Consider the following 56913-nt stretch of genomic DNA (forward strand, 5'->3'; position numbering starts at 1 on the left):
ACCTCTTCGTCACTTCCGGCGTGGCGGGGATGCCGATGATGAGCGTGGTGCGCGCGGCGCTTCCCTTCCTCGCCGTGCTCTTCGTGTTCCTGATCATGGTGACCTATATCCCCTGGCTTTCGACACTCTTGCCGACTGCGCTAATGGGGCCGGAAATCATCGTGAAATAACACAAAACCGGACTGCTGAACAAAGCCGGGCCTGATCCAGGCCCGGTTTTCACGGTCTCGCTGATCACGGCAATGTCATCGGAGGAAGACACCGGATGTTTGCCGTTGGCGAAATCCGTGTCAGGATGGCGCCATGCGCCCCAGTCTTACGACGCCCTCATGAAACGCCGCCTTGCCGCCATAATGGCCGCGGATGTCGTCGGGTTTTCGACCCTCATGAGTGCAGACGAAGACACAACCCTTTCCGCCCTTCGTGCGCACCGGGCCGAGGTGTTCGACCCCGAGGTCGAACGCTACGGTGGGCGGATCGTCAAGCTCATGGGAGACGGGGCGCTTGTCGAATTCGGCTCGGTGGTCGACGCCATCGAGTGCAGCCGTTCAATCCAAACCACTCTTCACGCCGGGGACGGGCCGATCAATCTTCGCATCGGCGTGAACATGGGCGACGTGATTGCCGACGGCGATGACATATATGGCGACGGGGTCAACATTGCTGCGCGGCTCGAAACCCTGGCCGATCCCGGCGGCGTGTGCATCACGGCGTCAGTTGCGGCCATGCTCGGCCAGGATGTTCGCGGACAATTCACCGACATGGGGCCGCAGCAGATCAAGGGAAAAACGCGCCCGGTCGAGATCTGCAAATGGCACCCCTCAGGCACGGTTCAGGACGGGGAACCGCAGCGTCGGATCGACCGGCCAGCCATTGCCGTTCTGCCCTTCGCCAATATCGGTGGCGATCCCGAGCAGGAATACTTCGCCGACGGCCTGACCGAAGATATCATCATTGCGCTGACCCATTGGCGCACTTTCCCAGTCATCGCGCGCCATTCCTGTTTTCAGTACAAGGGGCGCGACGTGAACCTTCGCGATATCGGTCGCGAACTGGGCGCGACCTATGTGCTGGAAGGCAGTATTCGCAAGGCCGGACCCCGCGTGCGTGTGAGCGTGCTGTTGGTCGATTGTGCCACGGAACGTCACATCTGGGCCGAAAAATATGACCGCGACCTGTCCGACATCTTCGTGGTGCAGGATGAAATCGTGCAGAACATCGCCGCCCATATCGCGCCTGAACTCGTGGTGGCGGAGGCCAATCGTTCTTCCGGCCGCCGTGCCGAAGACCTCGAGGCGTGGGAAATGTGCATGCGTGCGTTGCCCTTGGTTCGACGCCGCACCGCCGAAGGGGTCGCCGAAGGGAGGAAGCTGTACCAGGAAGCCATCGAACTGCGCCCTGACTTTGCCGAGGCCCACGCAGGGCTGGCAATGTCCTATAACATCGAGATGCTGACTGGGATGACCAGCGACCGCGCGGAAACCGCCATGCGCGCCATGAACGCCGCCAATCGGGCCATCGAATGCGACGAGGCATCCTCCTTTGCGCACCACGAACTCAGCACCGCATTCCAGTGGCTGGGAAGGTTCGATGATGCCCTGGCCGAAGCCCGGATCGCCGTCGATCTCAATCCCAACGATGCTTATGCCCTGCACGCGCTGGGCAACAAATCCGATCTGGCGGGCGAACCGGATGGGATAGGGCTGATGCAAAAGGCGCAAAGGCTCAATCCTGCGGATGCCAGTCTGCATTCGCATCTGACATTCCTGGCCCGGGCACATGCCAACAGCAGCAATTTTCACGCTGCAGTGGACTGTGCCCGTCGCGCCCTGCGCCGGCAACCGGATTACGCGCCAGCCTTGTTCATCCTGGCGATTTCACTCTCCTTGCTTGAAAGGCTCGAAGAGGCGCGAGAGGCGCTGGACCGGTGCGAGGCGGTTCAGCCCGGTTTTGTCAAATCCCGGCAGAACTGGCAGCCATACAGCGATCCGGCCAGCAATGCGCGGCTGCGCGAGGGCATTCAAAAACTGGTAGGCGATGTGATCGACGGTCAGGTTTGACAGGCCTGCAAGCCATATATCCCTGAGCGCAGCGGAAAGTCTCAGATTGCTTCCAGTGCTGCGATGATTGGCGAGAAATCCGCCGCTTTCAGGCTTGCCCCACCCACCAAAGCGCCATCCACGTTCGGAACACCAAAAATGTCAGCCGCGTTGCCCGGTTTGACCGAGCCGCCATACAACAGCCGCACCGACCGCCCCACACCCGCGCCGAACCTGCGTTCCAGCCGCGTGCGGATGAAATCGTGCACCTCCCCGATCTGTTCCAGCGTCGGCACCTTGCCGGTGCCGATGGCCCAGATCGGTTCATAGGCCACCACAAGGTTTTCACCGGTCGCCTGATCCGGGATCGACCCCGACATCTGCCCCGCGATGATATCCAGCGTGTTGGCAGCCTCGCGCTGCGCCAGGCTTTCACCCAGACAGATCACCGCCGTCAGTCCGGCCTCCATCGCGGCGCGGGCCTTGGCCCGGACGGCTTCGTTGTCTTCCTCATGATCCTCGCGCCGCTCGGAATGGCCGACGATCACCGCTGTCGCGCCGGCGTCCCTGAGCATATCGGCGCTGATATCGCCGGTATGTGCGCCCGAGGCGGCGGCGTGGCAATCCTGCCCGCCTACGGCAATGGCCGATCCGGCAAGTGTCTGGGCAGAGCGCGCAAGCAATGTCGCCGGAGGACAGATCAGGATGTCGACACCGGGGGCAGGGTGGGCCCGCGCCAGCGCCTCCAATTCGGCCAGCGACGCACCGGTGCCGTTCATTTTCCAGTTGCCCGCCGCCAGTTTACGCCGCATTCATCCGTCCCCGTCTTCTTGTCAAAACTTGGCCTTGGGGATAGCACCGGCGCGCACGGGTGACAATCACAGGGCAAGTACATTCCGGGATTAGGTACGTGGGTTGAGACCCACCAGTTTAAAACGGACTTGTTCTGATGGCTTTACTTCGCCCTCATCAAGACTGCAGTAGTGCATTCTGAAAGAACCTTGTGATCTCGGAACATTGTCTTCGTAATATATTTTCGGATCACATTTTATAGTGATTTCCAGTTGTTTGTTGGGGGGGATGATCAATGGCAGGTCCCTTTTTTTATCCGGACCGTAACTTATCTTTTTATTGCGCTTGAACGCAGTCGCGGGTTCGTCTGGGGCCTGTACTAAAACCACCTTTTCTACATAAACTCCGTTTGCTCCGATATTCGTTAATCTAAGCAAAATATCGTAAGTCTCTTCGTTCTCGCCCGGCCCTGAGTCGAGGATCTGTATCAACAGTGGGCGGTTTGACTTTAGCTTGGGAACAAGGTCTTGGCCGACTTTATAGACAAACTCACCGACTTTTGCCGCCGCAGCGGCCCCGGCAAGGGCGGTTGCGGGATCAATCGACTGTGGGTCTTGCAAATCCGGGTTTCGGTTAATATCGGCCTGATCAAAATGCAGGGCGACAGAGAACCTTGAAATATCCATGGTGCCACCTCTAGAAAAACACGAGTGTAGCATGGAAACTGTCAATTGAGTATTATTGAAGCCTAAATCGCGATCCTAGACCCAGAGGCAACTCAGGTTACTGCGCGAGAGGTTTATCCTCTTCATGGTCTGTGTCTTTGAACTTGATCGATTCCCCACAACCGCAGGCGTCGACGACGTTCGGGTTCTTGAATTTGAACCCGGATTCCAACAACGAGACTTCATAATCGATCTCAGTCCCGAACAGGAACATCTGCGCCATCGGCGCGATCAGCACCCGCGCGCCGTCCTGTTCGACCACCTCGTCATGCGCCTCGGCTTCGTCGACATAGTCCATGGTATATTCCATGCCCGCGCAGCCGCCCTTTTTGACGCCGATGCGCAAACCTGCATGGCCGCCCTTTTCCATCAGGCGGTTGATCTGGGCTGCGGCCCGTGGGGTCATGGTCACGGCCTGCTTGCCGGGAATGCCGAACATTGCGGTCTCCGATTGTCGCGCGTCTTCCTCAATTTAGTGGCGCGGGCAACAAGGCTCAAGAGACTGCCGCAGAAATGATTCATTCCGTGTTCAGGATAAGCGATCAGAGAATTCCACCGCAGATCAGCGGAAGATGTATCCAGGCAGGAATACGATACCGAACGACATGGCCAACAGCACGATGACCGGCCAATAGGCCAGCATTGTGAACACCTCAAAGGTGAAACCGACATATTGCGCGCCACGGTTGAAATACGATGTGCTGGCGGGCTTCAATGCCGGATAGCGCGTCATCACGGCCTGAAACGAATAGGAAACCATGCGAACGATCAGCATGTACAGGCCGAAGGTGACGACGAAAATGACGCCATAAATCGTGAGTGGAACCAACGGCGGACCTACCTTTCACACCTTGCAGCACACCCGGATTCACGTTTTCCTTTTACGTGCTGGCCGAGGAGGCGAGGCGAAAGCCCCTGCGCGGCCAACCGGATGCCGAACGGATACGACTGAAGATCGACAGCCCCCTTTTGCGATCATTGAGAGAAAGCTAACCGCTTGGTCACCTATTTCGCCAGAAAAAAGGGACACAATTTTGCCTTGAAATTGCCCAAATATCCATCAACGGGGACAATGTTGTTGATATGGCGCTAGGGTTTCCATTCGGGAAACAAAAGGGTTGGCAGTTGCCCACGCCGTGAACCTGACCGCGAATTCTCACTTGGAGTTTCCTGACCGATTCGCGGCATTGGAAATGGCAGAAAAAAACGGACCGCCCCGGGCAGAGCGGTCCTCAGAACAGGGTCGCAATCCTTGGGGGGATGAACCAAAACGGAAAGACCCCACCGGCACGGCCAAAGCGTGACCGCCGACAGATTGGCAGTTGATTGTAACGGGTCTAAAACAAAGACGTAACAATATTGCTACGCCTCGGTAAGTTCCTGGATCTTCCGGTCAGTTACATAAAGCCAAGCTCAAGCCGGGCTTCGTCCGACATCATCTCCATGCCCCAGGGCGGCTCCCATGTAAGCTCCACGTCCACGCTTTTCACCCCCGGCACCGGCTCGATCGCGTCTACCAGCCATCCCGGCATGTCTCCGGCCACCGGACAGCCCGGCGCGGTCAGCGTCATGATGACCTTGACGTCATTCTCGGCATTGATGTCGACGGTATAGATCAGGCCAAGCTCATAGATGTTGACCGGGATTTCCGGGTCATAGACCGTCCGGCAAGCTTCCACGACCGGTTCGTAAAGCGGATGGTCAACGGAAGAGGGCGCAATCAGCGGCGCGCCTTCAAGCGGTTCGGTGGCGTGGGTCATCTGATCCTCGGGTCGGTTACCTGAGCAATTATATAGGGAAATCGGCAACCAGCGTCCAGAGGGGGCGGGGAAGTTCGGCCAATGGTGCGCTCATGTGTCCAACGCGATCCACAAAAAACCGTCGTCAACATGGGTCGCAAAGGTCTGCAAGGGTTTGCGGTTCTTTGAAATATCGCCCAGAAACTCCATGCCTTCGGATGTCCCGTCATCGTTCAGCAACTCGCACCACACGATGACCTCGCCGCTGGCCAGGTCGAACCGGCTGTGATGCCAGCGGCAGACCACCTCGTCGTCCCGCGCTTCGCTTTCGTCCGGGCGCAGCCGGTCGGGATCGTCCAGATTCTGGCGGCGGTTGAACAGCGGCAGGTTGATATGCGGACAGGCGTTGTTGAACGCATAGAAGTTTTCGCCGCGGCGCAGGATCGCAAGGTCAAGCCTGGAAAACTCGACGATCCGAGTCTCACCATCCTTGATCGAGTCGACCTCGAAAACCCGCGTCCAGTTGCGACCGGCAAAACGCATCGTCTCCCGGTCCGAGGTCGCATTCATTCGGGCTGCCGCTTGCGGCTTTAACTCGGAGATTTCGTAAAGGGTGGTGCGTTGCGACGTTCCGGGCAGCCTCACACGCACAAAATCGGTGGTCTCGACGCTCTCCTTGACCTGCTCGTGCAGCGCCTCCGACACCAGAAACCGGGTTCCGGCTTCCTTGTTGGCGCTCTCCACGCGGCTGGCCACATTCACCACGTCGCCAATTGCGGTCAGCCGCGCACTGCCGACCGATCCAACCGATCCGATGACCGCCTCGCCCCAGTGCAATCCGATCCGGGCGTCAAAATCGATGTCATACATGCTTTTGAAAAAGGGCTTCATCCGGTCGATCGCCGTCAGGCATTGCAATGCGGCGTTGACCGCGCGCAGGGGCGCTTCATTCTGATCGTCGATCCCGAAAATCGCCATCATTCCGTCGCCGACGAACTTGTCGACATAGCCGGAGTTGCTCTCGATGATCTCGCCCATCTGGGCGAAATAGCGGTTCAGCAGATGCATGACGTCATAGGGCATCAGGCTTTCGGATATCCCAGTAAACCCTTCGATATCCGAAAAAAACACCGCCACGTTCTTCAATTCCCCGACCTTGCGCTCGCCGCGCGCGTCAAGCTGGCTGGTCAGCATGATGTCGGTCTCATCCAGAACCAGCCGCCGAAACGAAATATCGCCAGAGGGGCGCAGCTGGCACGACAGGCGCACATGCGGGTCCAGCCCAAGCTGATCGGCCAGTTTTTGCGCCGGTTCCAACCGCTCGGGGCAATGCTCCAATCCGTCCAGAACCCAAATCCGGCAGGTTGAACATTTCGCCTTTCCGCCGCAGACATGGGTCAAAGGCAAATCAGCCCGCTTCGCCGCCTCCAGCAGGCTCTCGCCATCCCGGCACTCAAAGGACAGGTCGTCCGGATAGGATCGCAATATCGGCATGCGGTGGGCTTTCCGGGTTCATTCGCCGTGGTCTGTTTCACCAATCTAACACGGCCAAACCAGAAAGCGGAAAGATTTCGCAGGCCACGTGCAGCGCTAAACCAGAAGGAGAACTGGAAAAAAATCTATGCAAATGCTACAATAACCCCATTGTTTTGAGGGTTTGAGCCATGCGCGTGTTTTATCTTTTGATGGTGATGGCATTCCTGTCACCGTCTCTCCTCTCGCACTTCGCCCTCGCCCAGTCGGAGGACGATTACTCGCGCGATGAGGAAGAAGAGGAACAGCATAGTGGCGACAGCGGCGGCGGCGGCGGTGGTGAAACCGGCGGTGGCGGATGGGGTGGCTGCACCTACTGTGGCACTTCGGGCGGCGGTTGGAGCACCTATGGCTATTCCAACAGCAATTCCAACGGCTACGTGATTGTTCCGAAAAGCCGTGGGTCGCTTCAAATCACGCCGGTTCAACCTGCAACCCCATCGAGGCCCGCCACTGCCGTGCCGGATACCGCAGTCGCCGCTCTGCGTCCGCCTTCCGATCAGGGCCGGGCCACCCGAATTTTTGCGGGGCCAGGCATGTTCCCGCCCGAGCATTTTGCCGCTTATGCGATTATCTCGTTCAAATCCAAGCCCCTGCCGCAGGATCGCGACCGGTTTCTCAATGTATGTCGTGGCTATGTTGCGGCCATCCTTGCCTATTCCGAGGTCGAACAGCCACTGGATCGCCAGCTCGTTACTGTATGGCCAGTCAATCAGGACTACGTTGCCGTCGAGGCAATGGCGCAAAGCGATGAAGAAGGGTGCGCCAAAGCCGTGGATGACTATGGGCTGGGCACGTCGCTGAAGGCGCTCAACGATGCCCGCGCCGCGCTGACCGAGTCGGATATCAGCACATTGCAGGGCCACCGAGGGCCGTTCGTTCTGGCGTGGAGCCCCACGCATCAGAAAGGCGCTTCGGACGCCCTGATCCTGCGCATGGACCTGTCCGACGTTGAAACCGCCACGCAGGCACGCGAGAAATTCGAGGCCTGGCGGGACGAGATCGAGGCCAAGCAGGATCTCTGGATTGATGGCTGGAAAGAGGACAGCCTGTCCGACACAATCGGCAACTGGGCGGACAGATGGGGCAACGAGATCCTGTCTTTCCTCGGAAAGGACTGACGCGATGGATTGGCTGTCTTACGGGGCCTGGGGGGCTTTCGGCCTGCTTGCCGGTATCGGGTTGGTCAGCTGGGCCGCGCCCGACACAAACGCGGGCGTTGGTCTGCTGCTGGTGATCTGTCTCGCGGTGAGTCTGGTGATCCGGGGGCTTTGGAAATGGGGTACCGCCAAACCCAAGGCAGAGGAAGAGGCCGAAGGCGAGGGGTGATACTGCATCTCCGGATGCCGTTGACGTCACGCCGCAAAAGCTGTTCAGCCCACGTGCATTCGGGTGTTGGAGCAATCGCAGGCACATCGCGCCAGCGGTCGGGGGCATATTGTTCCCAGGTGATCAACTGGTCCTGTGCCCTTTCCAGCCAGCCGCGCCACATGCCAAAGAATTCCGCGTCGGACAACGGTCCGTTGTCGTCCCGATAGGTTTCGGCCCATCGCCACTGACAGGGGTCACCCATCCACTGCCTCAGTTCAGGCGGAACCTCCACCGACGCATTCAGAAACGCGTTCCGCCAGTCGCTCTGCCAATCGAAAGCGGCGTCCGATACCAGCCAGGGCTGAATGAGATCGGAAAGCGGTTCGGCAAAATCGTTCTGGTAGGGGGCCGGCCCCAACGCATCCCAAAGGCGGATCAGATACAGGTGGAAATAGCCATAGACGGCCGCAACCAGGAACCGTGCGGCGTAAAAGAAAAGGCGTGTCGGAACCGAGACGTTGACAAGCGGAAGCTGCGTGGCCCGATCCACACCGTAAAAGTCGATGGCGTCCACCTGCATCAGGGTGAGGCCGACAAAAATCAGTGCGCCGAGCAACACGAACCAAGTGTTTCTGGCGTTACTTGTCAGTGCATTGATGCGGTCAATTTGATTTTCCATATCATCCTGACGGCACAAGCAACTTGGTCAAATGCCGACAGGATAACAGAATTTGGCAGATCCGGTTAGGGCTCAGCCGTTGATGTCGTCCTTGAAGCGCTTTACTTGCCCATGGGGCAGGGCAAAGAGGCGGCGCAGGATCAGCCACGCGGCCAGCGACAGCACGGCAAAGATCAACAGTAGCACCGGCAACGAAATCGACAGGCCGGGAAGAACCAGCAGCAGACCGGTCACCGCTGCGCCGATGGCAAACCCCAGAAAGATGAACCCCGGCAACAGCACCTCGGCTATGGCCAGGATCAGCGCCCCGGCCAGCCAGATCCACCAGATGGACCAGAGCGGTTCGGTCATGCCTTGCCTCCTTTCAGCATCTTGAACGCATCGCCAAAGGCTTCCATTGCGTTGGCGGGCAGAACGATGGTCTGCTTGCCACTGCCATTGCCCAGCGCATTGAGCGCCTCGACCTGCTTCAGCGCCACCTGGTACTGCGCCGCCTCGATACCGTTCTCGCGGATTGCCTTTGCGACAACCTCGGTGGCATAAGCCTCGGCCTCGGCCTGAATGCGGCGGGCCTTGGCGGTCTGCTCGGCGGCATAAAGCTCGGCATCGGCGTTCAACTCGACGGCACGCTTCTGGCCCTCGGCCTTGGTCACTTCGGCGCGGCGGGCGCGTTCGGCGTTCAGCTGCTGCAACATTGCGTCGCGCGTCGCCTGATCCAGGTTCACGTCCAGAATTTCGGCCCGCGTCACTTCGATTCCCCAGTCATCGACCGCCGTCTTGACGCTTTCCTGGATGCGCGAGATCAGTTGGGCGCGGTTGGATTGCACCTCGTCCAGATCCATCTTGCCGATCTCGGCACGCACGATCCCCGCCACGGTCGTTGCAATGGCGGCATCGACATCACGGATGCGATAGACAGTCTTTTCCGGCTCCAGAATGCGGTAAAAAACCGAGGTGTCGATCTGCACCAGCACGTTGTCCTTTGTGATCGCATCCTGCGTCGCATTCGGCAGCTGGCGTTCCAGAATCGAAATCTTGTGCCGTGCAACGTCCAGGAACGGCACGATAAAGTTGATCCCCGGCCCAAGCACCGAATGCAGCCGCCCGAACCGTTCGATCACGTATTTCTCGGATTGCGGCACGATCTTGATGCCTTTTAAGATGATGACGACGACAAATATCGCCGCCAGAACGTAGATGATGTTCTGCGTAATAAGGCCAATGATCAGTTCTTCGGTCATATGTGTCCCTCAGTTTTTGTATACCGTGGTATGCATTTGGTGATTGAGTCGCAAAATTTCAATACTGGTAGGAGGAGAGCGTCTGGTGGCGCAAGTCACCATTCCTGCGAATTGGCGTCTCCATAAAAGCCATGTGACCGTTTTGCATCCGGCCTTTGCCCGCCTTGGCGGGTGCCAAAAGGCGATTCGGATGCGAACCGCTTGCAATGCCGGGGCCAATCAGGCAAAGCCTGCCCGGTTCAGCGATCCGGGGCAAAAGACATGACCGAGCGTTTTTCATTCGACCTGCACGCCACCGACGGCAAGGCCCGTACCGGTGTGATCCACACACCGCGCGGCGAGATCCGCACACCAGCCTTCATGCCGGTCGGCACGGCAGCGACGGTCAAGGCGATGATGCCGGAAAGCGTGCGTCAGACCGGGGCCGACATCCTGCTGGGCAATACCTATCACCTGATGCTGCGCCCCACGGCGGAACGCATTGACCGTCTGGGCGGCCTGCACAAGTTCATGAACTGGGAACGCCCCATCCTGACCGACTCGGGCGGGTTTCAGGTCATGTCGCTGGCCGGGCTGCGCAAGCTGACCGAACAGGGCGTGACCTTCAAATCCCATATCGACGGCTCGAAACACGAACTGACCCCGGAACGGTCGATGGAAATCCAGCGACTGTTGGGATCGGATATCGTCATGTGTTTCGACGAATGCCCGGCATTGCCTGCCGACCGCGACCGCATTGCCGGGTCGATGCGGCTTTCCATGCGCTGGGCGGACCGGTCGCGCGAGGCGTTCGGTGACCGCCCCGGCCATGCCCTCTTTGGCATCATGCAGGGCGGGTTGGAACAGGACCTGCGCGAGGAAAGCGCCGAGGCGCTGAAACGGATCGGGTTCGACGGCTATGCCGTCGGTGGTCTGGCCGTAGGCGAGGGGCAGCAGGCGATGTTTGACTGCCTTGATTACGCCCCCGGTTTCCTGCCTGCAGACAAACCCCGCTATCTGATGGGGGTGGGCAAGCCCGACGACATTGTCGGCGCCGTGGCGCGCGGCATCGACATGATGGATTGCGTTCTGCCGTCCCGCTCGGGCCGTACCGGGCAGGTGTTCACCCGGCACGGCGTTCTCAACATCAAGAATGCCCGCCACATGGATGATCCCCGCCCGCTGGATGAAAACTGTTCCTGCCCCGCCTGCCGGAACTACTCCCGCGCTTACCTGCATCACGTGTTCCGCAGTCAGGAGATCATCAGCTCGATGCTGCTGACCTGGCACAACCTGCATTACTTCCAAGACATCATGCAGGGCATGCGAGACGCGATTGCGGCAGGCACGTTTGCGGCCTGGCAGGCGGGATTTCATTCCCAACGGGCACAGGGAGATATCGAGCCGCTGTGACCATTACGACGAACAGGCTAGCGAGAAAATAGCCCCTTTTTGGGCTTTGCGTTCAGGTCAACACCGCAATCTTCAAAAAAGGAGCGAACGTCAGCAGTCAACAACCCACGACCGCTGGCGTATTGGGGCAAATCAAAACCGCCGCCATAGTTGATCTCCACGACCACAGGGCCGGCATTCGTGATCGCGATGTCCGTTGATTGATACCGGATCGGCGCAAACAGTCGGGCGGCACGGTTATTGAATTCTATCAACTCTTTCCAGCAAGGCAGTTGTCGCCCAATAAGCCCCGGGATAGTGGGATGATCGTCCAGAAATTCGGTTTCCAGTCCACGCAGCGCGACTGTCCGAATTCGACCAGTGCCGACATCGACCTCGCAGGCAAGGTTGCCCGGCCTCCAGAAGGCATCCGCAATGTTATTCCCCTGGGGCATTTTGATGATGGCTATTGGGTTGTGGACACCTGAAGGTGATACGAGGTTTACCATCCGAACGGTTGCGAGAGCCGAGCAATAATCTGAAAAATCAGCATGATTTTTCAACTCCCGTTGAAGGACATACGCATTGTTGCCGACAAAGCTTTCAATGAATTCCGAATAGCTCATCGGGTCTTGACCGGTACAATGTATATGGTCGTGATCTGCATGTTCGATGCGGAACGCGCCGAAACTGACCATACCACCGACAACTTTTCCAAACAGCGTTTCGCTCGCGTGCTCCGACAACACGTTGCGCAATTCGTCGGCGGACGAAATCTTTTTTGTTTTCGGATAAATTCGGGAGGAAGAATCAAGCACAGCAATTGTTTCAGGAACTGGCACACCGCCCGCCGACAGTATGGTCGCTGCGAGGATCTTGTCTTCGGCTGCGCCTGCCCAGCTCTGATCATTGCATTTATGTGTGATCGGCCAATGCAAATCGTTGGAAATGAATCGCGAACGTTCTTCTTCAGAATACCTGTCCAAGTCGTATAAGCCGTTGCGGACATATTCTACGAGGTTGATGCGATTGGGCGATTTGGCGAGCTGTCGAAACTCGCGGTGGATTTTCAACGGAGAGCGTCCCGTTTTCCTTGCGGCATAGGTCAAAAGCTCTTTGTCACTGCTGTCCCGAGCCGAATAGTAGCTTTGTTTGTCCAATTCTGTTGCGGAAAGGGTGCTTTGCTGGTTCATGTTGCCTGCCTTTGTTTCCGAATCTGCTACAAACCGTTTTCCGCCAATATAGCCAGAGCGGATGGCCGAATTGTGGCAGCTCCCAGATGCGCGTTTCAGTGGACGCCAGGAAGTCTCAGGTAACGCGCCTTGTGAAAAAATCTGCCAGTTGGCGGGTATTGTGGCTTCGATGGCGTTTGCACTCTTGTGATCCCGGTCTCACGAAGGCAAGGTGAGGTCAAACACCAGGGCAGCGAGCTTGAAAAACATCAACCGCAGTACCAGATAAAAGCATCCAATGTGGAGACGGGCCAATGCCGCCGATTGCTGGGGCCGGGTCGTCTTGCCAAGAATAAGGATAGAGCATGCAAGAGCCTCTGAATTCCTCTTACCCCGTCCTGCCGCTGCGCGACATCGTGGTGTTTCCGCACATGATCGTGCCGCTTTTTGTCGGTCGCGACAAATCGGTCCGGGCGCTGGAAGAGGTGATGCAGGATGACAAACAGATCCTGCTGTCCAGCCAGATCGATCCCAGCGAGGACGATCCTGACACCGACGGCATCTATGATACCGGTGTGCTGGCCAATGTGCTGCAACTGCTGAAACTGCCCGACGGCACCGTCAAGGTTCTGGTCGAAGGGCAGGCACGGGTAAAGATCACCGAGTTCCTTGAAAACGAAAACTTTTTCGAGGCACGGGCTGAATATCTGACCGAAATCCCCGGCGATGTGACCACCACCCAGGCGCTGATCCGCACCGTCGCGGACGAGTTCGAGCGTTACGCCAAGGTGCGCAAGAACATCCCCGAAGAGGCGCTCTCGGCTGTGGGCGAGACCGCCGAGCCCGCCAAACTGGCCGATCTGGTCGCGGGCCACCTGGGCATCGAGGTCGAACAAAAGCAGGACCTGCTGGAAACGCTGTCGGTCAGCGAGCGGCTGGAAAAGGTCTATGGTCTGATGCAGGGCGAAATGTCGGTTCTGCAGGTCGAGAAAAAGATCAAGACCCGCGTCAAATCCCAGATGGAGAAGACCCAGCGCGAATACTATCTGAATGAGCAGATGAAGGCCATTCAGAAGGAACTGGGTGACGGCGAGGACGGCAGCAACGAAGTGGCCGAGCTTGAGGCGAAGATCGCCGAAACCAAGCTGTCCAAGGAGGCCCGCGAAAAGGCCGAGGGTGAGCTGAAGAAGCTCAAGAACATGAGCCCGATGTCGGCCGAGGCCACCGTCGTGCGCAACTATCTCGACTGGATCCTGTCGCTGCCCTGGGGCACCAAGTCGCGCGTCAAGAAAGACCTTGGCCGTGCGCAGGAAGTCCTGGATGCCGATCACTATGGCCTTGAGAAGGTCAAGGAACGGATCGTCGAGTACCTCGCCGTGCAGCAGCGCTCGAAGAAACTCAAGGGTCCGATCCTGTGTCTGGTCGGTCCTCCGGGCGTGGGCAAGACCTCGCTGGGCAAATCCGTCGCCAAGGCGACGGGGCGCGAGTTCATCCGCATCTCGCTGGGTGGGGTGCGCGACGAATCCGAGATCCGCGGTCACCGCCGCACCTATATCGGTTCGATGCCCGGCAAGATCATCCAGTCGCTGAAAAAGGCCAAAACCACGAACCCGCTCATCCTGCTCGACGAGATCGACAAGATGGGGCAGGACTTCCGTGGCGACCCGGCCTCGGCCATGCTCGAAGTGCTGGACCCGGAACAGAACAACACCTTCATGGATCACTATCTCGAGGTCGAATATGACCTGTCGAACGTGATGTTCCTGACCACGTCCAACAGCTACAACATGCCCGGGCCGCTTTTGGACCGGATGGAGATCATTCCGCTCGCCGGCTATACCGAGGATGAAAAGCGCGAAATCGCCAAACAGCACCTGATCTCGAAGCAGATCAAGAACCACGGGCTGAAAGCCAAGGAGTTCGAGCTGACAGACGAGGCGCTGACCGCGATCATCCGCACCTATACCCGCGAGGCGGGAGTGCGGAATCTGGAACGCGAGATTGCCAAGGTTGCGCGGAAATCGCTGACCAAGATCATCAAGAAAGAGGCCGACAGCGTCACCGTGACGCCCGACAACCTCAGCGACTTTCTTGGCGTGCCGAAATTCCGCTATGGCTTGGCCGAGCTTGAAGATCAGGTCGGTGTCGTCACCGGTCTGGCCTATACCTCGGTTGGTGGCGAGTTGCTGTCCATCGAGGCGCTGCGCCTGCCGGGCAAGGGCCGGATGAAGACCACCGGCAAGCTGGGCGACGTGATGAAGGAATCGATCGAGGCCGCGTCAAGCTATGTCCGGTCGATCTCGCCCAAGCTGGGCATCAAGCCGACGCAGTTCGACAAATGGGACATTCACGTACACGTGCCTGACGGTGCCACGCCCAAGGACGGCCCCAGCGCCGGTCTGGCGATGGTCACGGCCATCGTGTCGGTGCTGACCGGCATTCCGGTGCGCAAGGACATTGCCATGACCGGCGAGGTCACCCTGCGCGGCAATGCCAGTGCCATCGGAGGTCTCAAGGAAAAGCTGCTGGCGGCCCTGCGCGGCGGCGTCAAGACGGTGCTGATCCCGCAGGAAAACGAAAAAGACCTGCCCGAGATCCCAGATAACGTGAAGGACGGGTTGACCATCATCCCGGTCAGCCATGTGTCCGAGGTCCTGAAACATGCTCTGGTCAGCCAGCCCGATCCCATCGAATGGGACGAGGCGGCGGAAGAGGCGGCCGCGGCCGCAGCAAAAACGGCCAGCGAGTCGGGACCATCCGCAACCGCTCACTGAGCACGGGTGCAAAACTTTGAAAAGGCGGGCATCGCGGCCCGCCTTTTTTTGCTTCCACTTCAGGAATTTCTACATTCCCAACTCCCGCAGAAAGCTTCGCACCGCGACACCCGGCGCTGGCTGAAAAGTCGAAAGGTGTATCCGACGTATGCCCAGGTCTACATTGGTGTTTAAATTATCTTACAGAATCAAGGAATTGCCGGTTGAAATATCGTGGCTTGGCCGCTGGCTTGCAATTTAGGAGGCACATTCAGGATTGGCCTCTTGCGAAGGTATGGAAGACGCTGTAATACCCGCGCCCATGGGTGATTAGCTCAGTGGTAGAGCGCTTCGTTCACATCGAAGATGTCAGGAGTTCAAATCTCTTATCACCCACCATCAAAACCTCGGTGAACAAGGGATTTCAGGTACGTGCGGAGTACCGAAGAGTCTCGACTTCAAAGTGACCCCGGCGCAGATAATGCGCCGGGGTTCGCTGTCTTACAGGCCAGGAAGCTTGTCCAGAACGCCGCGACGGCCAAAGGTGGTGCCGCGCGCATTGCCAAGGTTCATCCGCACGCCCACGCCGACATAGGCTTCGGTGCTGCTGAAACCGGATACTTCAAGGCGTCCGGTTCCCAACTCACCATAGAGCTCCGCACCCTCGTTGAAATGGTAGTTTGCACCAAATGAAAAGGTGCTGGCGTCAATAAGTCCGCCAAAATTGTCGATATAGTCATAGTTTGCCGAAAGTTCCCATTCTTCGGTCGCAAACCTGGCAACGGAGATGCCGAAAATGGTGCCGTCCGTACCCGCGAAATCACTCAGATCCTGACGGCCCAGATAGCCCTCGATGGCGACCGGGCCTGCGTCATATCCGACCTCGATGCCGTAGAAATCGATGTCCAAAGTACCCGCGCCGGTGACATCCAGCGAGTCCTGACCATAGAACGCACCCAGCGACAGATCTTCGCTGGCGTGGTAGTTCGCGTGAAGCGTAACGTTGGTGCCGGTTTCATCGATCTCGCGGAAGCTGTAGCCGCCAAGATCCAGCTGCAGGCTGAACTGGCGCGAAAAGGCAAGCTCACCCGAACCGTTGAGGTTGTATTTGCTGCCGAGATCATTGTCGGTAAAAGTCGAATACCCCAGGTCGATATACCCGCCGGTAACTTCCACCGCATGCGCGGCACTCGCCAAAAAACCGGCTGCGAAGGCACCGGAAACAATAATGTTTTTCAAGATTCTGCTCCTGATTTTTTTATGTGGTCCGGTCCGGAAATTGGCCGGCTCCACTGTCGCCGAAATATCTGCAACGTTCGCGCTCAGGTAGCGGGCGCGCGCAAAAGTTCAGCTCTGTTGCGCGGCGAGCACGATCCATCGGGGCAGCGGTTGTACAAAATGGAATATCGGGGGTTTTGATCTGTACATTTGGGACAACTCAACGAATTACGCGTCTTCGCAGATTGTCTGGTGGCCATCGAGGTCTGTCATCTGATTCCGGGGACACATCTTTTCGGGAAGGTGTTGGCACGGTGTCGTCACTCACTTCGAAGCGTCACAGGGTTGCGTCGAATGGGCGGTGTAAACATGCACCTCATAGCTAGAGCGTCACCTTGCAACAATCTGAAAATAAAAGAAAATATTTTGTTCTTCCGATGTAATGCGGGTCTTTCCCTCTGGTAGCGGGCGGGAATTTCTTGCCCCCGCTTGAAAAAAGTTGGAAACGCCGCTTGACGATGCACGGGCGTAGCCATAATACACCCCAACGTTCAGCAATGAACGGGCAGCGAGCGGTTGTAGCTCAGTTGGTTAGAGTACCGGCCTGTCACGCCGGGGGTCGCGGGTTCGAGCCCCGTCAACCGCGCCACCGCTGTCCAGCCCAGGATCCGGGCCAATGGGTTCAAGACATATGCGCGGTTGTAGCTCAGTTGGTTAGAGTACCGGCCTGTCACGCCGGGGGTCGCGGGTTCGAGCCCCGTCAACCGCGCCAATTCTTTCCCCTTAAGTAGCGCCAGAGTTGTGTTAGGATTTCTTTTACGTACCGAGCGTGAGGGAGAATGAGATGGCAATAAAGGTAAAGACCAAACTGCCGAAACCGTCCAAGAAAATGCTGACCGTGTCCGGCGTCGATTTTGAAGCGTTATCGACCATTCTGGACAAACGGCCAACCTGGGGCAGCTATAATGCCAACCCGAGCCTCATCCCAAAATACGACAAGTCCAAGAAGGTGACCGAGATCACCTTTTCCTTAAAGCCAGAGATGACGCTTTTGAAGTGGAAGGAGCAGTCGAAAAGCACCAAGGACCGGCAGGCCGAGTGGAACCGGATGGTCAAGGCTTTGGAAAAATATCTGGGAAAGTTGCACGCACTGGCACTGGAAGCCGCGGCCAAATCCATCAAGGAACTCGAAGGAATGGATCTGGACAAGTCAAGCTTCACCTCAGCGGCGAAAAAGATCAAGGAAGGCATAAAGAAAGCCTCACAGGACTATGACGACAAACAGTTGGGTGGCTACAAGCAAGGCGTTGAACTGAAAGACGTACCGCCCGATCCGGCAGAAGTGAAACGGTCGATCTCCAGCCCCAAGCTGGTCACATATTCCGTCGTTGGGAACACCATTCAGCAGGTGTTCGATAACCTCAACAAGCGCCAGTTCTGGGGGCGCTACCGTTCGAACGCATCGATGAGCGCCTCTTTTCAATTGGATGGCCATATCAAGACTATAACAATCACTGCCAAGCCGATCATTACCATGCCCAAGTGGAAAAACTACTCGAAGGGAAACAAGGGTCAAAAGGGCAGCTGGGACACGATGTGGAAAAAGCTGAAGGCCCACGAGGACAATCACCACAAGATTTTCAACGAATGTGTGGATGCCTTTGAAGCTGACCTGACCGAGGAAAACGTCAAAAAGGCAGACTTGCCTACCCATTGGAAAGACGAAACGCAAGGATGGCAGGACAAGCAGGACGCCTATGATTCACCTGGCCAATCGGATCACGGCAAGAACGAAGGCGTGGTGCTGGATATGTCCCACGACCCCTGACAATGAGGCGGGCACCGGCCAGAAAGCGGCCGGTGCCGACCGCGCGCTAGTTCAACGCATCCAGAATCCGCGCCCACGAACGGATGCCTTTGTGGAAGCTTTTGACATCGTACTTTTCATTCGGAGAATGTATGGCATCATCGTCGTTGGCATAGCCGACCAGCATCGAATCCAGCCCCAGAATGGATTTGAAGAACCCGACAACGGGAATCGATCCGCCCATGCCGGTAAAGACGGCCTCGCGGTCCCATTCATCCGACAGCGCGCCTCGTGCGGCTTCGAATTCGGGGCGGGTGATATTCATGACCGAAGCGCGTGAACCTTCCAGATCGTTGTCCCAAACGATCTTGGCATCTGGCGACAGGCGATCCTGAACGTGTTTGCGGATCTTGTCGCGCAGGGCGTCGGGATCCATGTCGCCGACCAAGCGGCAGGTGATCTTGCAATGTGCTTCGGACGGGATCACGGTTTTGGAGCCAGCTCCGTTGTAACCGCCCCACAAGCCATTGACCTCGAGCGTCGGACGCGCCCATTGCTGTTCCAGTGTCGAGTACCGTTTCTCGCCGTGGGCTTGCGAATAGCCGACGGAATTGAGGTATTCCGCCTCGTCGAAACCGCAACCTTCCCATTGGCGCAACTGGTCGGCGGGCACTTCATGCACGCCTTCATAGAACCCTTCGACAGCCACGCGCCCGGTTTCCTCGTCATAAAATGACGAAACGATCCGCGAGAGTTCGCGCAGCGGGTTCAGGCCCGGCCCGCCATAGTGGCCGGAATGCAGATCGATACGGGGTCCGACAATGGTAAACTCATCCTTGAGCATGCCGCGCAGTTGCGATGCGATCGAGGGCACGCCACGGGACACCATCGAAGTGTCGCAAACCAGCGCCAGATCGGCCTGGAGCTCTGCGGCGTTTTCCTGAAGGAACGGGATAAGAGAAGGTGAACCGGATTCCTCTTCGCCTTCAAAGAAAAAGGTGATGCGGCAGGGCAGTTTGCCGTGAACGGCCTTCCATGCACGACAGGCTTCGACAAAAGTCATGAGCTGGCCTTTGTCATCTGATGAGCCGCGCCCGCGAATGACCTGCCCATGGTCGGTCTCTTCGAGGGCAGGGTCGAACGGATCGCGCTTCCACAAATTCAGCGGGTCAACGGGCTGCACATCGTAGTGACCATAAAACAGCACGTGCGGCGCGGAGCTGTCTTCTCCAACGCGACCAACGACCATCGGATGGCCCGGTGTCATGCGCTTTTGCGCGGCGATGCCGATGGAGTTGAGATCGGCAACCAACCAATCAGCCGCCTTTTCGCATTGCTCCTTGTAAGCCGGGTCGGTCGAAATCGACGGAATGCGCAGCAGTTCCATCAACCGGTCAATGGCAGCAGGCAGATCGGAATCGATCCGGTTGAGTACGGGGTCTAGCGACATGGACAGCTCCTGAGTGATCAATTTTCGGGGAGCCTAGCACCGGCGGCAGGACAGTCCAGTGCAAGGGTGCGAGAAATCATGTACTATGATGGAATCCGGGCGCTGCCACGCGGCTGCGTCGTTTCCTCGCGCCGGTGCGCCGGAACTTTGCTTGTTTGAGCGGTCTTAAAAATATATTTGATGCAAATCAAAGCTGCGTCGTCTTGCCGGACTATAGGCAGTTGATCTGAAGGTACATGAAAGATATTCATTCATGAACGTGAATTTGTTGGCGTTGGTGGATGGCTCCGGAAGCTTGAAATGGGGAAAGCGGACGGATGATGAAGGAGACACCGGTGGACTATACTGCTCAGCTCGATTCCGCGATTGCCAAGCTGCATGAAGAGGGCCGTTACCGGACCTTTATCGATATCGAACGTCGCAAGGGGCAATTCCCGCATGCGGTCTGGACACGTCCCGATGGCAGCCAGCAGGACATTACGGTCTGGTGTGGCAACGACTATCTGGGCATGGGACAGCACCCGGTTGTTCTGGCCGCCATGCACGAGGCCATCGACGCCACCGGGGCAGGGTCGGGCGGCACCCGCAACATTTCGGGCACTACCGTTTATCACAAGCGCCTTGAAGCCGAACTGGCCGATCTGCATGGCAAGGAAGCGGCGCTTTTGTTTACCTCTGCCTATATTGCCAATGACGCAACGCTTTCGACGCTGCCCAAGCTGTTTCCAGGCCTGATCATCTATTCCGACGCGCTCAACCATGCCTCGATGATCGAAGGCGTGCGCCGGAATGGCGGGGCCAAGCGTATCTTCCGCCACAATGACGTCGCTCATCTGCGCGAACTGCTCGAAACTGACGATCCGGCCGCTCCCAAGCTGATCGCCTTTGAATCGGTCTATTCGATGGACGGTGATTTTGGCCCAATCGAAGAGATTTGTGATCTGGCCGACGAATTCGGCGCGCTGACCTATATCGACGAAGTGCACGCGGTCGGCATGTACGGTCCCCGCGGTGGCGGCGTGACCGAACGGGACAGGTTAGCGCATAGGATCGACATCATCAACGGCACGCTCGCCAAAGCCTACGGCGTGATGGGCGGCTATATCGCGGCCAGCGCCAAAATGTGCGACGCGATCCGGTCTTACGCGCCCGGCTTCATCTTCACCACGTCACTGCCGCCCGCAGTAGCGGCCGGAGCGGCTGCGTCGGTTGCGTTCCTCAAGCAGGCGCCGGAATTGCGTGAACAACACCAGACGCAGGCCGGCGTTCTCAAGCTGCGCCTCAAGGGGATGGGTTTACCGCTTATCGACCATGGCAGCCACATTGTACCCGTAATTGTCGGCGATCCTGTCCATACCAAGAAATTGAGCGATATGTTGTTGAACAACTACGGCATCTACGTTCAGCCGATCAATTTCCCGACCGTCCCGCGTGGAACCGAGCGTTTGCGCTTTACTCCATCACCAGTGCATGGGCCCAAAGAAATGAACCGTTTGGTTCAAGCTTTGGACGAACTTTGGTCACATTGTGCGCTAAATCGCGCCGAACTTGCCGGATAAGGTGAGGCCAAGGTGTGCAACTCGTTTGCAGCGTGTTAGTCTTACGGTAACAAAAGCACGAGCGAATCGTTATGGGGACGATTGACAGCTACGTGTAAGAATCGCGGCAGGCAACATGGGGCGGCAGGAATGATTGGGCGCAGCAATCAGCGCGACTCCGGAGAAGTTGATATCGGCAGACCCAAAGGGTTTGACGACTTCGAGCTACGACTTGGCGATGTGATGCGCGGTGAGCGCGCGACAATGGGCAAGTCGTTGCTGGATGTTCAGCGTGAGTTGCGGATTAAGGCGAACTATATAGCTGCCATCGAAAATGCTGAACCCGAAGCATTCGACACGCCCGGCTTTATCGCCGGGTATGTGCGTTCTTACGCCCGCTATCTGGGCATGAACCCGGATGAAACATTTGCCACATTCTGCGAGGAAAGCGGGTTCGAAGTTGCCCATGGCATGTCCGCCGAGGCGTCGGTGGTCAAGAAATCAACAGGCGCTTTGCCCGCGCGTGGCCCGATGGGGCGAGATCCCTTCATTTCCCCCAATACACCTTTCGTTCCGGGCAAGGATTCCTTCTTGAGCCATGTGGAGCCGCGCGCTTTGGGCTCGCTCTTTGTGCTGGTGGCGATGATCGTCGGTATCGGATATGGCGGTTGGACCGTACTTAAGGAAGTTCAGCAGGTCCAGGTCGCCCCGGTCGAACAAGCACCGCTCGTGCTGACCGATCTCGATCCGCTGCAAGAGGCGCGCAACCGTGAATCGGTCACGGAAACGGCTGGGATAACAAAGCCCTCCGCCGATGCGCTTGACCGCCTGTACCGGCCTCAGGCGCTGGACGTGCCGGTACTCGTGGCCCGTGACGCGCCGATTTCGACCCTTGATCCCAGAACCGTCGGATCCTTTAGAACACCGGAGCTTCCGGAAGTGCAGGTCGCGGAATTGCAGCGGGCAGCGCCGCATCCAATCACGCCCCAGGTTCTGGAAGAAGCTGCGCCATCGCTGACGATGGTTGCGGTGCGCCCGTCGTGGGTGCGGGTGACAGCGGCAGATGGGTCGACGATCTTTGAGAAGATCATGGAGTCGGGCGAAACCTATGAGGTGCCGCTGACCGAAGAACCGCCGACGCTTCGTGCAGGCGAAAGCGGCGCGATTTATTTCGCCACGAATGGTGAGCATTTCGGGCCTGTAGGCGAACGTGGAATCGTGACCAAGAACGTACCGCTGTCAATCGGTGCTGTAACGGAACGCTATCAGGTCGCCGATCTTGGGCAGGACGACGATTTGGCCCGCATGGTTGCCGCGGCCCAGATCCAGATCGCTGAACAACCGGTCGAGGCGCCCAGCGAGTAATCCGACCATTGCAGGCACCGGGCGTCCGGCCTATGTATCTGCCACAACCGGAGCAGATGCGGACCAGACCTCATGTCGCTGAATCATGTGCGCCCGTGGCGCAATATCTATCGCCGCAAATCCCGTCAGATCATGGTCGGAAACGTCCCCGTTGGAGGGGATGCGCCAATTGCGGTGCAGACCATGACGAATACGCTGACAACTGACGTGGCCGCGACAGTGGCGCAGGTTCAGGCAGCAGCCGAAGCAGGCGCGGATATCGTTCGGGTGTCGGTGCCGGACGAAGCCTCGTCCAAGGCGCTGAAAGACATTGTGCGCGAAAGTCCGGTTCCCATCGTGGCGGATATTCACTTTCATTACAGGCGTGGCATCGAAGCAGCCGAGGCGGGCGCGGCCTGCCTCAGGATCAATCCCGGCAATATTGGCTCTCCCGACCGCGTACGCGAAGTCATCAAAGCGGCGCGCGACCATGACTGTTCGATCCGTATCGGGGTCAATGCGGGCAGTCTGGAAAAGCACCTGCTTGAGAAATACGGCGAACCGTGCCCCGAAGCGATGGTCGAAAGCGGGTTGGAACATATTCGCATCCTGCAGGACAACGACTTTCACAATTTCAAGATCAGTGTGAAGGCCAGTGACGTGTTCCTCTCTGCCGCCGCGTATCAGGGCATTGCCGAAGCGACCGACGCCCCGATCCATCTGGGTATCACCGAAGCGGGCGGGTTGGTTTCAGGCACAATCAAATCCGCAATCGGCCTGGGCAACCTGTTGTGGATGGGCATTGGCGATACCATCCGTGTCAGCCTGTCCGCAGATCCTGTGGAAGAGGTCAAGGTCGGCTTTGAGATTCTGAAATCTCTGGGCCTGCGCCACCGGGGCGTCAACATCATCTCTTGTCCCTCTTGCGCCCGCCAGGGGTTCGACGTGATCAAAACGGTTGAGACGCTGGAAAAGAGGCTGGAACACATCAAGACGCCGATGAGCCTGTCGATCATTGGTTGTGTTGTGAACGGGCCGGGCGAAGCGCTGATGACAGACGTGGGCTTTACCGGTGGCGGTGCTGGATCCGGCATGGTTTATCTCGCCGGAAAAGCCAGCCACAAGATGTCGAACGACCAGATGGTCGATCACATCGTCGAAGAGGTCGAGAAAAAGGCGGCGGAGCTGGAAGGCTTGAAGGACGCCGCAGAATAGGAAAAAGCCCCCAACGCAGCGCATTGGAGGCTTTTGTCGAAGCTGCGCGTCAAGCTCAGCTTCTTTGACCGCGGATGTCTTCGACGATCAGTTCCATTTGCTCGGCGGGCACATAGCCGCGCAGCATTTCGGATTCCAGAACAAAGGTCGGCGTGCCGGAAATTTTCAGCCGCTGCGCCAATGCGCGGGTCTGCGCAATTTCGCGGGTCACATCGTCGCTGTCCATATGTGCGATGATGGTTTCGGTTTCCAGGCCAAGCCCGTCCGAGATGCGACGCAATGTGACTTCGGTCACATCTCCGCCGAACTCAATCAGGGCGTCATGGACCTGTTTGTATGCTTCGTTCCCAGCGGTCTGTTTGGTAGCGACCGCAAAGCGCGAAGACAATACAGATGCCTCTCCCAGAATTGGGAACTCTTTGATGATCAAACGGATGTTGCCGTCTTGTTTCAGAAGTTTGGCGACCTCGGGAACGGCTTTGCGGCAATAGCCGCAACGGTAATCCATGAACTCGACGAGGGTGATGTCGCCTTCGGGGTTACCACCGACCCAGCTGTAACCGTCGTCGAACAGCGCATCGGCATTGGTGGCAACCAGTTCAAGATCGGCTTGCGCTTCGGCAACGGCCTGCCTTTCCTCAAGGATGTTGATCGCCTCGAGAATTACCTCGGGATTATCCAGCAGATACTCGCGTACCTGGGCACCAAAGGCGGCCTTTTCGTCGTCGGTCATGTCGCTCAGGTCCGTAGCCTGCGCAGGACCGGAAATCAGTGTCAGGCCCAAAAGGGCCGGGGCGGCAAATCGGAGCATTATCTTTTCCTTTTCCGTGCTCGTTCCGATGCAATTAGTACGTCTTGTGCGCGCTGCCAGCCCGGCGAGCCTTCGGGCAACTGTCCGACAGCACGTTTGGCATGAATTCCTGCGTCTTCCAATCGGCCTTGCAGAGCAAAGCGTTCCGCAGTGACCATAGAGGCCATGCCGTTTTCGCCCGCTTTGGCATAAGCCATCGCCAAATCGTGCATCATTCGGATATTACGGTAGTCCCGTGCTCGGGCCTTTTCCAGTGTCTCCAATGCAGATTTGGTCTGACCCGCGCCCAAAAGGGCACGCCCGTATCCCGCCAGGATCAGCGCATCATTGGGGGCAAAATCGACCGCTTTCCCGTATTCTGCCACGGCGTGTTGCAGCTCGCGGTTCTCCAGCAGGATCTGCCCCTTGAGCTCATGATAGAACGGATCGTCCGGCCGTATTGTCAAAGCGCCGTCGATGGCCGCAATCGCGTTGGGAAGGTCGCGGTTGAGATGGTAGGCCACGGCCTCGCGCATCAGCCGGATGTCACGGTGTTGTTCTTCACGCGCGCGGCGCAGGGTCCAGGAAGAGGAACGGGTGAAAGCCGACACCTTGCCCTTGATCCGGGCAAACCAATAGTCGGCAATTGGATTGGGGCTGGATTTGTCGCCGTAGGCGGCCAGAAAATCCTCGGCCGCGCGGAGCCTGTCTCGGCTCAACGGGTGAGAGCGCATATAGGGGTCTTGCAGCGCCGGTGACAGCAACTCCTGACCCGCAAAAGCGCGATGCAGATCGACCAGGCCCTTGGGCGACACATCTGACCATTGCAGAAAGCTGGCCGCGGAACGGTCGGCCGAGGCCTCTTCAGCGCGTGTATGGCTTAGAAAACCGCGCAATGCAGAGGCTGAAGTGCCAGCGGCAATACCACCGGCCGCTTCGCCAGCTCCGGCGGCGGCGGCGATCAAGGCAAGTGCGGTGCCAAGCGTCGCAACACGTTGCGCGCTTTCCAGATTGGCGGTGCGGCGGGCCAGATGACCATTGGTTATGTGGGCGGCCTCGTGCGCGATAACGGCCTGAAGCATTTCGGGCGTATCAACTTTCAGAATCAGGCCATAGTTCAAAAAGATCGTGTTGTAGTCGATGACGAAAGCGTTGAAACTGTCGTCGTCGACCAGCAACACCCTCACGCGGTTGGTGTTCAACCCCGCCGCGCGCAGGATCGGAAACGCCAGTTCGCGCAGGCCATGTTCGATATCCGGATCGCGCAAAAGACCGACCGCATATACCGGTGCGGCCGTCACAACCCAAAGGACAGCCGTCAAAAACAAGGCCGGGATTGACGCCAGCCGGGATACGCGGTCAAAAGCCATGCTCGCAACATGGGAGATGGGCATGCGAAACTCAAGCCGATCCGAGGTTGATCCTTTTATCGTGATGGACGTGATGGAGGCCGCCCGCAAAGCCGAAGAGGCCGGTCGCCGCATCATCCACATGGAGGTCGGCCAACCCGGGACCGGCGCGCCGAAAGGCGCCATCGAAGCGCTTGGGGCTTCGATGCACGATGAGCCATTGGGTTATACCGTGTCACTGGGAATACCCGCCCTGCGCCAGCGCATCTCACGTCTTTACGGCGACTGGTACAATGTCGATCTGAATCCCGACCGCGTGGTTATCACGCCGGGATCTTCGGGCGGGTTCCTGCTGGCTTTTACGGCGTTGTTCGATACCGGGGATCGCGTGGGCATCGGTGCACCGGGATACCCTTCATACCGTCAGATCCTCAAGGCTCTGGGTTTGGTGCCAGTCGATATTCAGACGGCCGCAGAAAACCGCCTGCAACCTGTACCCGTTGATCTGGCGGGGCTGGAACTGGCCGGGCTGATGGTGGCATCACCCGCAAACCCAACCGGTACTATGCTGGATCGAAATGCGATGGGCGCCCTGATTGATGCGGCCCGGGGGCAGGAGGCTTCGTTCATCAGCGACGAAATTTATCATGGGCTCGAATATGAAGCGAAGGCGGTCACGGCGCTGGAACTGACCGACGAGTGCTATGTGATCAACTCGTTCTCGAAATACTTCTCGATGACGGGCTGGCGGGTCGGCTGGATGGTGGTGCCCGAGGATCAGGTGCGCATTGTGGAACGCATTGCCCAAAACCTGTTCATCTGTGCCCCGCACGCAAGTCAGGTTGCCGCCCTGGCCGCAATGGAATGCGACGACGAATTGCAGGCCAATCTGAGTGTTTATCGCGTAAATCGCGACTTGATGCTGCAGGGCCTGCCCAAAGCCGGGTTCACCAATATCGCGCCGCCGGATGGGGCTTTTTACGTGTATGCGGATGTTTCAGAGCTGACCAACGACAGCCGGGCCTTTGCCGCCGAGATATTAGATAAGGCGGGGGTCGCCGTCACACCCGGCCTAGATTTCGATCCGGTGCGAGGACATACCACATTGCGGTTCTCCTATGCCCGCTCGACAGCGAATATTGAAGAGGGGCTGGAACGACTCAAAACATTCATGCAGTCGCGAACCTGAACAGGTCAAGGCCGTTCACAAATCGATCGGCTTGATATAGGGTCCGCGCGAACGATCTCGGGGATACACTGAGGCAATGAGCAGGATCGCCACTCTTTTTGCGCTCGTCTGGGTGCTGGTTTCCGGTGCGCAGGCACAGGAATTTGGCGGTCTCGCGCGGGTCGTCCCCGAAGACAGTCAAATAACCAGCCTGGGCAACAAGGGCGTGTCGCTTCAATTGGCGCTGAGCCAGGGCGTGCCTTATCGCCTGTTCACGCTTGATGCGCCTCGCCGGCTGGTGCTGGACTTTCAGGAAGTTGATTGGACCGGTTTTAAAGGCGACAGGTTTTCACGCACCGATCGGGTGGGCGCGGTGTTATTCGGCACCTACGTGCCGGGCATGTCCCGCATGGTGGTGGAACTTGCGTCTCCCATGACCGTTGATCGGGCCGAATTGCAGGTCGACCCGGTGAGCGGTGGAGCGGTTCTGGAACTGGCCCTGCTCCCCGCGACCGAACCGGAGTTTGCCAAATCTACCGGTGCGCCACAGGATCGTCGCTGGGATGTCCCACCGCCAGAAAACCTGGACAGACCCGCGCCACGCGGACCGGATGCACCCCTGCGTGTGATGCTGGACCCGGGGCATGGCGGAATCGATCCGGGGGCCGAGACGGAACGCACGAACGAAAAGACCCTGATGCTCACCTTCGCGCGCGAACTGCGCGAATTGCTGATGCGCATGGAGGGGTTCGAGGTGATGTTGACGCGTGAAACCGATCACTTCGTTTCGCTTGAGCGGCGGATCACGCTGGCTCACCAGTTCGGCGCGGATGTGTTCATTTCACTGCATGCGGATGCCCTTGCCGAAGGACGGGCGCATGGAGCGACGGTTTATACCCTGTCGGATGAAGCCTCTGACGTCGCCAGCGCCAAGCTGGCGGAAAGGCATGACAGGGGCGACCTTCTGTCTGGCATCGATCTGAGCGATACCGACGATCAAGTGACCAATGTTCTGTTGCAGCTGGCCCGTCAGGAAACGCAGCCGCGAACCGAGACTTTGGCACGGGTTCTGGCAGACAGCATGGCGCAACAGGGCGGACCAATGAACAACAGGCCGCTGCGCGAGGCGTCGTTTTCGGTGCTCAAGGCCGCAGATATTCCGTCGGTTTTGATCGAACTGGGCTTCTTGTCGAGCCCGCGCGACCTCAAGAACATCTCGAACCCGGCTTGGCGTGCAACGATCGCCAAGGGCATTGTTTCCGGATTGGAGAGCTGGCGACGGACGGATACGGCAAACCGGGCCTTGGTACGCCGTTGACCTCTGGCCAAATCGCGGGTCGTGGCGTAATGCGGCCAAAATGCGCCATGTGTTTTGACCCAGCGACGGCGCGTGACTATATAGGCATCACCGCGGAATAAAGGCATCAACGTGATCCGGTTCGTACTCTCCTTCTTCGGGGCCATTTTCAGCCTCGTAACCCTTGGTATCTTCATGGCCGCCCTGACCATCGGAGGGGTGTTCTGGATGTATGGCCGCGACCTGCCCAGCCACGAGTCGCTGGCGCAGTACAAACCACCGACGATCAGCCGGATTTACTCGGGCGAAGGGCACCTGATCGACGAATTCGCACAGGAACGCCGCCTGTTCACACCCTCCGAAGAGATCCCTGAACTCGTCAAGCAGGCATTCATTTCGGCTGAAGACAAGAATTTCTATGCACATCAGGGTTATGACATTCGCGGCATCGTTGCTGCGGGCGTCGAAGCGGTACGTTCCAAGGGCGAAAACGTGCGGGGTGCATCAACCATTACTCAGCAGGTGATGAAGAACTTTCTGTTGTCCGGCGACAGGCGCGCCGAACGTAAGATCAAGGAAATTATCCTTGCCACCCGCCTCGAAGAGACACTGAACAAAGAGCAGATACTAGAATTGTATCTGAACGAGATTTTCCTCGGCCAAAACTCCTATGGTGTCACGGCCGCAGCTCAGACTTATTTCAACAAGACGTTGCAGGAACTGACACCGCATGAGGCCGCAACGCTGGCATCGATGCCCAAAGCGCCTTCGGACTACCACCCCGTACGCCAAAAGGAGCGATTGCTGGCCCGGCGCAACTATGTGCTGCGAGAAATGCAGGAGAATGGTTTCATCGACAAGGCAACTTACGAGACCGAAGTCGAACAGCCCCTGCGTTCGGTGCAGAATGGCGATTTTGACAGTTTCCGCACCGCTTTGCCGCCGCGCGACTATTTCACCGACGAGATTCGCCGCCAATTGAGCGAGAATTTTGGTGAGGGCGAGTTTTTTACTGGCGGTTTCAGCGTGCGCGCCTCGATCGATGAGGAAATGCAGGTCGAAGCCGCGCGCGCCCTGCGCGAGGCGTTGGAAAAATATGACCGCTCGCGCGGTCGCTGGCGCGGAACTGAGGTAACCCTGACCGAAGAACAGATGACCAGCGAGGATAGCTGGCGTGCCGCGCTGGCTCTGACCGAGGTGCCACGCGATGTGATCCTGCCGACGCAGTGGTTTCCCGCTGTCGTGCTGGAAGTCTCGTCCGAGAAACTGACCGTCGGAATTGAGGGCGGACCCGCGGACGGTACTGTTCCCCGCTCGGACATCAAATGGATGCAAGGGGATTTCGCCAAGAATTTCAAGCGCGGCGACGTGATTCTGGTTCTTCGGGGTGAAGACAGTCAATGGTCGGTGCGCCAGGTCCCCGAAGTGCAGGGCGGCTTTGTGGCGATGGACGTGAACTCGGGCCGTGTTTTGGCGATGCAGGGTGGGTTCAGCTATCAGGATTCCGTGTTCAACCGTGCCACGCAGGCATTGCGACAGCCGGGGTCGAGCTTCAAGCCCTTCGTCTATGCGGCGGCGCTGGACAGTGGATACAGCCCCGCGACCATCGTCGTGGATGCGCCCATCGAAGTGAACACGCCTCAAGGTTTGTGGCGCCCCAAGAATTCGTCGAACAAATTTTATGGGCCAACGCCATTGCGGACGGGGATCGAACAGTCACGTAACCTGATGACCATCCGACTGGCGCAGGAAGTGTCGATGCCGGTGGTGGCGGGCTATGCCGAACGGTTCGGCGTGTACGATCACATGGGGCCTTACCTGGCCAATTCGCTGGGGTCCCAGGAAACCACGCTTTACCAGATGGTGTCGGCCTATGCGATGTTTGCCAATGGCGGCGAGCGGGTACAGCCAACACTGGTCGACCGCATTCAGGACCGGTTCGGCAAGACGATCTATCGCCATGACAAGCGGGATTGTGTGGATTGCAATTCAGACCGGATCGCCCGCGATGCATCGCCCCGGATCGTGACCAACCGCGAACGCGTGATGGACCCGATCACCGCCTATCAGCTGACCTCGATGATGCGGGGTGTTGTCGAACGCGGGACTGCTGCGGGGGCGGTGAACCTGCCGGTTCCCACCGCTGGCAAAACCGGAACGACCAACGATGCCAAGGACGTGTGGTTCATTGGCTTCACCTCAAACATCGTCGCGGGCTGTTATATCGGTTATGACCAGCCGCGCCCGATGGGCCGTGCGGCTTACGGATCGTCGATGTGTGGCCCCGTCTTCCAGAGCTTTATGGAAAAGGCCGTGGCAAAGTTCGGTGGCGGACCGTTCGATGTACCGCCCGGCGGGCATTTCATCAAGATCGACCGTTTCACCGGTGCGCGCCTGCCGGATGATGCAACCGGGCAATATGTCGTGGCCGAGTATTTCCGGGACGGTGTCGACCCGATCTTTGGCCTGACCTTTGACGGCGGTTTCGCGATGGGTTCCGACCTGCCGCTGTTTGAAGAGGTCCAGCAGGCCGGTCAACAGGTGCGAACCTCGACCGGTCAGACCACCACGGTCGGACCCAAGGCGAATTTCGGCACGGTCAGTTCCGGCGGTCTTTACTGACCGCTTGCCCAGAGTTTGGGGCTGGTCTATCAGAACCCCTCAGTTGACCCGAATTTTGCAGGACTCATCATGCGCGCCGAAATACAAAACATCGTGGCGGATATCCAAAAGTCGCTCGAGCTTCTGGCTCAGCGAATGGACTATGAAACCGCGCCGTATCGGCTGGAAGAGTTCAACGCCCGTGTTGAAGATCCCAACCTGTGGGACAACCCCGAGAACGCGCAAAAACTGATGCGTGACCGGCAGGTTCTGGTAGATGCCATCGAAACCTATGAGTCGATCAAGACGGACCTCAACGACAATGTCGAACTGATCGAGTTGGGCGAAATGGAAGAGGATCAGGAAGTTGTCACCGATGCCGAAAACGCGCTGAAGTCGCTCAAGGGGAAGGCAGCGAAAAAAGAACTCGAAGCACTGTTGAACGGCGAGGCCGACGGCAACGACACGTTCCTTGAAATCAACGCCGGCGCAGGCGGCACCGAAAGCTGCGACTGGGCGTCGATGCTGGCACGGATGTATGTCCGCTGGGCCGAAAAAAAGGGGTACGACGTCGAGCTGCAGTCGGAAACACCCGGCGAAGAGGCCGGGATCAAATCCGTTGCCTACAAGATTTCCGGCCATAACGCCTATGGCTGGCTGAAATCGGAAAGCGGTGTGCATCGTCTGGTTCGAATTTCGCCCTTCGATGCGGCTGCCAAGCGGCATACTTCGTTCAGTTCGGTCTGGGTTTATCCGGTGGTCGACGACAATATCGAGATCGAGGTGAACCCGTCGGATATTCGCGTCGACACCTACCGGTCGTCCGGGGCAGGTGGCCAGCACGTCAATACCACCGACTCTGCGGTTCGGATCACTCACATTCCGACGGGGATCGTCGTGACCAGTTCGGAGAAGTCCCAGCACCAGAACCGGGATATCGCCATGAAGGCTCTGAAATCGCGCCTGTACCAGCAGGAGCTTGACCGCCGCAACGCCGAGATCAACGCAGCGCATGAGGCCAAGGGTGACGCAGGCTGGGGCAACCAGATCCGGTCCTACGTTTTGCAACCCTATCAGATGGTCAAGGATCTGCGTACAAATCACGAGACTTCGGACACCAAGGGTGTGCTCGATGGGGATCTTGATGGATTCATGGCGGCAACACTGGCGTTGAATGTATCAGGCAAAAGCCGGTCGGACGCACGGACGAAAGACTGATCCCCAAAAGATACATTCAAACAGTGGGTTTAAAAGAAATCGGACCGCGTCTAGGGTAGGCTCAACCATCAGATGTGAGCGCCTATGGACCTGATCCGATCTTCCGCGACCGAGCTGCTTTCCGCCATTTCCGAAGGCCACCTTTCGGCGGCGGAACTGATGCGTGCAACACTCGACCGGATCGAAACCGTCAACGACAAGGTCAACGCAATTGTCGCGCTGCGCGACAAGGACGAGTTGATGGCCGAGGCCGAGGCGCTGGATGCGGGTCCACGCCGCGGCGCGCTGCACGGGCTGCCGATTGCGGTAAAGGATCTGGTAAATGTGGCCGGTGTGGCGTCGACGCAAGGATCTCCGATCTTCAAGGACCATATCCCGAAATCAGATGACCTAATTGCCGCGCGGATGCGAGCGGCGGGGGCGATCTTGATCGGGAAAACCAATGTGCCTGAATTTGGTTTGGGGTCTCATACCTTCAACCCGGTCTATGGCGCGACCCGCAATCCCTATAATCCGGACTTGTCCTGCGGCGGCTCTTCCGGTGGTGCGGCTGTTGCATTGTCAACAGGGATTGTAGCCCTTGCCGACGGTTCGGATATGATGGGCAGCTTGCGCAACCCGGCTGCGTGGAGCAACGTTTACGGGTTCCGCCCCAGTTGGGGGCGGGTGCCGTCTGAGCCAATTGGAGACACGTTCCTGCATCAGCTTTCCACGCTGGGGCCAATGGCGCGCAGCCCCGAGGATATCGGGTTACTGCTCGACGTGATCTCTGGCCCCGACCCGCGTCAGCCACACCCCTTTGCCAGCGCTCCGGTGTCACCGGTCAGACCAGGTGAAGCGGATGGTCTGCGAATCGGGTGGCTGGGCGACTGGGACGGGGCCTTCCCGATGGATGACGGCATCATGGCGCTTTGCGAAAGCGCACTGGAAGTGTTCCGGGCTATCGGGCGCTCGGTCGAGCCGGTGTCCCCGCCATTCGACGCCGAACAGATCTGGGACAGCTGGATCACCTTGCGCTCGTGGAGCGTCGCGGCAGGTCTCGCCCCGCTGGATGAAAAAAAGGCAATGCTCAAAGACAGCGCCCGCTGGGAAATGGATCGCGGACTGGCGATGACCGCGATGGAGGTGCATCGTGCCAGCACCATCCGGTCGGCGTGGTTCCGGCGCGCAGCCGCACTGTTCGAGGAATATGACGCGCTGGTGTTGCCCTCCGCACAGGTCTGGCCGTTCAATGTCAACCTACCGTATCCCGGTGAGATTGCGGGCCGCGCTATGGACACATACCACCGCTGGATGCAGGTCGTTACTCCGGTCAGCCTTTTGGGCCTGCCCAGTCTGGCCGTTCCGGCAGGGTTCGGAGATTCGGGCCTGCCGATGGGTATTCAGATCTTCGGCCCGCGCGGCAGCGATGCAAGGCTGTTGGGTTTGGGCGCGGCCTATCACGCAAAAACCAAATGGCCGCAAAAACGACCGGCAATGTAAGTCTTGAAATCGCAGGGAGGAGTTCATGCAGAAACCGTTTGGCGTACCGCGTATGAAAACAGCCGATATTGGCACGCTGCGCGTGGCGCTTCGCCGGGGTTGGCGCGATTTCCTGCGCGCGCCAGTCTTTGGCCTGTTGTTTGCGGGCTTCTACGTACTGGCGGGTTGGGCAATGGCGTGGATTACGATCCAGACTGGAACCACGTTCTGGTTGGTACTTGCGGCGATCGGCTTCCCGCTGATCGGCCCGTTTGCAGCGGTGGGGCTTTACGAGGTTTCGCATCGTCTCGATCAGAAAGAACCGCTGGATTACGGGGCGATTTTCGGCATTGTGGTTCAGCAAAGTCGTCGGCAACTGCCGTCGATATGCGCGATCATCGTTGTCGTGTTCCTGTTCTGGTTCTTCCTTGGTCACATGATCTTTGCGCTGTTTCTGGGGCTGTCGACCATGACGAATGTCTCGTCCTCATTCGAAGTGTTCCTGACCCTGAACGGGTTGACGATGCTTGCAGTCGGAACGGCTGTAGGGGCGGTGTTCGCCCTTTTGCTCTACATGATTTCCGTCCTGTCGATCCCGATGCTTCTGGATCGGGAGTTGGATTTCGTGACCGCCATGATCGCCAGCTTTTCTTACGTCAAGAACAACGCGGTTGTGATGCTCGGCTGGGCTGTGTTCGTTGCAGGGGTGACCTTTCTGGCGTTGCTGCCCTGGTTTTTGGGCCTGCTTGTCGTGTTGCCCTGGTTGGGACACGCCAGTTGGCATCTCTATCGCCAGATCGCCACAGCCGATGAAGCGGCGTCCGACCAGGGCGGTGTGGCGGAAACCGCCTGACACAACTGGGCAAATGCGTTGGGCGTGAGCACCGGGTCATTCCGGCGGAGTTTCCCGCCCCATCGCAACCAGACGCGTGCGCAGGCTAGCGGCTTTGGTCAGTCCGGCCTCCAGCGCGAACACATAGGCATGGGTCAGGAAGAACCCACAGGCGGTTTCATCCGTCGCAGAGTCGGCGGCCTCTTCGTACAGATCAACCAGCGCCTGGCGGTCGCCGGCCTCATGGGCGGCAAGAAGCCGTGCATCCAAGCGGTTCATTCTGCCGCCTGGCTGGTGCGGTGGGCCTGCAACCGACCAGCCACCCAGTCATGGAACAGATGCGTCGGGCCATCCATTGCAGGCGAGAACCGGCCACCGTCAAAGCCCGGAGCGCTGCGGCCCTTTTGCATGCTTTCGACCGCCATGATGTCTTCGACAAATACAACGCGCCATTGCTCGGCGTTCTTTTTCCTCAACGACTTCGAGGTGTCCGGGGTGGCATAGAACAGGTGGACCGTCTCCAGTGTCCGGTTGACGGACAAGGGGTTTAGGATGATCGCGAACATATGATCGCGCTGAACGCCGACCATGACATTGGGCAGAAATGTCAGATACTCACCTGCCGTGTCCCATTTGTCAGACAGGCCGGGGAAATCAGGGAATGTACTGCCATCCTCGTCGGTGATCTGGCGATAGACAAGAGTTCCCTGACCAGAAAATTTGCCTTGCTCCTGAATATGATAATGGTCCTCCAGCCGGGAATAGGAATTCAGTCCGGGGTGCACCCAGGGCAAGTGGTAGCTCTCGCAATAATTCTCGACCACGAGTTTCCAGTTGGTCTTCAGGTCCAGCTGCATCGTGCTTTCCGGTCCGCCGTGATAGACCGGCACATCGAATTCCTTCCAGCGTTCCAGCAAATCCGCGAAATATTCTGAAAACGGTGCGGCGTTGCCGGATACGTTGATGAATACGACCTCGTTCCAGATGTGGCTGCGCACCTCGATCAGGCCCAGATCGTTCTTGTCGATATCCTTGTGAGTGTTCTGCCCCGGCCCGCCGACATGAGGGGTTGAAACAAGCTTGCCCTGGGTGGAATAGCACCAGCTGTGATAGGGGCAGCGGATGGCGCCTTCGATCTTGCGCGGCTCTTCGACCAGGATCATGCCCCGGTGGCGGCAGATGTTCTGAAACACCCGCACCTGACCTTCGCGATCGCGCAACAGCAGCAGGGGAATGCCCAGAAACTCCATAGGAACCGCGTCACCGGGTTCCGGCACGTCCGCAGTCACTGCAAGACCTGCCCAACCGTCCAGGAACAACGCGCGGCTTTCTTCGGCATGTACCGCAGGGTCGGTGTAATGCTCATTGGGCAGGCCGCGAGCCTGCTCAATGGGTTGCCGGACATCGGCCAGAGTGGTCATTGATGTGGTCATGCGCGTTCTCCTGAGCTTGCAGGAAGAGGCCACACAAAAACGTCTGCTGCTTGAAGCTTCGCGACTTCTATATTTCCCGAAGCGACATGACCGGTTCAGAGCCGGTCGGATCACAACGCGTGACCCGACGCATGAAGTCAGAGCGCGCCCGCTGAACTTGGCCGCGCGCAGGGTGGCTTCAGTCGCCGCGCAGCAAGGCCGCGACACCGGTCCTTGCGATCTCGGCCAACCCAAGCGGTCGCATCAGATCGGCAAAGGCGTCGATCTTGTCCGGCGCGCCGGTGATCTCGAAGATAAACGAGTTCAGCGTGCTGTCGACCACGTTGGCGCGAAAGATATCCGCCAGCCGCAGCGCCTCGACCCGCTTGTCGCCTTCGCCCACCACCTTGAGCATCGCCAGTTCCCGTTCGACGGACGCGCCTTCGACGGTCAGGTCATGCACGTCCCGGACCGAGACGATGCGCCCCAATTGCGCCTTGATCTGTTCGATCACCTGCGGCGTGCCGGTGGTGACGATGGTGATGCGTGACAGGTGGCCGGTGTGATCCACCTCGGCCACCGTCAGGCTTTCGATGTTATAGCCGCGGCCAGAGAACAACCCGATGACACGGGCCAGAACGCCGGGTTCGTTCTCCACCAGAACCGCGATCGTGTGCTTTTCCTGAACGTCCGAAAAAGTCGGCCGCAGGTTATAGGCGGAATGGCGGGTGGAACCTTGTTTGATATGTAGGGCAGACATTTACGTCCCTTTCTTCACTCAATTCATGCCCGTCCCATATGGGTCGGGAAATTCGCCGAATTCGGTTACACCAGCACCGCACCGCCGGCCTGGATCACACCCTGCGTCTCGGCCTCGCCCAGCAGCATCTCGTTATGCGCCTTGCCCGACGGGATCATTGGGAAGCAGTTCTCGTGCTTTTCCACCAGACAGTCAAAGATAACCGGGCCGTCATAGTTGATCATTTCCATGATCGCATCGTCCAGATCCGCCGGATCGCTGATGCAGATACCCTTGGCGCCAAAGGCCTCGGCCAGCTTGACGAAATCGGGCAGGGATTCGGACCAGCTGTGAGAATAGCGCTCACCATGCAGCAGTTCCTGCCACTGGCGCACCATCCCCAGGCGCTCGTTGTTGAGGATGAACTGTTTCACCGGCAGGCGGTACTGCGCGGCGGTGCCCATCTCCTGCATGTTCATTAACCACGAAGCTTCTCCCGCAACGTTGATCACCAACGCTTCTGGGTGCGCCATCTGCACCCCGATCGAGGCGGGGAAGCCATAGCCCATTGTGCCCAGGCCACCCGACGTCATCCAACGGTTAGGATCCTCAAAGCCCATGAACTGGGCCGCCCACATCTGGTGCTGACCGACCTCGGTACAGACATAACGATCGCGCCCCTTGGTCAGTTCCTCAAGACGTTGAAGCGCATATTGCGGTTTGATCGTTTTTTCGCTGTTGGTGTAGGCAAGGCAATTGACCTTCCGCCACTCGGCAATCTGCGCCTGCCACTGTTTGACAGCGGCGGCGTCTGTCTTGCGGCCGCGGGATTTCCACACTTTCAGGATGTCCTCCAGAACATGAGCCACGTCGCCGACAATCGGGATGTCGACGCGGATCACCTTGTTGATCGAGGAGGGATCGATGTCGACATGGGCCTTTTTCGAATGCGGGCTGAAGGCATCGATGCGTCCGGTAATCCGGTCGTCGAAACGGGCGCCGATATTGATCATTAGATCACAGTCGTGCATGGCCATGTTGGCCTCATAAAGTCCATGCATACCCAGCATACCCAGCCAGTTATCGCCCGACGCCGGATAGGCGCCCAGCCCCATCAGGGTCGAGGTGATCGGGAATCCGGTCGCATCTACCAATTCGCGCAAAAGCTGGCTGGCCGCCTTGCCGGAGTTGATCACGCCTCCGCCGGTATAGAATACCGGCTTCTTCGCCGTTTCCATCGCGGCGACCAGTTCGGTGATCTCTTCAAGATCGCCCTTGAGAACAGGCTGATAGTGTGAGGTCGAAGGTTTAGGCGGCTGGTATTCTCCGCTGGCGAACTGGACGTCCTTGGGGATATCGACCAGAACCGGTCCGGGGCGACCGGCAGTTGCGACGTGGAACGCCTCATGAAGGGTCGCTGCCAGTCTGTCGGTATCCTTCACCAGCCAGTTGTGCTTGGTGCAGGGTCGGGTGATGCCGACGGTATCGGCCTCCTGAAACGCGTCCGATCCGATCATGAAGGTCGGCACCTGGCCGGTCAGAACGATGATCGGAATTGAATCCATCAACGCATCGGTCAGGCCGGTCACCGCATTTGTCGCACCGGGGCCAGAGGTTACAAGCGCGACACCCGGCTTGCCGGTCGATCGGGCATACCCTTCGGCGGCGTGCACCGCGCCCTGTTCGTGTCGCACCAGAATGTGGCGGATGTCGTTTTGCAGGAAAATCTCGTCATAGATCGGCAGGACGGCGCCACCGGGATACCCAAATACCGTGTCCACACCCTGATCCTTCAGGGCCTGAACCACCATTTTTGCTCCGGTCATCTCACGTGTCATCTGCTTTGCTCCATTGGCGACATGCGGTTTGGCATAAAAAAAGCCCCCGAACTTTCGGAGGCGCATGGGTTCGATTATGGTTTTCCGTTACCGGCCCATGCGCTTGGTTCCTACGATTACGACTAGTGTGGTCATCGCCACCGGCTCCTTCTTGCTGGCGGGGACATTATGGTCGGGGGCAAAGGGCGTCAACAGTCAATCTGGCGAAAACCGGATGCTGGGCGCTGTTTTCGCGACATTTTGTTGCGCAGATTGCCGCATGCGGGGAACATCCGCCAACAGCTCTGACAGAAAATTGAGCTGCGCCGCGAAATGAGGTCCAAAACCGTCAAGCCAATGTCCGAAACAGACCTGAACGGTTCCGGTACCGCTGCCACGCTGCAGGGACAGCGTGGAAGAAGGACACAAGTGCAAGGACCGTTCACATGAAGCTTTACGATTTGGTTGATTTGGGCCGCTATCCGATCGACAGGCGAGACTCGCCCGCCTACGCCCGTATGATCAAGGATCTTCGCCGCGAGCTCGGTGAAGATGGTTGTGCCGTTTTGCCCGGCTTTGTTCATGAACAAGGCGTTGAAACCCTTGTTCAGGAAGCCGATGCAGTGGCACCGATGGCGTATCGCTCTTTCAATCGCACCAATGCCTATTTCAGCAAGGACGACCCGGCACTAAGCCCCGGTCATCCGGTAAGGCGTTTCTATGACCGGTCGAACGCCTTTGTTCCGGCAGACAATTTCCCTGCGACAGGACCCTTGCGGCAAATCTACGAATTTCCGGGCTTCATGCCGTTCATTCGCGATGCGTTGAATGAAAGCCAAGATCGGTTTTTCCGTTATGACGATCCTCTGGCGGATGTGATCATCAACGTTGTCGAGGAGGGGCAGGGGTTCCCCTGGCATTTCGATACCAACAACTACACGGTGACGTTGGCAATCCAGAACGGTGAGACCGGCGGCGAGTTCGAGTACGCACCAAACCTGCGCAGCTCGGACGACGAGAATTTCGACGGTGTGGCCAGTGTTCTGGACGGAAACATGACACAGGTACGCAGGCTGGAGCTTCGCCCCGGTGATCTGCAGATATTCAAGGGGCGGTATTCGTTGCATCGGGTGGCGCCGGTCAAGGGTGACAGAAAACGCTATGTCGGCATCTTCTCGTTTGTCGAAACCGAGGGCATGTGCGGCGGCGTCGAACGAACTAGGCAGCTTTATGGTCGGGTTCTTCCGCATCATTTTGAACGCGAAGGGCGTCGTCTGGACAAGCTGCTGGACTAGCATCCCATTGGGCGGTGGCTCGATTTGATGGTCTCGGTCCGTGTTCGAGGTTGTCAAAACCCGACGCCGGTGCCTTGCAACATGCCGTGTTCCATCGCGTACCGCGTCAGGCCTGCGGTCGAGGAAATGCCAAGCTTGCGCTTGATGTTCTTGCGGTGCGTCTCGACGGTGCGCACCGAGATGTCGAGTACGATGGCGACTTCCTTGTTCGACTTGCCCTGTGCCAATTGCAGCAGGATCGTCTGTTCGCGCCCGGTCAGCGCCTCTCGCGCCTCATTCTCTTTTGGCTCCAACGATCCGATTGCGCCGGTGCACAGATACCGTTCGCCGCGCATCACGGCGTCGATCGCCTGTTTGATCTCGTCGGTCGGCACGTCCTTCAGCACATAACCCAAAGCGCCATGACTGAGCGCTGTTGAGATATATTCGGGGCTGTCATGCATCGACAGGATCAGGACGCGTGTTTCGGGCAGGCGCTCCAGGATCATCTCGGTGGCAGTCAATCCGCCCAGGCCGGGCATGTTGAGGTCCATCAGCACCACGTCCGGTGCCAGCGTTACGGCGTTCTCTACTGCCTCCTGGCCGTTTCCGAGCGTTCCGACCACCAGGATATCGTCGTAGCTTTCGAGAATCGACTGGATGCCCTCGGCAACCATGGGGTGGTCATCCACAATCAGGACACGGACAGGCTCAACGTTCATGTTCCGGCCTTTCTTTTCGGCAATGCTTCCTCGCCGGGAGGCAACAGGTGGCTGAGCGGCAGGCTGACTTCGATAACCGTCCCGCTTTGTGCCCCGCGTGATGACAGGATGCGCAAAGTGCCGTCAAGCTGTTCGATCCGTTCCTGCATATTCCGCAAGCCAATACCACGGGCGATTTCCCCTGGCTGCGAGCGCAACCCGCGCCCGTTGTCGGCGATACGCATCGTCGCCCCCTTTTTGTGCCCGCGCAGGTCGATCGAGACATGCGTGGCACCGGAATGGCGTTCGATATTCGTCAAGGCTTCCTGCGCGATACGGTAAAGCGCGATCTTGCTGTCCTGATCCAACCTGTTGCGAAATACAACGGTGGTGAAATCGGTCTCGATGCCGGTACGCTCGCGAAAGTCGTCAGTCAGCGCCTTGAGGGCTGGACCAAGGCCCAGATCATCCAGAACACCCGGGCGAAGGTCGCGGCTGATCCGGCGCACTTCGGTGATAGCAGCCCCCAGATTTTCGATGCCTTTTTCCAACGGTTCGCGCGCGCCTTCGTCATCGCCGCGACCCAACCGCCGACGGGTGTTGTCCAGCGCATAACGGACGCCGACGAGGATCTGGCTGATACCGTCATGCAGTTCGCGGGCCACGCGGCCGCGTTCTTCTTCCTGCGCGTCGAAAACCCGCTGCGTCAGTTCCTTTAGCTTGGCATCCGCCAGCCGCCGCTCGCGGATGTTCAGCAACATGCCCGACAGGAACACGATCAAAAGCGCCGCCAGCACGATGGCCCCGATATAATAGAACGTGCGCTGGACCCTTGCCTCGACCTCGGCACGGGCGTTGGCAACCGTCGCCAGAATGTCGTCGATGAAGACGCCGGTGCCGACGGCCCATTGCCAGTCTTGCAGACCCACGACATAGGCGATCATCATCGCCTCTTCGCCGGTCGAGGGTTTTTCCCACATGAAACTGTGCCAACCTGCACCCTCGCGCGCAAGACGGATGAATTCATCAACGACGGGAATGCCATTGCTGTCGGTCAGCCCTTCCCAATTGCGGTTGATGAATTCGGTCTGCCGGGGACTGACCAGATTGGTGCCGTCATAGTCGTAGACGAAAAAGAACCCGTCCGTGCCATAGATCATCGCCGCCAGGATCTGCGCGACATGGATTTTGGCCTCCTGATCATCGGGCGAGGCGGGGCCGTAGATATAGCCGAACCCGTTGCGTGCCTGTGTCACGTAGTTCCGCAGTTCGTCCTTCTTGGTCTCGATCAGCCTCTTTTCCAGCGCCCTGATTTCGCGCTCGGCGGTTGCGCGGGCCTCGTACGCCACCATAACGGCAATCGCCGCCACCGCGACCACCAATGGGACAGCAGCGATCAAGGCCAGCTTCTGGGCGTAACTCAGCTTGATCAGTTCACGAAAAGACCGCATGCGCGAATCGTTACGCAATGGCGGCCGCAAAATCAAAAGGATTGCGGTATTTTTCGCCGCTCGCCCCGGCCAACACCGCTGGCCCGTTTCGTATCGGCGCAGGAAACCTGTGTTTATGGCCGAAAAAATGGGTGGTCTACGCAGTACTAGGTATTCACATCGGAATCGGTATCGCTAGGCTGACCTCACCTGAAACGATCCGTCCGAAGCCTTGCTTCGGGCAAGACTATCATAGGGGAGGACTACTCACATGGATCGTCGTTCATTTCTGAAAAATACCGCTTTGGGCGGTTCGGCGGCTGCCGCAACCGCGCTGGCGGCTCCGGCATATGCGCAGGGCAAGCGTACCCTGACGCTGGTCACCACCTGGGGCCGGGGCCTGGCGGGCGTGCACGATTCCGCGCAGCGCGCAGCCGACAATATCACCGCAATGTCCGATGGCCAGCTGACGGTTGATCTGAAGGCCGCCGGTGAACTGGTCGGCGCGTTCGAGGTTTTCGACGCTGTCACATCAGGCCAGGCTGACATGTATCACGGTGCCGACTACTACTTCGTCGGTCAGCATCCGGGCTACGCGTTCTTTACCGCCGTACCGTTCGGCATGACCGCGCAGGAACTGGTCAACTGGTACTATCAGGACGGCGGCATGGAACTGCATGACGAACTTGGCCAGATTTTTGGCCTCAAGTCGTTCCTGGCGGGCAACACCGGCGCTCAGGCGGGCGGCTGGTTCTCGAAAGAGATCAACAGTCCCGAAGATTTCAACGGTCTCAAGTTCCGCATGCCAGGTCTGGGCGGCAAGGCGCTGGGCAAGCTGGGCGCATCGGTGCAGAACATTCCGGGTTCCGAAGTGTATCAGGCGCTGTCGTCCGGCGCGATCGATGGCACCGAGTGGATCGGGCCGTGGGCCGACGAAAAGGCCGGTTTCCAGGAAATCACCAAGACTTACTATACCGCGGGCTTCCACGAGCCGGGTGCAGGTCTGTCGCTGGCAACCAACCGAGAAGTCTTTGAAAGCCTCAGCCCCGCGCATCAGAAAATCATCGAGATCGCGGCGGGCGAGTGCCACCAGTGGAACCTGGCGCAATTCCTGGCCAACAACGGTGCAGCCCTGCAGCGACTGCAGGCCGGTGGCGTCAAGATCATGGAATTCCCTGACAGTGTCTGGGATGCCTTTGGTCAGGCTTCGCAGGACGTCATGAACGAAAACATGGGAGATGAGCTGTTCAAGAAGATTCACGACAGCGCCATGGCATCCATGAAGTCGTCCTCTGCCTGGTTGAACCTGTCTTCAGGGGCCTATACCGCACAGCGCGACCGCGTTCTGGGCTAAGCCAATCTTCCCGAAATGAAAGTTCCCCCGCCGCGCGCGGGGGAGCATTTTCGGTTTTCCAAGTACGAACGAATGCCAGACAGGCACAGGCTTGGGAACTGACGAGACTCTGGGGACAACATGCAAGACGAAAACGGCACGTCGTTTTTCGGCGCCTTGTTCGACGGATTGATCTGGTTCTTTCTGAACATCGCCGAGGCATTTTACAACTTCGGATACGCGATCACGCATCCGCAGCTCTGGCTCAACTGGTCCGACAAGGAAGCGATCATGCGCTTTGTCTACTACGGGGGCTCGGTTGAGTTCTTCTTTGTCGTGTTCACGCTGTTTCTGCTGCTAACGGCTATTGGCCTCTACAAGCGCGAATTCATGTGGGGCATGGTTCGCGGGCTGGAGGGTTTTGCCAACACGACCGGGCGCTTCTTTGCCTGGGCCGGGTTGCTGATGGTGATCCAGCAGATCGTCATCGTCTTTATGCAACGGGTTTTTGCCCGCCCCGACATGGCCTTTGGTCTTGGCATCCCGTTCCAGATGGACATCAGTTGGTATGCCGAAGAGCTGAAGCTCTATAACGCGATGGTTGTTTGCCTGTGCGCGACATACACATTCGTGCAGGGCGGGCATGTGCGCGTCGATCTGATCTATGCCGGCCTCAGCCACCGCGGCAAGCGCGTCGTGGATATGTTCGGGTCGCTTTTGTTCATGATGCCCATGGCGGTGCTGGTCTGGCTTTACGGCTGGTACTTCCTGTGGCGGCACCTGATCGTGCCGAACCCGTCCGCCAGCGATACGTTGGACAGGCTGCTCATGAAATCTCGCGCGCTTCGCTGGAATGTGGAAACCATCGGCTTCAGCCCAAACGGATTCAACGGGTACTTCCTGTTCAAGATCCTGCTGGTTTCTTTCGCAGCCATGGTCTTTCTGCACGCAATCGCCTTTTTCTACCGCTCGTATCTCGAATTCGTGGAAGGGCCGGAAAGTGCGGACAAATACCTCGACAAGGATACCCTTGGCGAGGGCGAAGAAGCCTATGAAGGCGCTCATTAAGTACGGGGACTAGAGAATATGCTATTCGGTCTTGATGGCGTCGAAATCGGCCTCATAATCGTGTTTCTTTGCCTTTTCGGAGGCATCCTGAGCGGCTTCCCGGTGGCTTTTGCCATCGGTGGCGCCGGTATCATCTCGTTCGGTATCATCGCCGCGCTCGACAGTGCCGGTATGCTGGTGCATCAGGCGATCGACACGGGCTCGCAAATGTATGCCGACCTGATCGCGTCAGGGGTACGACCCGATTCGATCTCGGTCTTCCGATACCCGGATTTGCCACGCGTTGCCGAGCACGTCTTTGTCGGCGGTTGGGAAACTGCGCTGGATCGCAATGTTTCCTTCATCGTCAACCGCATGAACGAGCGCGTGCTGGCGGGGCAATCCATTGAAACGCTTCTGGCGGTGCTGATGTTCGTCCTGATGGGCATTACCCTGGAACGCTCCAAGATCGCCAACGATCTGCTGACCACCATGGCGCGTGTCTTTGGCCCGCTCCCCGGCGGCCTCGCGGTGTCCATCGTGGTGGTGGGCGCGTTTCTGGCCGCCTCCACGGGTATCGTCGGCGCCACCGTGGTGACCATGGGCCTGTTGGCCTTGCCCACCATGTTGCGCAACAACTATTCTCCGGAACTTGCGACCGGCGTCATCGCCGCGTCGGGCACGTTGGGACAGATTATCCCGCCTTCTATCGTGATCGTTCTGCTGGGCACCCTCGCGGGTGATCTCTACTCCACCGCGCAGGAAACCCGGGCTGCGGCCGCAGGTTGCTCCGATGCACTGACCTATCTGGGTGAGCCCGCCGTGGTTTCGGTCGGCACTCTGTTCCAGGCCGCCCTGCTGCCAGGGATCATGCTGGCAATCCTCTACGCGCTCTATGCATTCGGCTATGCCCTGCTGAACCCCGAACACGCGCCAGCCGTCGCGATGTCGGGCGGCACCGGTGAGCCGATCACGCGCGCCGAAGGGCTGACATGGCTGCTGGCCGCTCCGCTCGGGCTGATCGTGGGTGCGGTCCTGATGGGAAGCGTTGGGCTGATCGGAACTCAGGATGTCTCGGTCTCCGGCTTCTCGGATATCTCCGAGGGCGCTTCGCTGCGCACCAATGTGTCTGCCGAATGCAAGGCCTCAATGATCGAGTTGCATGGACAGTCGGCCTGGGATCAGGCCGTCACGGAACAGGCGCAGATCGATGCCGCCGGGGGCGTTGAGGCCTCGCACAAGCTGAGTGACGAGGAACTGGCCGAGGCCCGTGCCGCCAAGATCGCGGCCGCCGCTCCAATCGGAACGGGTGTTGCCGTGATCGTTGTCCTGCTTGGGCTGACGCTGATCCTGGGTCGGGGAATTGCACCGTCGCGGCCCACGGCGCCGTTGATACTCGGGGCTCTGGGCTTGTTGGGCATGGTGCTTGTCGACATCCTTGCCGTTGCTCCGACAACCTCGTCCGGTGTGACATTCGTCCTGCTGGCGCTGCCGTTCCTGCTGGCGCTCTATGGCTGCAAAGAAGCAGCCGCACGCTGTGCAAGCAATGAACTGATCCGGGTGGTTTTCCCACCGCTGGTTCTGATCATCGCGGTTCTTGGCTCGATCCTGGGCGGTATTACCAACCCGACACCCGCAGCCGCGCTTGGGGCGGGCGGGGCCATCATGCTGGCGGCCTATCGCAAGCTTCAGGATCAGGGTCGGTCCGGCCGGGTCATCATCTGGTCGACCTTCGCGATCATCATCTGCTTGTTGATCGGCGTGAACTTTGACCTGCGCATCAACCAGGGTGATGTCAGCGTCGAATCGTGGATCGCCTTCTTTGCGGCTTATGCGACCTACATCTACGCTCTGTTCGGGCTGCTGTTCGGCTGTTGGGTTCTGTTCACAAGCGGCGTTTTGACACCTGTTGTGCGTGAGACCGCAAAAGTGACCTCGATGGTTTTCACCATCCTGATCGGGTCGCAACTGCTGAACCTGGTGGTGATCTCGTTCGGGGGCGAGCACTATATCCAGCAGTTCCTGAAGAGCTTCGACAATGAGTTTACGGTCTTCCTGATCGTGATGCTGGTGCTGTTCATCCTGGGCTTCGTCCTGGACTTCCTCGAGATCATCTACATCGTGATCCCGATCGTGGGGCCGGTGATTTATGGCGGGTCGTTCGATCCGAAATGGGTCACGATCATGGTGGCAGTAAACCTGCAAACCTCGTTCCTGACCCCACCATTCGGCTTTGCGCTGTTCTACTTGCGAGGGGTGGCACCCAAAGAGGTCACAACCGGTCACATCTACCGGGGGATCGTGCCATTCGTCATCATTCAGGTGGTGGGGATCGGTATCCTGTGGTTCTTCCCGGCCATCGTGACAATCGTACCGGCACTGATCCCGAACTGATTGCGGGAGTGAATGCTGAAACGAAATGGGAGCCTTCGGGCTCCCGTTTTTTGTCGGTATATAAGGTGTTGCGCTTTCATGCCTCGCAGCTTTGCCAGGCAGTATTTCTGGTTTGTGTCAGGTGAACTGCAACAAATCCCAGCGGTTGCCGAACGGGTCACGCCAGACGGCGACCTTGCCATAGGGTTCCCGGCGGGGTGCTTCTTCAAAATCCACGCCTTTTTCCAACATCGCCGCGTGATCGCGTTCGAAATTGTCGGTGGTCAGGAAAAAACCGACCCTGCCGCCGGTTTGGTTGCCAATGGCCGCGCACTGTCTGTCTCCATCAGCCTTGGCGAGTATCAGCGATCCGTCAGAGGCGCCCGGCGGCGCGATCCGAATCCAACGTTTACCGCCGCCCAGATCCTCGTCCTGCGTCAAAGTGAAACCCAGCGCTCCGACATAAAACGCGATGGCCGTATCATAATCGGGCACGACAAGCGTGACCGCGAACAGGGATTGCTGCATCCCGCCTCAACCCTTGGTCGGATGCCGGTCGGGCAGCTGGATATTCGCGACCTGTTCGGCAATCGGGTCGGTGGCCAGCGGGTGATGGGCAATATCCTCGTAGTGCCGGGGGTTCGTCACCTTTTCCCAACGCCCCCCAAGATAGATCTCAAGGCCAGAGAACTTGGCCTTGTATCCCATCTTTGAACTTCCCGGCACCCAATAACCCAGATAGACATAGGGCAACCCGGCCTCGCGGGCGATGTCGATATGATCGAGGATCATGTAGGTGCCCAGTGAGTTTTGAGGCTGGTGCGGGTCATAGAAAGAATAGACCATGCTCAGCCCGTCTTCGAGGACATCAGTCAGGCTGACGGCAGTCAGGTCGCCGGTACGACGGTCGGAATATTCGACGACACGGCTGCGGATCGGGGTTTCCTCGATCATCGCGGCAAACTCGAACACGTCCATATCGGCCATCCCGCCATCAGCATGCCGGGTGTCCAGATATCTTCGGAACAGTTCGTACTGATCGTCCGTTGCCCAGGGCGACATGGCGCGCCGTTCCAGATGCTCGTTGCGTTTGGCGGTCCGCTTCTGGCTTTTGCCGGGGCTGAAGACGGAAACGTCGATCCGGGCAGACAGGCAGGCGGAACATTCGGTGCACGAGGGCCGGTACAACACGTTCTGCGAGCGGCGAAAGCCTTGCTGCGACAGGGAATCGTTCAATCTGTTTGCGCCTTCGCCCTGTAAGGCGGTGAACAATTTCCGCTCCATCCGGTCCTCAAGATAAGGACACGGCTGGGGGGCCGTCACATAGAATTGTGGCGCTATCGGCAGCGTATGGCGCATGCAGGTTCCGTGTTTGCTTGGGGGATGATACCAATCGTTTCGAAACCCGCCAAGGATTCAATGCACTGTTTTCAGGCGATTGCCCGCCGGTTCAATGCCACCGTTCCCAGAAACGCATCGGTCAGGCCCTGACAGCGAGCGCTGGTCAGCATCATGATCACCGACACGACCTGGATAACCGGGAAGGCCATGCTGACGAAATAGCCAGCGGTATGCGCGATTGCCTTTCCTGCATCCATCCGCGCCCCAAACGTATCGCGCAGTTCGATCCCCATGAACCGCATCCCCCATGTGGCCGACCCGTTGGCGATGGTGGCGACACGATAGACAAAGCTGACCAGCATAAAGATCAAGGCAACAAAGAACAGGCCAAGGCCCACGGTCAGCAATACGGCGAACATGGTGAAGGTCGATATGACGACGACGTCGATCAACCACGCAACAAAGCGTTTGATCGCCACGCTCTGATAGAATTGGGGCTGGCGGTCAGGGTCGGGCAAATGGTTCATTTTGATCGTCCTAAGAAACTGGGGCGACGAACCCCGCCCGGCGAAGCCGGACAGGGCGGTTTTTTGGTCAGACGTCGTCTTTCGGTGCATCCGTATCGTCGCGAGATGCACGGTCATCGCGAGCTGCACGCACTCGTTCGTCCATGAACTGGTCGAATTCGGCCTTGTCTTTGGCCTCACGCAAACGTCTGAGGAATTCTTCAAAATCCTGCTGTTCGCGTTCCAGCCGCGCCAGGGTGTCGGCCTTGTAGGCATCGAACGCGCTGTTGCCCGAAGGTTTCATGGCGCTCATGTGACTGTGCCAGTTTTTGCGGCGGCTGCAGGATTTGCTGAACATGCGTTTGCTCCAGATCATATAGGCGAGAAGGGCCAGGCCGATGGGCCAGAAGAAGACAAAGCCAAGGACCATCGCGGCGATCCAGGCGCCTTTGCCTTTGCTGTCAAGCCAGGCTTCGCTACGATAAAGCCATCCCGGATGAGCGGGAGGGACGGGGTCGGACAATGTGGACATCTGGGCTCTCCTGATTGATGTAAACACCTTTCACATTGATCAAGATGGGGAAGGGAAAGGGGAATGCAAGAGGTAATGTGAAAAAGATTTACATTTGTGTCACCCACCGATTGAACATTCGCCACCTACCATGGCAACAAAGGGAAAGATCGGGCTGCTGCACAGGTCGGTTGGATGTGTTAGATGCTGTGCGCTTGAATCAGAAACCTCCGAAAACCCACGAAGACTGCTCGATTGCGCTGGGTTCCAACATAACGTGGCCGTGATGACGATTGAGGCAGTAGGACAGAAAACCGACCCGCAATAAGCGTCCATGCTCTCCGTCGCCCCTATGGTGGGGTGAGGGTATAGATGTTTAATTTCAGTTAGTTAAGTGGCATCTTGTGCAGTGTGTGTGCAACATGAAATCGCCTTCTGGCGCGCTCCGTAAGGCGTTTGGCGGCTGTGCGGATTTAGTCAAATAAAAGAGCGTAAGAACCAAAACAACTTGGGGGCCTTGTGAACCCTGCAACGGGACATAGCCAGCTGTCCCCAGCCGAGCAGATTTGTTATGAGTGATTTGACGATGGGATTAGGGCAGGGGCGACATCAGCCTTTGCTCGTCGCCCTTTGATCAGTTCTTGACACGCGACTAATCGAGCAATGAGTGAAAGCGGACCTTTTCCACACTCGAGGCGAATGTTTCAGATGCGGGACAATCCTGCCGTTAGCACATCCTCCGTTGTAGAGTCGACCAGGCCGTACCGGTCACCCTAGCCGGTGTGCTTTCTCCCGCCCTGTACGCCTTCCGAATAGAACCAATCGTCGGGATAGGGATACCACCAGTCTGCTTCCTTCGCCTTCGGGTCGATCACGACCATCTTGGATCGCCTGAAGGCTTCGAGTCCCTGAAGGCCTAGCATGCGCCCAAGCCCAGAATTCTTGACGCCGCCAAAAGGCAAGGCATCGTTGTCCACCAGCGGGTTGTTGACCCAGACCATCCCCACCTGTAGTTCATTCACCCCCTGAAATGCCTCGTTCAAGTCGCTGGTAAACAGGCATCCGCCGAGACCGAACTGTGACGCGTTTGCCAGTTCAAGCGCTTGGTCAAAGTCGCTCACCCGAATGACCGAGGCGACTGGCCCAAAGACCTCTTCCCGAGTTAGCGCCATTTCTGTCGTCACGCCGGTCAGAATCGTTGGCTCGAAAAACCAACCCGGTCCGGCGTCATCCGGGATACCGCCTCCTACCTCAACCACCGCGCCTTTCTCTGTTGCATCGCGCACCAGCCGCTCGACCTTGTCGCGCGCCTCCTTGGAGGCCAACGGTCCGATTTCCGCCACCCCCATACCGTCGCCGATGCGCAGTTTCCGGGTTCGGGCCACGAACTCATCGACAAAATCGTCGTATACGTCATCCACCACAAAAATCCGTTCAGACGATGTGCAAACCTGACCCGATTGCAAAAAGGCGGCGGTAACCGCCCCGGCAGCAGCGACCGCGATGTCGGCGTGTTTACTGACGATCAGCGGGTCGCTTCCTCCAGCCTCGATCACTGCGGGTTTCAGGTTTTCCGCTGCGGCCATTGCCACCGCACGACCTGTCGGCACGGACCCGGTAAAGGCGACCACGTGGGTTTTGGGGCTAGCAATGAGTTGCTTGCCCACGTCTGCCCCACCTGGCAGGCAGGCAATCAGGTCTTCGGGAAGAGCTCGGAAAAACTCCATGAAGGCCATCGTGCACAATGTTCCTGCGGGCGAGGCCTTCAACACAACGCCGTTGCCTGCTGCAAGCGATGCCGCCATCGACCAGCACCCAAGAATGAGAGGAAAATTGTACGGAACCACGTGCACCGACACACCGTAGGGTTCGTATGTCTGATACTGGAAAGATCCGGTCTGCATCGTGCCGGCTATCTTGCCTGCGTCATTGCGAGCCATCTCGGCGTAGTACCGGAACACCGGCGGGATGTTCGCGATTTCACCGATGGATTCCGGATACGGCTTCCCCGTTTCCAACGTCATCAGACGGGCGACCTCATGCATGTCGCCGCTTTCGATGTCGTTGGCAATCTGGTGCAATACCCGCGCGCGAGACTTGCAGTCCATTGCAGACCACTTCCTTTGCGCCGCATTGACCCGATCCAGAACCTGGTCCACGATCTGCGGCGACGGTTCACCAAAAATCCCGACGGGCTGCAAAGTTGACGGATTGACCAGCGTGGTCCCACCATCCTGCAACGGAACATGCCTGGGGTTGAGGTAGTAGCTGGATTGGAACGGGTCACGCATTGGGCAGTCCCCTTGTTTGACAGGCATTGCGCCGTTAGCGGATCATGTACACTTTCTTGACCGTCTCGTGGACGGTGCAGACGCCTTTCCAGTCCTGCGGAAAAAAGGCCACCGTATCGGGCGTGATCTCAATTACCTCGCCGCTTTCATGGACATATGTACAACGACCTTCCAGAAAGTGGCAGAACTCGTCCTTGGTGACGTGACATTCCCACTTACCGGGAGTGCAGACCCAAAGGCCGCATTCGGACTGGCCGTCAGGCCCCTTGTGGATCAGCTTTCCCGACGTGCAGGATTGCCCTTCGATCATTGTCGGGATTACCCCCCAATCGACAAGGTCAGTCTGCTGGAGCGGGTTTTGCATACGTGGCGTGGTCATGATTCAGGTTCGCGATCCGTTAGGTAGTAGGTGTTGCGCAATGTTTCCTCGACCGTGCATTCCCCTATCCAACCGGCGGGGAATAGTACGGCCGTTCCGGGCGTGATTTCGATGCTTTCGCCTGTATCCGACCGATAGACCGCGCGGCCCTGCACAAAATAGCAGAACTCGTCACGCGGTATCGTTAGGCGCCAGCGGCCTGGAGTGCAGACCCATGCGCCGATCTCCGGCCGGTTGTCCGGGCCCTTGTGAACCAGCAAGCCCGATGAATGCGACTGGCCTTCAATCATGTCCGGCTGTAGCCCCCAGTCCGTGAGGTCAGCGCGGGTCGAGATTTCGGAAAGATGCGGGGCGCTGCTCATTCCGCGGCTTTCAGGATGTCGTCAAGAATGCCAGCTGCCTTGGTCGGGCCATGCCGTGACTGCATGTGCGCAGAGGTTGCCGCCATCTTCGCCTGTATGGCTGGATCGTTGATGCATTTGTCGAGGGCAATAGCCAATTCATCATCGGTCCAGTCGTATCGGTGAAACCCGAACCCGTGGCCGGTTTCCTGAACACGAGTGGCGTTATCGTGGCCGTCCCAGACATAGGGCATAATGATTGCTGCTTTGCCGAAATACAGGCACTCGGTGAACGAGTTGTTACCGCCATGATGTATCACCGCGTCAACCTGCGGAATTACCGAAGGCTGGGGATACCAGCTCTGTATGTGCACGTTGTCGGGAATGTCTGTGTATTCGTCCATGTAATCCCCGACATTTACGAGCGCCCGGTAGGGCAACCTGGAAATGGTCGAAATGATCCTCTTTAGCAGGTCGGTGTCGCCTGCGCCAAGCGACCCGAAAGATACATAGAGAAGTGGTTTGTCATTGTTGGACTTAAACGATGGCACCTCAAAGGGTTCTTCTTCGCGTACGCAACCTTCAAGATACTGGAAGCGGTTTGGGTCCAGTGGGTTCTGCCGTTCGTATTTTGCCGGCTCGGGATAAAGCAGAAGGTTCATTGTGGGCGACGCTTCGAAAAACTCTCCAATCGGATAGGCGCCTTCGTTGCATCTGGCCAGGAACGCATTGTAGTCGTCGTGGATCGGCTTGATCACCTCGTGGAACTTTGCCTCATAGGCCTCCATGCCCTCGCGGTCATCCACCCGGCAGCCCGATAAGTGTGGCGGCACAATCGGGTCAGGGATTTCATTTTCGGAACATGAGATGATCCGTACCCACGGCACGCCGAACTGCTTGATGGCTGGGAACATAATGACATTATCCACGCAGATCATATCTGGTTTGATTTTTGCCAGTACCCCCGGCAGATCTTTTTGCGCCCATTTTGCGCTGTCGACGATCGCCTCCCAGCAATCCTTGACGTAGTTATCGATTTGGTCAATCGGGCTTTTGCGAAAATTCGGGATGTGGCCGTTGATGAAATCCTCCCAGAACTTTGCCATCGCTTCGGGTTCCATCGGCTCGGAAAGGGCAACGGGATGCGCCTCAAACCCATAACCTTCATATACCTCGACAAAGCCAGGATCGCTCAGAAATACTGCCTTGTGGCCCAGTTTCTCGCAGGCCTGCGCGATGCCAACCGAATTCAGCGCAGGGCCAAAGGCAGCTTCGGGGAAGAAGGCGATGGTTTTCTGTGACATTGTAGGTCTCCGGTTAGATTTGGCTTAGCAGTTGGGCAGGATGCGGGAATGTTTCGCATCCCATACGCAGTGGACATCCTGACCCGGCTGGATACTTTCACGGTCGGCTTGGCTGGCGGGAATGCGGGCGGACAGGGTGCTCCTCCCGCCGCGAACGCGCACATGCACACCCAGGTCTGACCCGTGATAGGCGACTTCCTCGACAGTGCCGGGAATGCAGTTGCGTCCATCTTGAGGGGCGGTCTGCATCAGGCTGACCCGTTCCGGGCGCACAGCAATCGTGGCAGCACCGCGCAGCTCGGAAACGCCCCTCAGCATTCCCGCCCCGTGGACATCGACACCGCCGTCGACGGCGTTGCCATCCAGAAAGTTCATCACGCCGATAAAATCTGCAACAAAGCGCGATCCGGGGTGTTCGTAGAGCTCGTGAGGAGTACCGACCTGCGCCAGCTTGCCATCATGCAAGACCGCGATCCGGTCGGCCATGACGAGGGCCTCTTCCTGATCATGGGTCACAATCAGAAATGTAATCCCCACCTCGTGCTGCAACCGTTTGAGCTCCAGCTGCATCTCTTCTCGTAGTTTCTTGTCCAGAGCTGAAAGGGGCTCATCCAGCAACAGGACCTTTGGCCTTTTGACCAGCGCGCGCGCCAAAGCAACCCGCTGTCGCTGCCCACCAGAAAGCTGATCCGGCTTGCGCCCGGCAAATCCCGAAAGTTTCGCACTTTCCAGAACCTCGGCCACTCGCGTGGCAATTTCGTCCTTGGGTAATTTCTCCATCTCTAACCCATAGGCGACGTTTTTTTCGACGCTCATGTGCGGAAACAAGGCATAGGACTGGAACATCAGGTTCAAGGGCCGCCTGCTGGGGCGTATGTTTGTCACGTCCTGCCCGGCAACGATTACCTGTCCTTCCTGTGGTGTTTCGAACCCCGCCAGCGTCCGCAACAGTGTGGTCTTGCCGCAGCCCGATGGGCCCAGAAGTGCAAAGAACTCGTTGTCGCGAATATCCAGTGAAACGTTGTCGATCGCAGTAACCAAACCGTATCGCTTGGTTATATTCCTGAGTTGAACCCCTTGGCTCATCGGCTGAAAACCTCTTTGTCGGCACGCTGCGCGAAGAAGACCAGCGTGAACGAAACGAACATGACGATGGTAGCCATCGCATTGATTTCCGGCGTGACGCCAAAGCGGATCATTGCGTAAATCTGCATCGGCAACGTGGTCGAGGATTGCCCGGCACCGGCGGTGAAAAAGGCAATAATGAATTCGTCCACTGACAGGGTGAAAGACAACAGCGCCCCGGCGATAACCCCCGGCGCGATGGCGGGCAGCAGGATGCGGCGAAAGGTAGTGAATTCGCTGGCCCCAAGGTCGGCACTGGCCTCAAGTATCGAATGGTCGAAATTGCGCATCCGCGTACGCACCACGGCGACAACAAAGGCTATGTTAAATACGACATGGCTGAGGATGATCGAATGAAGCCCGAGCGTCATGTTGAGCAGTGTGAAAAAGGACAAGAGCGCAATGGCTAGAACTATGTCGGGGATGATCATCGGCGCGAACAGAACCGCGTCTAGAACTGAAGAATTGCGCCGTGTCTCGACGCCGACCGCTAAAAGCGTGCCGATTATTGTCGCCAGAACGGTCGAGATCAAGGCCACGATGAGCGTGTTGCGCGCCGCCGACAGTATTGGATCCGCGGTAAACAACTTGCCGTACCATTCCAACGAAAATCCGGTCCACACAGTTGGAAGTCCGGCCCGGTTAAAGCTTAGCGCCATGAGCACAAGGATTGGCACATAGAGAAACGTGTAAAACAAAACCAGGTGCAGCTTCAGGCCCATGTTGGCTCGGTTCCGCATCAGTCCTGCCCTCTCTGTCCTGCTGCGCGATTGGCCAATACCGCCTGAGCGAACAAAAGCCCCATCATGATCGCAATCAGGAGCATCGACAGGGTTGCTCCGAACGGCCAGTCGCGGGCGCTCAGGAACTGGTCATAGATCAGGTTTCCAACCATCTGAAGTCGCCCGCCACCAAGCAAATCGGGCGTTATGAAATTGCCGATCGACAGCACAAATACAAAAACACCACCTGCCGCGACGCCCGAAATGGTCTGTGGCAGTATCACCCGGTAGAAAGTGGTCCAAGCGGGCGCTCCAAGATCTTCCGAGGCTTCTATGGTTTCGACGTTTATTCGATTCAGCGATGAATAGATCGCAAGAACCACAAAGGGGGTGTAGTTGTAGACAAGCCCAACGATCACAGCGAAATTATTATAAAGCAGAGACAACGGCTCATCGATCAAGCCGGCCCCCTGCAGGGTATTGTTGATCAACCCCTCGCGGTTCAGCATCACGATCCAAGCGTAAGTGCGGATTAGGTAGTTGGACCAGAACGGCAGGATCACCAAGATCAGCAAACCGGTCTGCCAACGGCGCGGCGCCAGCGTGATAGCATAGGCCGCCGGATAGGCGATCAGGATGGCGATCATGGTGGCCAGAAATGCAATCTTGGCTGAGCGCAGGAAGATCCCAAGGTAAAGAGGGTCGGCGGCCCGCACAAAATTTTCAAACGTAAAGACGTAGTCGATGCCGCCATAGACGCCGCGTTCAAAGAACGCATAGGTGAAAATGAGGCCGCACGGCACCACCATCAGAAGTGCAAGCCAACCCAGGCCCGGCCCCAGCAAGATCACCGATTTCAGTCGATTGGTCATATACTTGGCAATCTGTGGAATAGTGTCGTATAGGGCCGACCCTTTGTTCGGGTCGGGCTTTGCTCAGGGTTCGATCACTTACTGTGCGGCCATGATTTCGGTCACGGTCCGTGCAAAGGGTTTCTGGCCATTGCCGAGATCGCGCAACTGCTCGTACTTGGTAAGGTCTGCAGGCGACATTCCCATGTTCGGGAAGGTTTCGATCAAGGACGGGTCCAGTGCCTCCATCGCAGCCTTGTTCGGCGTTTTGTACAGGATATTGCTGGCAACCCAGACACCGACATCCGCGCCTAAGACATAGTTCACAAAAGCATGCGCCGCGTCTTTGTTTTTAGATGCATCTGTGATGACTAGCGCATCTACCCACAGATCCGATCCTTCTGATGGAATCGTGTACTTGATGTCTGCGTTCTCACCGATGCCGTAGTTACACCAGCCATCCCAGGCGTGAACCATCGTTGCCTCGCCCGATACCAACTTCAGATAAAAAGTTGCATCGTCGTAGGCCAGCAGATCCTGCTTCGCCGCAACCAGCAGGTCCTTTGCAGCCGCCAACGTCTCGTCCGACGTATCATTCAGAGACTTTCCGAGGGCTAGCGCGGCAGCCCCCATCAGCCAACGATCCGTAGAGAGCATTGTCACTTTGCCTTTGAGGTCGTCAGAGGGTTTGAGCAGATCGTTCCACGAAGTCGGTTCTGCCATCAGGTCTGACCGGTAGCATAAGCCCGTCGTGCCCCAGGCGTATGGCATTG

51 protein-coding genes and 3 tRNA genes (2 of these 54 only partly in view) are annotated in these 56913 nt (G+C 58.1%); 22 read left to right on the forward strand and 32 right to left on the reverse strand.

What is annotated here, in order from left to right; genetic code table 11:
• A protein-coding gene (locus AC2FMY_RS05140; protein WP_496745959.1) for a TRAP transporter large permease crosses the window boundary here: on the forward strand, positions 1-170 show its final stretch. It extends 1267 nt beyond the left edge of the window; the window shows 170 of its 1437 coding nt (coding positions 1268-1437); the start codon falls outside the window, past its left edge; it ends in the stop codon at positions 168-170.
• 159 nt (positions 171-329) lie between these two features.
• Positions 330-2060 carry an adenylate/guanylate cyclase domain-containing protein gene (locus AC2FMY_RS05145; protein WP_496807076.1) on the forward strand — a complete coding sequence of 577 codons (1731 nt, stop codon included), beginning with the start codon at positions 330-332 and terminating at the stop codon, positions 2058-2060.
• Between the two features lie 41 nt (positions 2061-2101).
• Here the strand turns inward: AC2FMY_RS05145 and tpiA are convergent, their stop codons facing one another.
• From tpiA to AC2FMY_RS05175, 6 genes are all read right to left on the reverse strand, one after another.
• Positions 2102-2851, reverse strand: coding sequence for a triose-phosphate isomerase (tpiA, locus tag AC2FMY_RS05150; RefSeq protein ID WP_480749672.1), 750 nt, complete (start codon positions 2849-2851; stop codon positions 2102-2104).
• A gap of 90 nt (positions 2852-2941) precedes the next feature.
• Positions 2942-3517 (reverse strand): hypothetical protein, encoded by a 576-nt coding sequence (locus tag AC2FMY_RS05155; RefSeq protein ID WP_496745538.1) that lies wholly within the window; start codon positions 3515-3517, stop codon positions 2942-2944.
• A gap of 97 nt (positions 3518-3614) precedes the next feature.
• Positions 3615-3995 (reverse strand): HesB/IscA family protein, encoded by a 381-nt coding sequence (locus AC2FMY_RS05160; RefSeq protein ID WP_496745539.1) that lies wholly within the window; start codon positions 3993-3995, stop codon positions 3615-3617.
• Between the two features lie 123 nt (positions 3996-4118).
• A complete protein-coding gene (locus AC2FMY_RS05165; RefSeq protein ID WP_496745540.1) occupies positions 4119-4385 on the reverse strand; it encodes a hypothetical protein in 267 nt (88 codons plus the stop codon).
• 568 nt (positions 4386-4953) lie between these two features.
• Positions 4954-5316 carry an SUF system Fe-S cluster assembly protein gene (locus AC2FMY_RS05170; protein WP_480749675.1) on the reverse strand — a complete coding sequence of 121 codons (363 nt, stop codon included), beginning with the start codon at positions 5314-5316 and terminating at the stop codon, positions 4954-4956.
• 90 nt (positions 5317-5406) lie between these two features.
• Positions 5407-6789, reverse strand: a complete 1383-nt coding sequence (locus AC2FMY_RS05175; RefSeq protein ID WP_496807077.1) for an adenylate/guanylate cyclase domain-containing protein — start codon at positions 6787-6789, stop codon at positions 5407-5409.
• 170 nt (positions 6790-6959) lie between these two features.
• On the opposite strand from AC2FMY_RS05175, the gene AC2FMY_RS05180 reads away from it, so the two are divergent.
• Positions 6960-7949 carry a hypothetical protein gene (locus AC2FMY_RS05180; RefSeq protein WP_496745544.1) on the forward strand — a complete coding sequence of 330 codons (990 nt, stop codon included), beginning with the start codon at positions 6960-6962 and terminating at the stop codon, positions 7947-7949.
• Positions 7950-8014: 65 nt separating this feature from the next.
• Here AC2FMY_RS05180 and AC2FMY_RS05185 read toward each other — a convergent pair whose 3' ends face one another.
• From AC2FMY_RS05185 to AC2FMY_RS05195, 3 genes are all read right to left on the reverse strand, one after another.
• Positions 8015-8818, reverse strand: a complete 804-nt coding sequence (locus AC2FMY_RS05185) for a hypothetical protein (RefSeq protein ID WP_496807078.1) — start codon at positions 8816-8818, stop codon at positions 8015-8017.
• Positions 8819-8890: 72 nt separating this feature from the next.
• Entirely contained in the window at positions 8891-9169 is a 279-nt protein-coding gene (locus tag AC2FMY_RS05190; protein ID WP_480749680.1) for an NfeD family protein, read from the reverse strand.
• Positions 9166-10059 (reverse strand): SPFH domain-containing protein, encoded by an 894-nt coding sequence (locus AC2FMY_RS05195; RefSeq protein ID WP_496807079.1) that lies wholly within the window; start codon positions 10057-10059, stop codon positions 9166-9168. Before AC2FMY_RS05195 ends, AC2FMY_RS05190 begins: the two co-directional genes overlap by 4 nt.
• 261 nt (positions 10060-10320) lie before the next feature.
• On the opposite strand from AC2FMY_RS05195, the gene tgt reads away from it, so the two are divergent.
• Entirely contained in the window at positions 10321-11451 is a 1131-nt protein-coding gene (tgt, locus tag AC2FMY_RS05200; protein WP_496745549.1) for a tRNA guanosine(34) transglycosylase Tgt, read from the forward strand.
• A gap of 17 nt (positions 11452-11468) precedes the next feature.
• Here tgt and AC2FMY_RS05205 read toward each other — a convergent pair whose 3' ends face one another.
• Positions 11469-12623, reverse strand: a complete 1155-nt coding sequence (locus tag AC2FMY_RS05205) for a sugar-transfer associated ATP-grasp domain-containing protein (RefSeq protein WP_480749683.1) — start codon at positions 12621-12623, stop codon at positions 11469-11471.
• A 344-nt stretch (positions 12624-12967) separates the two neighbouring features.
• On the opposite strand from AC2FMY_RS05205, the gene lon reads away from it, so the two are divergent.
• Together lon and AC2FMY_RS05215 are read left to right on the forward strand one after the other, a co-directional pair.
• A complete protein-coding gene (lon, locus tag AC2FMY_RS05210) occupies positions 12968-15376 on the forward strand; it encodes an endopeptidase La (protein ID WP_496745551.1) in 2409 nt (802 codons plus the stop codon).
• Positions 15377-15679: 303 nt separating this feature from the next.
• Positions 15680-15754: transfer RNA gene (locus AC2FMY_RS05215), tRNA-Val, on the forward strand.
• A gap of 102 nt (positions 15755-15856) precedes the next feature.
• On the opposite strand, the gene AC2FMY_RS05220 is transcribed toward AC2FMY_RS05215, so the two are convergent.
• Complete coding sequence (locus AC2FMY_RS05220) at positions 15857-16594, reverse strand: porin (RefSeq protein ID WP_496745553.1); 738 nt, start codon at positions 16592-16594, stop codon at positions 15857-15859.
• Between the two features lie 551 nt (positions 16595-17145).
• On the opposite strand from AC2FMY_RS05220, the gene AC2FMY_RS05225 reads away from it, so the two are divergent.
• The 3 genes from AC2FMY_RS05225 (at position 17146) to AC2FMY_RS05235 (ending at position 18401) form a co-directional block, all read left to right on the forward strand.
• Positions 17146-17222: transfer RNA gene (locus AC2FMY_RS05225), tRNA-Asp, on the forward strand.
• Positions 17223-17268: 46 nt separating this feature from the next.
• A tRNA-Asp gene (locus AC2FMY_RS05230) sits at positions 17269-17345 on the forward strand.
• Between the two features lie 72 nt (positions 17346-17417).
• Entirely contained in the window at positions 17418-18401 is a 984-nt protein-coding gene (locus AC2FMY_RS05235) for a DUF922 domain-containing protein (protein WP_496745555.1), read from the forward strand.
• Positions 18402-18447: 46 nt separating this feature from the next.
• Here the strand turns inward: AC2FMY_RS05235 and AC2FMY_RS05240 are convergent, their stop codons facing one another.
• Positions 18448-19830 (reverse strand): M20/M25/M40 family metallo-hydrolase, encoded by a 1383-nt coding sequence (locus tag AC2FMY_RS05240; RefSeq protein WP_496745557.1) that lies wholly within the window; start codon positions 19828-19830, stop codon positions 18448-18450.
• 335 nt (positions 19831-20165) lie between these two features.
• Between AC2FMY_RS05240 and hemA the strand changes: the two genes are divergently transcribed.
• From hemA to ispG, 3 genes are all read left to right on the forward strand, one after another.
• Positions 20166-21389, forward strand: a complete 1224-nt coding sequence (gene hemA, locus AC2FMY_RS05245; protein WP_496745558.1) for a 5-aminolevulinate synthase — start codon at positions 20166-20168, stop codon at positions 21387-21389.
• 129 nt (positions 21390-21518) lie between these two features.
• A complete protein-coding gene (locus AC2FMY_RS05250) occupies positions 21519-22733 on the forward strand; it encodes a helix-turn-helix domain-containing protein (RefSeq protein WP_496807080.1) in 1215 nt (404 codons plus the stop codon).
• Positions 22734-22805: 72 nt separating this feature from the next.
• Complete coding sequence (gene ispG / locus AC2FMY_RS05255) at positions 22806-23927, forward strand: flavodoxin-dependent (E)-4-hydroxy-3-methylbut-2-enyl-diphosphate synthase (RefSeq protein ID WP_480749690.1); 1122 nt, start codon at positions 22806-22808, stop codon at positions 23925-23927.
• Between the two features lie 55 nt (positions 23928-23982).
• Here ispG and AC2FMY_RS05260 read toward each other — a convergent pair whose 3' ends face one another.
• Together AC2FMY_RS05260 and AC2FMY_RS05265 are read right to left on the reverse strand one after the other, a co-directional pair.
• Positions 23983-24738, reverse strand: coding sequence for a DsbA family protein (locus tag AC2FMY_RS05260; RefSeq protein WP_480749691.1), 756 nt, complete (start codon positions 24736-24738; stop codon positions 23983-23985).
• A complete protein-coding gene (locus tag AC2FMY_RS05265) occupies positions 24738-26087 on the reverse strand; it encodes a M48 family metalloprotease (protein WP_496807081.1) in 1350 nt (449 codons plus the stop codon). Before AC2FMY_RS05265 ends, AC2FMY_RS05260 begins: the two co-directional genes overlap by 1 nt.
• A 22-nt stretch (positions 26088-26109) precedes the next feature.
• Between AC2FMY_RS05265 and AC2FMY_RS05270 the strand changes: the two genes are divergently transcribed.
• The 6 genes from AC2FMY_RS05270 to AC2FMY_RS05295 all read left to right on the forward strand — a co-directional run bounded on the left by AC2FMY_RS05270 (position 26110) and on the right by AC2FMY_RS05295 (position 34664).
• Positions 26110-27255 carry a pyridoxal phosphate-dependent aminotransferase gene (locus AC2FMY_RS05270; protein ID WP_496745565.1) on the forward strand — a complete coding sequence of 382 codons (1146 nt, stop codon included), beginning with the start codon at positions 26110-26112 and terminating at the stop codon, positions 27253-27255.
• 76 nt (positions 27256-27331) lie between these two features.
• On the forward strand, positions 27332-28552 hold the full coding sequence (locus AC2FMY_RS05275) for an N-acetylmuramoyl-L-alanine amidase (RefSeq protein WP_496745567.1): 1221 nt from the start codon (positions 27332-27334) through the stop codon (positions 28550-28552).
• Positions 28553-28663: 111 nt separating this feature from the next.
• Positions 28664-31153: a penicillin-binding protein 1A gene (locus tag AC2FMY_RS05280; protein ID WP_496807082.1), complete on the forward strand. Its 2490-nt coding sequence runs from the start codon at positions 28664-28666 to the stop codon at positions 31151-31153.
• A 69-nt stretch (positions 31154-31222) separates the two neighbouring features.
• The gene (prfB, locus tag AC2FMY_RS05285) at positions 31223-32350 is read left to right on the forward strand and encodes a peptide chain release factor 2 (RefSeq protein WP_480749696.1); all 1128 of its coding nucleotides are present in this window, start codon (positions 31223-31225) and stop codon (positions 32348-32350) included.
• A gap of 84 nt (positions 32351-32434) precedes the next feature.
• Positions 32435-33832 (forward strand): amidase, encoded by a 1398-nt coding sequence (locus AC2FMY_RS05290; RefSeq protein ID WP_496745569.1) that lies wholly within the window; start codon positions 32435-32437, stop codon positions 33830-33832.
• A 25-nt stretch (positions 33833-33857) separates the two neighbouring features.
• On the forward strand, positions 33858-34664 hold the full coding sequence (locus AC2FMY_RS05295; protein ID WP_496745571.1) for a DUF2189 domain-containing protein: 807 nt from the start codon (positions 33858-33860) through the stop codon (positions 34662-34664).
• Positions 34665-34700: 36 nt separating this feature from the next.
• On the opposite strand, the gene AC2FMY_RS05300 is transcribed toward AC2FMY_RS05295, so the two are convergent.
• The 4 genes from AC2FMY_RS05300 to AC2FMY_RS05315 form a co-directional block, all read right to left on the reverse strand.
• Complete coding sequence (locus tag AC2FMY_RS05300) at positions 34701-34922, reverse strand: hypothetical protein (RefSeq protein WP_480749699.1); 222 nt, start codon at positions 34920-34922, stop codon at positions 34701-34703.
• Positions 34919-36076: an aromatic ring-hydroxylating oxygenase subunit alpha gene (locus tag AC2FMY_RS05305; RefSeq protein WP_496745573.1), complete on the reverse strand. Its 1158-nt coding sequence runs from the start codon at positions 36074-36076 to the stop codon at positions 34919-34921. The genes AC2FMY_RS05300 and AC2FMY_RS05305 overlap by 4 nt, the downstream gene beginning before the upstream one ends.
• A 178-nt stretch (positions 36077-36254) precedes the next feature.
• Positions 36255-36815, reverse strand: a complete 561-nt coding sequence (gene ilvN / locus AC2FMY_RS05310; RefSeq protein ID WP_480749702.1) for an acetolactate synthase small subunit — start codon at positions 36813-36815, stop codon at positions 36255-36257.
• 65 nt (positions 36816-36880) lie between these two features.
• A complete protein-coding gene (locus AC2FMY_RS05315; protein WP_480749703.1) occupies positions 36881-38632 on the reverse strand; it encodes an acetolactate synthase 3 large subunit in 1752 nt (583 codons plus the stop codon).
• A gap of 425 nt (positions 38633-39057) precedes the next feature.
• Between AC2FMY_RS05315 and AC2FMY_RS05320 the strand changes: the two genes are divergently transcribed.
• Positions 39058-39906 carry a HalD/BesD family halogenase gene (locus tag AC2FMY_RS05320; RefSeq protein ID WP_496807083.1) on the forward strand — a complete coding sequence of 283 codons (849 nt, stop codon included), beginning with the start codon at positions 39058-39060 and terminating at the stop codon, positions 39904-39906.
• Between the two features lie 53 nt (positions 39907-39959).
• Here the strand turns inward: AC2FMY_RS05320 and AC2FMY_RS05325 are convergent, their stop codons facing one another.
• The gene (locus AC2FMY_RS05325; RefSeq protein WP_480749705.1) at positions 39960-40607 is read right to left on the reverse strand and encodes a response regulator transcription factor; all 648 of its coding nucleotides are present in this window, start codon (positions 40605-40607) and stop codon (positions 39960-39962) included.
• Entirely contained in the window at positions 40604-42037 is a 1434-nt protein-coding gene (locus AC2FMY_RS05330; RefSeq protein WP_496807084.1) for a cache domain-containing protein, read from the reverse strand. Before AC2FMY_RS05330 ends, AC2FMY_RS05325 begins: the two co-directional genes overlap by 4 nt.
• A 250-nt stretch (positions 42038-42287) precedes the next feature.
• On the opposite strand from AC2FMY_RS05330, the gene AC2FMY_RS05335 reads away from it, so the two are divergent.
• The 3 genes from AC2FMY_RS05335 (at position 42288) to AC2FMY_RS05345 (ending at position 46790) form a co-directional block, all read left to right on the forward strand.
• A complete protein-coding gene (locus tag AC2FMY_RS05335; protein ID WP_480749707.1) occupies positions 42288-43370 on the forward strand; it encodes a TRAP transporter substrate-binding protein in 1083 nt (360 codons plus the stop codon).
• Positions 43371-43490: 120 nt separating this feature from the next.
• The gene (locus AC2FMY_RS05340) at positions 43491-44417 is read left to right on the forward strand and encodes a TRAP transporter small permease subunit (protein ID WP_480749708.1); all 927 of its coding nucleotides are present in this window, start codon (positions 43491-43493) and stop codon (positions 44415-44417) included.
• Positions 44418-44435: 18 nt separating this feature from the next.
• Complete coding sequence (locus tag AC2FMY_RS05345; protein WP_480749709.1) at positions 44436-46790, forward strand: TRAP transporter large permease; 2355 nt, start codon at positions 44436-44438, stop codon at positions 46788-46790.
• 117 nt (positions 46791-46907) lie between these two features.
• Here AC2FMY_RS05345 and AC2FMY_RS05350 read toward each other — a convergent pair whose 3' ends face one another.
• The 12 genes from AC2FMY_RS05350 to AC2FMY_RS05405 form a co-directional block, all read right to left on the reverse strand.
• On the reverse strand, positions 46908-47297 hold the full coding sequence (locus AC2FMY_RS05350) for a VOC family protein (protein WP_496745581.1): 390 nt from the start codon (positions 47295-47297) through the stop codon (positions 46908-46910).
• A gap of 6 nt (positions 47298-47303) precedes the next feature.
• Positions 47304-48128, reverse strand: a complete 825-nt coding sequence (locus AC2FMY_RS05355) for an arginyltransferase (protein ID WP_480749711.1) — start codon at positions 48126-48128, stop codon at positions 47304-47306.
• A 71-nt stretch (positions 48129-48199) separates the two neighbouring features.
• Positions 48200-48637 (reverse strand): RDD family protein, encoded by a 438-nt coding sequence (locus tag AC2FMY_RS05360; protein ID WP_496807085.1) that lies wholly within the window; start codon positions 48635-48637, stop codon positions 48200-48202.
• A gap of 67 nt (positions 48638-48704) precedes the next feature.
• Positions 48705-49148, reverse strand: coding sequence for a DUF2852 domain-containing protein (locus AC2FMY_RS05365; RefSeq protein WP_496745584.1), 444 nt, complete (start codon positions 49146-49148; stop codon positions 48705-48707).
• Between the two features lie 752 nt (positions 49149-49900).
• The gene (locus tag AC2FMY_RS05370) at positions 49901-51418 is read right to left on the reverse strand and encodes an aldehyde dehydrogenase family protein (RefSeq protein ID WP_496807086.1); all 1518 of its coding nucleotides are present in this window, start codon (positions 51416-51418) and stop codon (positions 49901-49903) included.
• A gap of 34 nt (positions 51419-51452) precedes the next feature.
• A complete protein-coding gene (locus tag AC2FMY_RS05375; RefSeq protein WP_496745587.1) occupies positions 51453-51797 on the reverse strand; it encodes a cupin domain-containing protein in 345 nt (114 codons plus the stop codon).
• Positions 51794-52159 (reverse strand): cupin domain-containing protein, encoded by a 366-nt coding sequence (locus tag AC2FMY_RS05380; RefSeq protein ID WP_480749716.1) that lies wholly within the window; start codon positions 52157-52159, stop codon positions 51794-51796. Before AC2FMY_RS05380 ends, AC2FMY_RS05375 begins: the two co-directional genes overlap by 4 nt.
• Positions 52156-53442 (reverse strand): nucleotide disphospho-sugar-binding domain-containing protein, encoded by a 1287-nt coding sequence (locus AC2FMY_RS05385; RefSeq protein WP_480749717.1) that lies wholly within the window; start codon positions 53440-53442, stop codon positions 52156-52158. Before AC2FMY_RS05385 ends, AC2FMY_RS05380 begins: the two co-directional genes overlap by 4 nt.
• Before the next feature lie 24 nt (positions 53443-53466).
• Positions 53467-54528 carry an ABC transporter ATP-binding protein gene (locus tag AC2FMY_RS05390; protein WP_496807087.1) on the reverse strand — a complete coding sequence of 354 codons (1062 nt, stop codon included), beginning with the start codon at positions 54526-54528 and terminating at the stop codon, positions 53467-53469.
• Positions 54525-55307, reverse strand: coding sequence for an ABC transporter permease (locus tag AC2FMY_RS05395; RefSeq protein ID WP_480749719.1), 783 nt, complete (start codon positions 55305-55307; stop codon positions 54525-54527). Before AC2FMY_RS05395 ends, AC2FMY_RS05390 begins: the two co-directional genes overlap by 4 nt.
• Positions 55307-56161 carry an ABC transporter permease gene (locus AC2FMY_RS05400; protein ID WP_480749720.1) on the reverse strand — a complete coding sequence of 285 codons (855 nt, stop codon included), beginning with the start codon at positions 56159-56161 and terminating at the stop codon, positions 55307-55309. The genes AC2FMY_RS05395 and AC2FMY_RS05400 overlap by 1 nt, the downstream gene beginning before the upstream one ends.
• Before the next feature lie 78 nt (positions 56162-56239).
• Positions 56240-56913 carry the 3' portion of a polyamine ABC transporter substrate-binding protein gene (locus AC2FMY_RS05405; protein ID WP_496807088.1) on the reverse strand. The gene runs 397 nt beyond the window's last position, so only the last 674 of its 1071 coding nucleotides appear in the window; its start codon lies off the right edge, out of view; the stop codon is at positions 56240-56242.

This window comes from Ruegeria sp. YKSE079 (genome assembly GCF_059612845.1).

What these genes read in the sequence shown, in the direction of transcription:
- AC2FMY_RS05145 (WP_496807076.1), top strand. Translation starts at nt 330, where the DNA reads ATGAAACGCCGCCTTGCCGCCATAATGGCCGCGGATGTCGTCGGGTTT.
- tpiA (WP_480749672.1), bottom strand. Translation starts at nt 2,851, where the DNA reads ATGCGGCGTAAACTGGCGGCGGGCAACTGGAAAATGAACGGCACCGGT.
- AC2FMY_RS05155 (WP_496745538.1), bottom strand. Translation starts at nt 3,517, where the DNA reads ATGGATATTTCAAGGTTCTCTGTCGCCCTGCATTTTGATCAGGCCGAT.
- AC2FMY_RS05160 (WP_496745539.1), bottom strand. Translation starts at nt 3,995, where the DNA reads ATGTTCGGCATTCCCGGCAAGCAGGCCGTGACCATGACCCCACGGGCC.
- AC2FMY_RS05170 (WP_480749675.1), bottom strand. Translation starts at nt 5,316, where the DNA reads ATGACCCACGCCACCGAACCGCTTGAAGGCGCGCCGCTGATTGCGCCC.
- AC2FMY_RS05175 (WP_496807077.1), bottom strand. Translation starts at nt 6,789, where the DNA reads ATGCCGATATTGCGATCCTATCCGGACGACCTGTCCTTTGAGTGCCGG.
- AC2FMY_RS05180 (WP_496745544.1), top strand. Translation starts at nt 6,960, where the DNA reads ATGCGCGTGTTTTATCTTTTGATGGTGATGGCATTCCTGTCACCGTCT.
- AC2FMY_RS05185 (WP_496807078.1), bottom strand. Translation starts at nt 8,818, where the DNA reads ATGGAAAATCAAATTGACCGCATCAATGCACTGACAAGTAACGCCAGA.
- AC2FMY_RS05190 (WP_480749680.1), bottom strand. Translation starts at nt 9,169, where the DNA reads ATGACCGAACCGCTCTGGTCCATCTGGTGGATCTGGCTGGCCGGGGCG.
- AC2FMY_RS05195 (WP_496807079.1), bottom strand. Translation starts at nt 10,059, where the DNA reads ATGACCGAAGAACTGATCATTGGCCTTATTACGCAGAACATCATCTAC.
- tgt (WP_496745549.1), top strand. Translation starts at nt 10,321, where the DNA reads ATGACCGAGCGTTTTTCATTCGACCTGCACGCCACCGACGGCAAGGCC.
- AC2FMY_RS05205 (WP_480749683.1), bottom strand. Translation starts at nt 12,623, where the DNA reads ATGAACCAGCAAAGCACCCTTTCCGCAACAGAATTGGACAAACAAAGC.
- lon (WP_496745551.1), top strand. Translation starts at nt 12,968, where the DNA reads ATGCAAGAGCCTCTGAATTCCTCTTACCCCGTCCTGCCGCTGCGCGAC.
- AC2FMY_RS05235 (WP_496745555.1), top strand. Translation starts at nt 17,418, where the DNA reads ATGGCAATAAAGGTAAAGACCAAACTGCCGAAACCGTCCAAGAAAATG.
- AC2FMY_RS05240 (WP_496745557.1), bottom strand. Translation starts at nt 19,830, where the DNA reads ATGTCGCTAGACCCCGTACTCAACCGGATCGATTCCGATCTGCCTGCT.
- AC2FMY_RS05250 (WP_496807080.1), top strand. Translation starts at nt 21,519, where the DNA reads ATGATTGGGCGCAGCAATCAGCGCGACTCCGGAGAAGTTGATATCGGC.
- ispG (WP_480749690.1), top strand. Translation starts at nt 22,806, where the DNA reads ATGTCGCTGAATCATGTGCGCCCGTGGCGCAATATCTATCGCCGCAAA.
- AC2FMY_RS05260 (WP_480749691.1), bottom strand. Translation starts at nt 24,738, where the DNA reads ATGCTCCGATTTGCCGCCCCGGCCCTTTTGGGCCTGACACTGATTTCC.
- AC2FMY_RS05265 (WP_496807081.1), bottom strand. Translation starts at nt 26,087, where the DNA reads ATGGCTTTTGACCGCGTATCCCGGCTGGCGTCAATCCCGGCCTTGTTT.
- AC2FMY_RS05270 (WP_496745565.1), top strand. Translation starts at nt 26,110, where the DNA reads ATGCGAAACTCAAGCCGATCCGAGGTTGATCCTTTTATCGTGATGGAC.
- AC2FMY_RS05275 (WP_496745567.1), top strand. Translation starts at nt 27,332, where the DNA reads ATGAGCAGGATCGCCACTCTTTTTGCGCTCGTCTGGGTGCTGGTTTCC.
- prfB (WP_480749696.1), top strand. Translation starts at nt 31,223, where the DNA reads ATGCGCGCCGAAATACAAAACATCGTGGCGGATATCCAAAAGTCGCTC.
- AC2FMY_RS05290 (WP_496745569.1), top strand. Translation starts at nt 32,435, where the DNA reads ATGGACCTGATCCGATCTTCCGCGACCGAGCTGCTTTCCGCCATTTCC.
- AC2FMY_RS05295 (WP_496745571.1), top strand. Translation starts at nt 33,858, where the DNA reads ATGCAGAAACCGTTTGGCGTACCGCGTATGAAAACAGCCGATATTGGC.
- AC2FMY_RS05300 (WP_480749699.1), bottom strand. Translation starts at nt 34,922, where the DNA reads ATGAACCGCTTGGATGCACGGCTTCTTGCCGCCCATGAGGCCGGCGAC.
- AC2FMY_RS05305 (WP_496745573.1), bottom strand. Translation starts at nt 36,076, where the DNA reads ATGACCACATCAATGACCACTCTGGCCGATGTCCGGCAACCCATTGAG.
- ilvN (WP_480749702.1), bottom strand. Translation starts at nt 36,815, where the DNA reads ATGTCTGCCCTACATATCAAACAAGGTTCCACCCGCCATTCCGCCTAT.
- AC2FMY_RS05315 (WP_480749703.1), bottom strand. Translation starts at nt 38,632, where the DNA reads ATGACACGTGAGATGACCGGAGCAAAAATGGTGGTTCAGGCCCTGAAG.
- AC2FMY_RS05320 (WP_496807083.1), top strand. Translation starts at nt 39,058, where the DNA reads ATGAAGCTTTACGATTTGGTTGATTTGGGCCGCTATCCGATCGACAGG.
- AC2FMY_RS05325 (WP_480749705.1), bottom strand. Translation starts at nt 40,607, where the DNA reads ATGAACGTTGAGCCTGTCCGTGTCCTGATTGTGGATGACCACCCCATG.
- AC2FMY_RS05330 (WP_496807084.1), bottom strand. Translation starts at nt 42,037, where the DNA reads ATGCGGTCTTTTCGTGAACTGATCAAGCTGAGTTACGCCCAGAAGCTG.
- AC2FMY_RS05335 (WP_480749707.1), top strand. Translation starts at nt 42,288, where the DNA reads ATGGATCGTCGTTCATTTCTGAAAAATACCGCTTTGGGCGGTTCGGCG.
- AC2FMY_RS05340 (WP_480749708.1), top strand. Translation starts at nt 43,491, where the DNA reads ATGCAAGACGAAAACGGCACGTCGTTTTTCGGCGCCTTGTTCGACGGA.
- AC2FMY_RS05345 (WP_480749709.1), top strand. Translation starts at nt 44,436, where the DNA reads ATGCTATTCGGTCTTGATGGCGTCGAAATCGGCCTCATAATCGTGTTT.
- AC2FMY_RS05350 (WP_496745581.1), bottom strand. Translation starts at nt 47,297, where the DNA reads ATGCAGCAATCCCTGTTCGCGGTCACGCTTGTCGTGCCCGATTATGAT.
- AC2FMY_RS05355 (WP_480749711.1), bottom strand. Translation starts at nt 48,128, where the DNA reads ATGCGCCATACGCTGCCGATAGCGCCACAATTCTATGTGACGGCCCCC.
- AC2FMY_RS05360 (WP_496807085.1), bottom strand. Translation starts at nt 48,637, where the DNA reads ATGAACCATTTGCCCGACCCTGACCGCCAGCCCCAATTCTATCAGAGC.
- AC2FMY_RS05365 (WP_496745584.1), bottom strand. Translation starts at nt 49,148, where the DNA reads ATGTCCACATTGTCCGACCCCGTCCCTCCCGCTCATCCGGGATGGCTT.
- AC2FMY_RS05370 (WP_496807086.1), bottom strand. Translation starts at nt 51,418, where the DNA reads ATGCGTGACCCGTTCCAATCCAGCTACTACCTCAACCCCAGGCATGTT.
- AC2FMY_RS05375 (WP_496745587.1), bottom strand. Translation starts at nt 51,797, where the DNA reads ATGACCACGCCACGTATGCAAAACCCGCTCCAGCAGACTGACCTTGTC.
- AC2FMY_RS05380 (WP_480749716.1), bottom strand. Translation starts at nt 52,159, where the DNA reads ATGAGCAGCGCCCCGCATCTTTCCGAAATCTCGACCCGCGCTGACCTC.
- AC2FMY_RS05385 (WP_480749717.1), bottom strand. Translation starts at nt 53,442, where the DNA reads ATGTCACAGAAAACCATCGCCTTCTTCCCCGAAGCTGCCTTTGGCCCT.
- AC2FMY_RS05390 (WP_496807087.1), bottom strand. Translation starts at nt 54,528, where the DNA reads ATGAGCCAAGGGGTTCAACTCAGGAATATAACCAAGCGATACGGTTTG.
- AC2FMY_RS05395 (WP_480749719.1), bottom strand. Translation starts at nt 55,307, where the DNA reads ATGCGGAACCGAGCCAACATGGGCCTGAAGCTGCACCTGGTTTTGTTT.
- AC2FMY_RS05400 (WP_480749720.1), bottom strand. Translation starts at nt 56,161, where the DNA reads ATGACCAATCGACTGAAATCGGTGATCTTGCTGGGGCCGGGCCTGGGT.